The sequence below is a fragment of the Bradyrhizobium sp. USDA 4501 genome (assembly GCF_054062115.1).
Window position 1 is genome coordinate 6722022 of sequence record NZ_JBSSEX010000001.1, and the last position, 57671, is coordinate 6779692.

Annotated in this window: 45 protein-coding genes, 1 tRNA gene and 1 pseudogene (1 of these 47 only partly in view); 22 read left to right on the forward strand and 25 right to left on the reverse strand. The window is 65.5% G+C overall.

Features of this window, described 5'->3' with window-relative positions; genetic code table 11:
* Positions 1-196: 196 nt before the first annotated feature.
* The gene (locus tag ACVWZM_RS30955; RefSeq protein ID WP_076823877.1) at positions 197-388 is read right to left on the reverse strand and encodes a hypothetical protein; all 192 of its coding nucleotides are present in this window, start codon (positions 386-388) and stop codon (positions 197-199) included.
* A gap of 162 nt (positions 389-550) precedes the next feature.
* Between ACVWZM_RS30955 and ACVWZM_RS30960 the strand changes: the two genes are divergently transcribed.
* Complete coding sequence (locus ACVWZM_RS30960; protein ID WP_057021007.1) at positions 551-1348, forward strand: helix-turn-helix transcriptional regulator; 798 nt, start codon at positions 551-553, stop codon at positions 1346-1348.
* Positions 1349-1368: 20 nt separating this feature from the next.
* Here the strand turns inward: ACVWZM_RS30960 and ACVWZM_RS30965 are convergent.
* Both ACVWZM_RS30965 and ACVWZM_RS30970 read right to left on the reverse strand, forming a co-directional pair.
* Positions 1369-1444 (reverse strand) — tRNA-Ile (locus tag ACVWZM_RS30965).
* Between the two features lie 191 nt (positions 1445-1635).
* Complete coding sequence (locus ACVWZM_RS30970; protein WP_456855510.1) at positions 1636-2604, reverse strand: Bug family tripartite tricarboxylate transporter substrate binding protein; 969 nt, start codon at positions 2602-2604, stop codon at positions 1636-1638.
* 119 nt (positions 2605-2723) lie between these two features.
* Here ACVWZM_RS30970 and ACVWZM_RS30975 point away from each other — a divergent pair, with 119 nt between their 5' ends.
* Entirely contained in the window at positions 2724-3692 is a 969-nt protein-coding gene (locus ACVWZM_RS30975; RefSeq protein ID WP_057014857.1) for a TAXI family TRAP transporter solute-binding subunit, read from the forward strand.
* Between the two features lie 126 nt (positions 3693-3818).
* Here the strand turns inward: ACVWZM_RS30975 and ACVWZM_RS30980 are convergent, their stop codons facing one another.
* Positions 3819-5030 carry an ABC transporter substrate-binding protein gene (locus tag ACVWZM_RS30980; protein ID WP_076823879.1) on the reverse strand — a complete coding sequence of 404 codons (1212 nt, stop codon included), beginning with the start codon at positions 5028-5030 and terminating at the stop codon, positions 3819-3821.
* Between the two features lie 185 nt (positions 5031-5215).
* Between ACVWZM_RS30980 and ACVWZM_RS30985 the strand changes: the two genes are divergently transcribed.
* Both ACVWZM_RS30985 and ACVWZM_RS30990 read left to right on the forward strand, forming a co-directional pair.
* On the forward strand, positions 5216-6337 hold the full coding sequence (locus ACVWZM_RS30985) for a molybdopterin-binding protein (RefSeq protein WP_076823882.1): 1122 nt from the start codon (positions 5216-5218) through the stop codon (positions 6335-6337).
* Positions 6338-6346: 9 nt separating this feature from the next.
* On the forward strand, positions 6347-8296 hold the full coding sequence (locus tag ACVWZM_RS30990; protein ID WP_076823884.1) for a molybdopterin biosynthesis protein: 1950 nt from the start codon (positions 6347-6349) through the stop codon (positions 8294-8296).
* A 256-nt stretch (positions 8297-8552) separates the two neighbouring features.
* Here ACVWZM_RS30990 and ACVWZM_RS30995 read toward each other — a convergent pair whose 3' ends face one another.
* Together ACVWZM_RS30995 and ACVWZM_RS31000 are read right to left on the reverse strand one after the other, a co-directional pair.
* On the reverse strand, positions 8553-11084 hold the full coding sequence (locus tag ACVWZM_RS30995; RefSeq protein ID WP_076823888.1) for a fused MFS/spermidine synthase: 2532 nt from the start codon (positions 11082-11084) through the stop codon (positions 8553-8555).
* Positions 11085-11299: 215 nt separating this feature from the next.
* Entirely contained in the window at positions 11300-11557 is a 258-nt protein-coding gene (locus ACVWZM_RS31000) for a hypothetical protein (RefSeq protein ID WP_311988559.1), read from the reverse strand.
* 527 nt (positions 11558-12084) lie between these two features.
* Here ACVWZM_RS31000 and ACVWZM_RS31005 point away from each other — a divergent pair.
* From ACVWZM_RS31005 to ACVWZM_RS31025, 5 genes and pseudogenes are all read left to right on the forward strand, one after another.
* The gene (locus ACVWZM_RS31005; protein WP_210262749.1) at positions 12085-12384 is read left to right on the forward strand and encodes a hypothetical protein; all 300 of its coding nucleotides are present in this window, start codon (positions 12085-12087) and stop codon (positions 12382-12384) included.
* Positions 12385-12543: 159 nt separating this feature from the next.
* Positions 12544-13089 (forward strand): molybdopterin-guanine dinucleotide biosynthesis protein B, encoded by a 546-nt coding sequence (mobB, locus tag ACVWZM_RS31010; protein WP_141339621.1) that lies wholly within the window; start codon positions 12544-12546, stop codon positions 13087-13089.
* A 54-nt stretch (positions 13090-13143) separates the two neighbouring features.
* The gene (locus ACVWZM_RS31015) at positions 13144-13413 is read left to right on the forward strand and encodes a sulfurtransferase TusA family protein (RefSeq protein WP_057014863.1); all 270 of its coding nucleotides are present in this window, start codon (positions 13144-13146) and stop codon (positions 13411-13413) included.
* Between the two features lie 325 nt (positions 13414-13738).
* Positions 13739-15393, forward strand: a pseudogene (locus ACVWZM_RS31020) (OFA family MFS transporter).
* Between the two features lie 151 nt (positions 15394-15544).
* Positions 15545-15793 (forward strand): hypothetical protein, encoded by a 249-nt coding sequence (locus ACVWZM_RS31025; protein WP_028342462.1) that lies wholly within the window; start codon positions 15545-15547, stop codon positions 15791-15793.
* Between the two features lie 81 nt (positions 15794-15874).
* Here the strand turns inward: ACVWZM_RS31025 and lon are convergent, their stop codons facing one another.
* Positions 15875-18253: an endopeptidase La gene (gene lon, locus ACVWZM_RS31030; protein WP_076823896.1), complete on the reverse strand. Its 2379-nt coding sequence runs from the start codon at positions 18251-18253 to the stop codon at positions 15875-15877.
* 11 nt (positions 18254-18264) lie between these two features.
* Positions 18265-18672 carry an Hsp20/alpha crystallin family protein gene (locus ACVWZM_RS31035; protein WP_028332710.1) on the reverse strand — a complete coding sequence of 136 codons (408 nt, stop codon included), beginning with the start codon at positions 18670-18672 and terminating at the stop codon, positions 18265-18267.
* 263 nt (positions 18673-18935) lie between these two features.
* Between ACVWZM_RS31035 and ACVWZM_RS31040 the strand changes: the two genes are divergently transcribed.
* On the forward strand, positions 18936-19211 hold the full coding sequence (locus ACVWZM_RS31040) for a hypothetical protein (RefSeq protein WP_076823899.1): 276 nt from the start codon (positions 18936-18938) through the stop codon (positions 19209-19211).
* Position 19212: 1 nt separating this feature from the next.
* The gene (locus ACVWZM_RS31045; RefSeq protein ID WP_158074157.1) at positions 19213-19377 is read left to right on the forward strand and encodes a hypothetical protein; all 165 of its coding nucleotides are present in this window, start codon (positions 19213-19215) and stop codon (positions 19375-19377) included.
* Positions 19378-19596: 219 nt separating this feature from the next.
* Here the strand turns inward: ACVWZM_RS31045 and ACVWZM_RS31050 are convergent, their stop codons facing one another.
* From ACVWZM_RS31050 to ACVWZM_RS31075, 6 genes are all read right to left on the reverse strand, one after another.
* Positions 19597-20358, reverse strand: a complete 762-nt coding sequence (locus ACVWZM_RS31050) for a slipin family protein (RefSeq protein ID WP_028332707.1) — start codon at positions 20356-20358, stop codon at positions 19597-19599.
* Positions 20355-21764, reverse strand: a complete 1410-nt coding sequence (locus ACVWZM_RS31055; protein ID WP_253589599.1) for an NfeD family protein — start codon at positions 21762-21764, stop codon at positions 20355-20357. Before ACVWZM_RS31055 ends, ACVWZM_RS31050 begins: the two co-directional genes overlap by 4 nt.
* Before the next feature lie 148 nt (positions 21765-21912).
* Positions 21913-22809, reverse strand: coding sequence for a 4-hydroxy-tetrahydrodipicolinate synthase (gene dapA, locus ACVWZM_RS31060; protein WP_456855511.1), 897 nt, complete (start codon positions 22807-22809; stop codon positions 21913-21915).
* Positions 22810-22830: 21 nt separating this feature from the next.
* Positions 22831-23085, reverse strand: coding sequence for a hypothetical protein (locus tag ACVWZM_RS31065; RefSeq protein ID WP_057015086.1), 255 nt, complete (start codon positions 23083-23085; stop codon positions 22831-22833).
* Between the two features lie 174 nt (positions 23086-23259).
* Positions 23260-23451, reverse strand: coding sequence for a hypothetical protein (locus ACVWZM_RS31070; RefSeq protein WP_456855512.1), 192 nt, complete (start codon positions 23449-23451; stop codon positions 23260-23262).
* A 98-nt stretch (positions 23452-23549) separates the two neighbouring features.
* Positions 23550-24014: a hypothetical protein gene (locus tag ACVWZM_RS31075; RefSeq protein WP_057014870.1), complete on the reverse strand. Its 465-nt coding sequence runs from the start codon at positions 24012-24014 to the stop codon at positions 23550-23552.
* A gap of 492 nt (positions 24015-24506) precedes the next feature.
* Between ACVWZM_RS31075 and ACVWZM_RS31080 the strand changes: the two genes are divergently transcribed.
* From ACVWZM_RS31080 to ACVWZM_RS31110, 7 genes are all read left to right on the forward strand, one after another.
* Positions 24507-24596: a K(+)-transporting ATPase subunit F gene (locus tag ACVWZM_RS31080; protein ID WP_016846764.1), complete on the forward strand. Its 90-nt coding sequence runs from the start codon at positions 24507-24509 to the stop codon at positions 24594-24596.
* A 119-nt stretch (positions 24597-24715) separates the two neighbouring features.
* A complete protein-coding gene (kdpA, locus tag ACVWZM_RS31085; protein ID WP_076823907.1) occupies positions 24716-26419 on the forward strand; it encodes a potassium-transporting ATPase subunit KdpA in 1704 nt (567 codons plus the stop codon).
* A gap of 23 nt (positions 26420-26442) precedes the next feature.
* Positions 26443-28554 carry a potassium-transporting ATPase subunit KdpB gene (kdpB, locus tag ACVWZM_RS31090; protein WP_076823911.1) on the forward strand — a complete coding sequence of 704 codons (2112 nt, stop codon included), beginning with the start codon at positions 26443-26445 and terminating at the stop codon, positions 28552-28554.
* Between the two features lie 113 nt (positions 28555-28667).
* The gene (locus ACVWZM_RS31095) at positions 28668-29273 is read left to right on the forward strand and encodes a K(+)-transporting ATPase subunit C (RefSeq protein WP_057014873.1); all 606 of its coding nucleotides are present in this window, start codon (positions 28668-28670) and stop codon (positions 29271-29273) included.
* A gap of 39 nt (positions 29274-29312) precedes the next feature.
* Positions 29313-32024, forward strand: a complete 2712-nt coding sequence (locus ACVWZM_RS31100) for a sensor histidine kinase (protein ID WP_076823914.1) — start codon at positions 29313-29315, stop codon at positions 32022-32024.
* Positions 32021-32710: a response regulator gene (locus ACVWZM_RS31105; RefSeq protein ID WP_057014875.1), complete on the forward strand. Its 690-nt coding sequence runs from the start codon at positions 32021-32023 to the stop codon at positions 32708-32710. The genes ACVWZM_RS31100 and ACVWZM_RS31105 overlap by 4 nt, the downstream gene beginning before the upstream one ends.
* A gap of 148 nt (positions 32711-32858) precedes the next feature.
* Positions 32859-33101: a DUF6496 domain-containing protein gene (locus ACVWZM_RS31110; RefSeq protein WP_076823917.1), complete on the forward strand. Its 243-nt coding sequence runs from the start codon at positions 32859-32861 to the stop codon at positions 33099-33101.
* Positions 33102-33213: 112 nt separating this feature from the next.
* Here ACVWZM_RS31110 and ku read toward each other — a convergent pair whose 3' ends face one another.
* Complete coding sequence (ku, locus tag ACVWZM_RS31115) at positions 33214-34101, reverse strand: non-homologous end joining protein Ku (protein WP_057015087.1); 888 nt, start codon at positions 34099-34101, stop codon at positions 33214-33216.
* A 116-nt stretch (positions 34102-34217) separates the two neighbouring features.
* On the opposite strand from ku, the gene ligD reads away from it, so the two are divergent.
* Positions 34218-36860, forward strand: coding sequence for a DNA ligase D (gene ligD / locus ACVWZM_RS31120; RefSeq protein ID WP_076824211.1), 2643 nt, complete (start codon positions 34218-34220; stop codon positions 36858-36860).
* 79 nt (positions 36861-36939) lie between these two features.
* Here ligD and ACVWZM_RS31125 read toward each other — a convergent pair whose 3' ends face one another.
* On the reverse strand, positions 36940-37104 hold the full coding sequence (locus tag ACVWZM_RS31125) for a DUF3309 family protein (RefSeq protein ID WP_076823921.1): 165 nt from the start codon (positions 37102-37104) through the stop codon (positions 36940-36942).
* Between the two features lie 168 nt (positions 37105-37272).
* Here ACVWZM_RS31125 and ACVWZM_RS31130 point away from each other — a divergent pair, with 168 nt between their 5' ends.
* On the forward strand, positions 37273-37581 hold the full coding sequence (locus tag ACVWZM_RS31130; RefSeq protein WP_038382949.1) for a polyhydroxyalkanoic acid system family protein: 309 nt from the start codon (positions 37273-37275) through the stop codon (positions 37579-37581).
* 9 nt (positions 37582-37590) lie between these two features.
* Here ACVWZM_RS31130 and treY read toward each other — a convergent pair whose 3' ends face one another.
* From treY to ACVWZM_RS31160, 6 genes are read right to left on the reverse strand one after another with little or no spacing between them, the layout of a single operon-like run.
* Positions 37591-40371, reverse strand: coding sequence for a malto-oligosyltrehalose synthase (gene treY / locus ACVWZM_RS31135; RefSeq protein WP_076823923.1), 2781 nt, complete (start codon positions 40369-40371; stop codon positions 37591-37593).
* 4 nt (positions 40372-40375) lie between these two features.
* Positions 40376-42127, reverse strand: coding sequence for a malto-oligosyltrehalose trehalohydrolase (gene treZ, locus ACVWZM_RS31140; RefSeq protein ID WP_076823927.1), 1752 nt, complete (start codon positions 42125-42127; stop codon positions 40376-40378).
* The gene (gene glgX / locus ACVWZM_RS31145; protein WP_076823929.1) at positions 42124-44196 is read right to left on the reverse strand and encodes a glycogen debranching protein GlgX; all 2073 of its coding nucleotides are present in this window, start codon (positions 44194-44196) and stop codon (positions 42124-42126) included. The genes treZ and glgX overlap by 4 nt, the downstream gene beginning before the upstream one ends.
* 3 nt (positions 44197-44199) lie before the next feature.
* A complete protein-coding gene (gene glgB / locus ACVWZM_RS31150; RefSeq protein WP_076823932.1) occupies positions 44200-46347 on the reverse strand; it encodes a 1,4-alpha-glucan branching protein GlgB in 2148 nt (715 codons plus the stop codon).
* Complete coding sequence (gene treS, locus ACVWZM_RS31155) at positions 46344-49649, reverse strand: maltose alpha-D-glucosyltransferase (protein WP_076823934.1); 3306 nt, start codon at positions 49647-49649, stop codon at positions 46344-46346. Before treS ends, glgB begins: the two co-directional genes overlap by 4 nt.
* Before the next feature lie 10 nt (positions 49650-49659).
* Complete coding sequence (locus ACVWZM_RS31160) at positions 49660-51609, reverse strand: alpha-1,4-glucan--maltose-1-phosphate maltosyltransferase (protein WP_076823936.1); 1950 nt, start codon at positions 51607-51609, stop codon at positions 49660-49662.
* Between the two features lie 203 nt (positions 51610-51812).
* Between ACVWZM_RS31160 and malQ the strand changes: the two genes are divergently transcribed.
* The gene (gene malQ, locus ACVWZM_RS31165; RefSeq protein ID WP_076823938.1) at positions 51813-53762 is read left to right on the forward strand and encodes a 4-alpha-glucanotransferase; all 1950 of its coding nucleotides are present in this window, start codon (positions 51813-51815) and stop codon (positions 53760-53762) included.
* A 15-nt stretch (positions 53763-53777) separates the two neighbouring features.
* A complete protein-coding gene (locus ACVWZM_RS31170) occupies positions 53778-55586 on the forward strand; it encodes a glycoside hydrolase family 15 protein (RefSeq protein ID WP_076823940.1) in 1809 nt (602 codons plus the stop codon).
* Between the two features lie 234 nt (positions 55587-55820).
* On the opposite strand, the gene ACVWZM_RS31175 is transcribed toward ACVWZM_RS31170, so the two are convergent.
* The 3 genes in view from ACVWZM_RS31175 to pgl are tightly spaced (at most 28 nt apart) and all read right to left on the reverse strand, a layout consistent with a single transcriptional unit that may run on beyond the window.
* A complete protein-coding gene (locus ACVWZM_RS31175) occupies positions 55821-56624 on the reverse strand; it encodes a Cof-type HAD-IIB family hydrolase (RefSeq protein WP_076823943.1) in 804 nt (267 codons plus the stop codon).
* On the reverse strand, positions 56621-57109 hold the full coding sequence (locus ACVWZM_RS31180) for a gluconokinase (RefSeq protein WP_076823945.1): 489 nt from the start codon (positions 57107-57109) through the stop codon (positions 56621-56623). The genes ACVWZM_RS31175 and ACVWZM_RS31180 overlap by 4 nt, the downstream gene beginning before the upstream one ends.
* A 28-nt stretch (positions 57110-57137) precedes the next feature.
* Positions 57138-57671: the 3' portion of a 6-phosphogluconolactonase gene (gene pgl / locus ACVWZM_RS31185; RefSeq protein WP_076823948.1), read on the reverse strand. 219 nt of this gene lie beyond the right edge of the window; the window shows 534 of its 753 coding nt (coding positions 220-753); the start codon falls outside the window, past its right edge — the gene reads right to left on this strand; it ends in the stop codon at positions 57138-57140.

The following is a 57671-nucleotide window of genomic DNA, read 5'->3' on the forward strand; positions in this document are numbered from 1 at the left end:
TCACGCACGAGCCCGCGATTCGGCTCTCGGCGACGGGGGCTTCTTCGATCTCCCAGAATGCCCAGACAAAGCAGGGCCAAAGGCAAACCGAAATCAGCATGAGCAAAGATGCCCGATCGTGAACGGTCTGGATCCACAATTTCCAATGCAAATGAAATCTCGGCTCCAGGCAAATGGTGCGCCAACAGCGCCTCGATCAGGGAATGTTGATCGCCGGCAGCGGGCCAGTGGGGCGGATCAACGCTTTAGCAGGTTGCTCCTGCGTGAAGGCCGCGAGTGCAATCAAAACGGCGCATAATAGGGCGATGAAAAAGCCGAGACGCCACCGCCGCTGCGTCCGGTCGTCGTCGGGCGTGTCAAGCCGGCGCGCGCCCGTTGCTGTGCGCATCGTTAATCTCCGAATATCGTGACGGTGAGAAGGCCAGTCTTCCCAACACCCGCACTGAATATCTCGCCAGTTGATGCGTCTGGGAACTACCTAGAAAGGTGGTCCGGTGTCTCCTATGCTCGAAGGTCGGTGATCTGCGCACTCGTTTCGGGGGGGGGGGACATGTATCTATCCACGGATTCCACCAATCCGCAGAATCAAGATGTCTATGCACTCTGGGATCGGCTGGCCGAGTTTTCCGTCGGCGACGGCGACGCCGCACTGACACATCTGCTAGCCGCACTGCGTACCATGTTGTCGGCACGCAATGTGCTATGGGGTGTGGTCGTGCGATTGCCGTCGCCGAAGCGGGCCGATCCCTTGCTCGGTTGGCGTCCGCGCCTCGTCCGGGTGCTGGACCCGATACCGGCGGTGGCAGCATCCGTGCAGAAGCAGTTCGATACGCTCTGGTCCCGCGACGTCGACCTGTCTCAGATCCTTTCCATGTCGGGAGATGAGCCGTTCCGGGTCCGCCTGCTGTTCGAAGCGCTGCCGCCGGAATGGTTCGAGGGCGAGCACTATCGGCGGCACTATCTGGACGTCGGATTCGCCGACAGCATCTCCGTGCGCATTGCGCTCAACGACGACGTGAGGATTCGCCTGTTCGTATTTCGCGATGCGGAGGCCCCTCGCTTCTCGGCACAGGACGGCCAGCGTCTGGGCTTCGTGATGCGCGGGTTGAGATGGTTTCACCGTCAGCAACTGCTCAGCCACGGCCTGCTCATCGCCAATGCACCCCTGACACCTGCTGAACGCAGGGTGTTGCTCGCACTGCTCGACGGGCACACGGAAAAGCAGATCGCGCAGAGGCTTGACCAAAGTCCGAACACCACGCATTTCCACGTCAAGTCGATCTACGCCAAGTTCGGCGTGCGTAATCGCTCGGCGCTCACCGCGCTGTGGCTCGGCAAGCTGCGATAACGAACTTACAGTTGATTTGCTGGTGGGCCCGGCAGGACTCGAACCTGCAACCAGACCGTTATGAGCGGCCGGCTCTAACCATTGAGCTACAGGCCCCGCCGCCTTGCGGGCCGTGGGGCGCGGCCGGCAACGGTGCGGGCTCCGTTTACAGGCTGGCTGCGGTTTCGGCAATGCCGCCCCCGCGTCCCTGCCATCGCCGCCGGGCAGCCACGTCTCGCGGCTGGCATGCTGGAACAGCGGCCGGCAGCCATCCTGCCTGGCCCTCCGTCTTTCTGGCGACCGGCGCCCTAATCCACTGAGACGCCTGCAAACTCGACGACTTTGCGCCATTTCTCGGTCTCGTCGGCCACCAGCTTGCCGAATTCGGCCGGGGCCATCGGCTTCGGGATGCCGCCGACCTCGGCGAGGCGCGCCACGAGCTTGGGGTCCTTCAGCGCTTCGCCGACCGCCTTGTTGAGCGCATCGACGATCTCGGGCGGGGTGCCCTTCGGCGCCGAGATGCCGTAGAAGCCGACCGCCTCGAATCCCGGCACGGTCTCGGCGATCGCCGGCACGTCGGGCACGCTCGCCCAGCGTTTCGGCGAGGTGACGCCGAGCGCGCGGACGTTGCCGCCGCGGGCCTGCTCCAGCGCCGACGGCAGATTGTCGAAGATCAGCTGCACCTTGTTGGAGATGATGTCGGGGAAGGCGATCGCGGATCCCCGATACGGCACATGCAGCATGTCGCACTTGGTCATCGCCTTGAACAACTCGGCCGACATGTGCACCGAGGTGCCGTTGCCCGAAGAGGCATAGGAGATCTTGCCCGGATTGGCCTTGCAGTAGTCGATGAACTCCTGGACGGTCTTCACCGGCATCGCGTTCGAGACCACCAGCATGTTGGTGAGCTGCATGATGCTCGCGACCGGGCTGGTATCGCGCAGGAAGTCGAACGGCAGCTTCTTGTAGAGCGAGGTCGAGATCGCATTGTTGGGCGCGACGAACAACAGCGTATAGCCGTCAGCCGGCGAGTTGATAGCGGCCGCGGCGGCGATGTTGCCGCCCGATCCGGTGCGATTCTCGACGATGAATTGCTGGCCGAAATGATCCGACAGCCACTGGCTCATGATGCGGGCGACGATGTCGACCGGACCGCCGGCGGCAAACCCGATCACCCAGCGCACCGGGCGGTTCGGATAGTCGGATGCGGATGAGGGGGCAATCGAGGCGAGGCAGCAAATCAAACCAAGCAAGGCGACACGCGCGAACTGGATCATCGTCTCTCCCGTCATTTTCTTGTGACTGTTGCCGGCATGGTTTCACAAAACGCTGGCTTTGCCTACGACGTCGCCCGTGCGACGATAGTCGGGTTCGTGTGGAATGCTTGAGGCTCGGGATGAAATTCGCTGTTATGATGTGCGCCGGCGCGCTGCTGCTCGCGGACGGGGCGGCGGCGCAAGAGGGGAGCAAGACCATTTCCAAGACCACGATCAGTTTCGCCACGGCGACGCCGGGTGGCGGCTTTCCGCTCTATGGCAATGCCTTCGCCGAGGTGATGAATGCGGCCGACCCGACGCTGTCGATCGAGCCGCGCAACACCAAGGGCTCCAATGAGAACATCCCGCTGCTCGAGGCCGGCAACGTCGATATCGCGACCGTGGCGGGCGAGCCGTCCTATGAAGCCTTCATGGGCATCGGCCGGCCGAAGGCCACGAAGCTGAAGATCCTCACCGCGATGTATTCGAGCCCGGGCATGTTCGTGGTGCGCGCGGACAGTCCCTACAAGACTATCCAGGACCTGGTCGGCCAGCCCGTCGCGTTCGGCGCCAAGGGCTCCGGCCTGCCGATCCTGTCGCGCTACATCCTCGACGGCATCGGGCTGAAGCAGGACGAGGACTTCAAGTCGATCTATCTCGATCGCGCCGGCGACGGGCCCGCGATGGTTGAGGATGGCCGCGCCGCCGCACTGTGGGGCGCCGGCATCGGCTGGCCCGGCTTCACCAAGATGGCCGAGAGCGCCACCGGCGCGCGCTTCATCGCGCCGACCGCGGACGAGATCGCCCGCATCCGCGCCAAGCACACGTTCCTCAAGCCGCTGACGATCCCCGCCGGCAGCTATCCGAAGCAGACCGCGGCAATCTCTTCGGTCGGCTCCTGGAGCTACATCCTGGTGCGCGAGACCTTGCCCGACGACGTCGCCTACCGGCTGGCGAAAACGCTGCACGGCATCGAAGCGACCTTCTGCACGAAGCTCGCCCAGGCGTGCGAGACCACGGCGGCGAACACGCTCGCCGCCGCGCCTGATATCAACCTGATCCACCCCGGCGTGCTCAGATATTTCCGCGAGATCGGGGCGGCGAAATGACTTCTGCATGGACGCGCTATCGCGTCTATGCAGAGGTCATTCCGGGGCGCGCGAAGCGCGAACCCGGAATCTCGAGATTCCGGGTTCGATGCTGACGCATCGCCCCGGAATGACGACCTTCGGTCGTCATTTCTTCGCCATCGCGCAGGCCGGGTCCGGCGGGCCGAACGCGTCCTCGCCCGAGATCTTGGCCAGGATCTTGTAATAGTCCCACGGATATTTCGACTCGGCCGGGGTCTTGACCTGCACCAGCCAGAGGTCGTGCACCATCAGATTGTCCTCGCGCAGCTTGCCGTTGCGGGCGAAGAAGTCCTCGACCGGCTTCTCGCGCATCTTGGCCGCGACCTTGAGCGGATCGTCGGTGCCGGCATCCTTGATCGCGTTCAGATAGGCGGTCACGGAGGAGTAGACGCCGGCCTGCCACATCGTCGGCATCCGGTTCATCTTGGCGAAATAGCGCTTCGACCACTCGCGGGTCTTGTCGTCCATGTCCCAGTAGAACGAGGTGGTCAGCAGCAGGCCCTGCGCGGCCGACAGCCCGATCGAGTGGATGTCGGTGATCAGCGCCAGCAGCGCCGCCATCTGCTGCCCGCCGGCGAAGACGCCGAACTCGGCGGCGGTCTTGATCTCGTTGGTGTTGTTGGGCGGTCCGCCGGCAATGCCGATGATCTTGGCCTTCGAGGCCTGCGCCTGCAGGATGAAGGACGACAGATCGGGCGTCGCAAACGGCGGCCGCACCGCGCCGAGCACCTTGCCGCCGTTCTTGGTCACGATCGCGGAGGCGTCCTTCTCCAGCGAGTGACCGAACGCATAATCGTCGGTGATGAAGAACCAGCTGTCGCCGCCGCGCTTCACCACCTCCTGCGCGGTGCCGACCGCGAGCGCCCTGGTGTCGAATACCCACTGTATCGCGTAGGGCGAGCAGAACTTGCCGTGGAAATCGGTCGCGCCGGTCGAATGCGTGATGAAAAGCTTCTTCTTCTCGTTGGCCATGTTCTGCACCGCGAGCCCGACCGCCGAGACCGGCACGTCGACGATGAGGTCGACCTGATCGACGTCATACCAGCGTCGCGCGATGGTCGCGCCGATATCCGGCTTGAGCTGGTGATCGCCGACGATCACCGAGATTGGCTTGCCGAGCACCTTGCCGCCGAAATCGTCGACGGCCATCTGCGCGGCGGTGACCGAGCCCTGGCCGGTCGGCGTCGAGGCGGGGCCGTTCATGTCGGTCAGCACGCCGATCTTGACGATGTCGTCGGATACCTGCGCCGATACGCTCGGGGAGGCCAGCAGCGTGGCTGCGAGCGTCCCGAACATGGCTAATCTGGTGGCCTTCATTCTGTCTCCCTCCTGAATTGGCGCATTGGCCATTATTGGTTGTGCCGGGCCTTCGGCGACCCGGTCATATTGGTTTCTTTTGCAACTATATTGGGGACCGCGTCAACGCGCCATCGGTCTAATGACGCAGCCCCGGTGCGGCGAGAGACAGTTTCTTTCGGGGCCGATTCAGTTCATAGCGGGCCATGGTCACCGCCCAGCGCCTTCCGCCTTCGCTCACCCCGCTCGTTGCGGCACTGGCTGCCGTGCTGCGCGACGTCGGGCCGGTCCAGCCGATCGCGTTGCCGCCGGCCGACGCCTTGCGCTGCATTGCGGCCGAGATGCCGGCCTTGCGCGCCTATCCGCCGCGCGATGTCGCGGTCAGCGACGGGTGGGCGATGCGCGCCAATGACCTGGTCGGCGCGTCGTCCTATGCGCCGTTGCCGCTGGCCGAACCTCCGGTCTGGGTGGCGGCAGGCGCTGCGATGCCTGATGGCACCGACTGCGTGGTCGATGCCGATGCCGTCGATACCTCCGGTCCGCTTGCGCAGGTGCTCGCCGAAGCAATCCCGGGGCAGGGCGTCAGGCGTGTCGGCAGCGACATCGCCGTTGGGCGCACCGTGATCGCAGCAGGGGAGCCGCTGCTGCCGCGCGGCCTGCTGCTCGCGCGCGCGGCCGGACTGCAGATGTTGCGCGTGCGACGGCCGCGGCTTCGCATCGTCAACGTCGCCAATGGTGAGCTGACCGCACAACTGATCGCTGACACCGCGCGCCTCGCGGGCGCTGAGGTCGTCGGCATCGAGGCGGCACCCGATGTGGCGGCGATTGCAAACGCACTCGAACCAGACGGCTGCGATCTGATGGTCACGATCGGCGGCACCGGCGTTGGTCACACCGATGCCGCGGTGAATGCGCTGGCAACGCGTGGCGCACTGATCGCGCACGGCATTGCCCTGCAACCGGGGCGCACCGCAGCGGTCGGCCGTATCCACACAACGCCGGTCGTCGCCTTGCCGGGCGCGCCGGATCAGGCTTTCGCGGCCTGGTGGGCGATTGCGCTTCCCCTGCTCGACCGCCTGTCGGGCCGGCGCGCGCGCAAAACACTGGCGCTGCCGCTGGAACGCAAGATCGCCTCCGGCGTCGGCGTTGCCGAGGTCGTGCTGCTGATACGTGCGCAAGGTACTCAACAGGATTCCTGGGCGGCACTTGCCATCGGCGACCTGTCGCTCGATGCCGTCGCGCGCGCCGAAGCCCTGCTGATCGTGCCTGGCGATGCCGAGGGCTTTGGTGCGGGCACGGTGGTCGATGCCTATATGTTGCGGGAGTGAGTTCCCGAGATGAGCAACACGTTCACGCCGAAACCCAACCCTTCCGTCGAGCAGGACCAGTTCCTGACCATCCTGTCGCGCGAGGAGGCGCTCGCGCGCTTCGAGGCGGCGCTGTTCCCGCGCCAATTGCCGTCCGAGAAACGGCTGCTCGCCGATGCGCTCGGCCGTGCGCTGGCGGAGGACGTGGTGGCGCCGATCGACGTGCCGCCATTCGATCGCTCCAATGTCGACGGCTTTGCGGTGCGCTCGGCCGATCTGGCGCGCGCCGGCGAGGCCGCGCCGGTGCAGCTCGCGCTGAACGACGAGACGATTTCGTGCGGGACCGCGCCCACCATGCCGGTGCTCCCGGGTACTGCAACCGCGATTGCGACCGGCGGTCCGGTACCGCGCGGCGCTGATGCCATCGTGATGGTCGAGCACACCCAGCCTGCCGGCCACGGCACCATCGAGGTCCGGCGTGCGGCGTCGCCCGGCCAGTTCGTGTCCTATGCCGGCTCCGACATCGCGCGCGGCGAGGCCCTGCTGCGCGCGGGAACGATGATCGGGTCGCGCGAGATCGGCATGCTCGCGGCCTGTGGTATCGCCGAGGTTGCGGTGACGCGCCGTCCGCGCGTCGCGATCCTCTCGACCGGCGACGAACTGGTGCAGCCGGGTGAGAAGCTTCGGCCGGCCGCGATCTACGACACCAATGGTGCGATCGTCACCGCGGCGATTGCCGAGAACGGCGGTGACGCGTCGTTCCTTGGCGCGATCGCCGACAATGAGGCGACGCTCGAGGCCGCGATGCGCAAGGCGCTGGCGGACAGCGACATGCTGGTGCTGTCGGGCGGCACCTCTAAGGGCGCGGGTGACGTCTCGCACCGGATCATCGCTCGCCTCGGCAAGCCCGGCATCATCGCGCATGGCGTGGCGCTGAAGCCCGGCAAGCCGCTGTGCCTTGCGGTGTGCGACGGCAAGCCGGTGGTCATCCTGCCGGGCTTTCCGACCTCGGCGATGTTCACCTTCCACGACATGATCGTGCCGGTGCTGCGGCGGATGGCCGGGCTGCCGCCGCGATCGGATGCCAAGGTGGCGGCGAAGGTGCCGGTGCGCATCGCCTCCGAGCTCGGGCGTACCGAGTTCGTGATGGTGTCGCTGGTCGAGGGCGCCGACGGCCTGATCGCCTATCCCGGCGGCAAGGGCTCGGGCGCGATCACCTCGTTCGCGCAGGCCGACGGCTTCCTGAAGATCGAGGCGCTGGCCGACCAGTTGCCGGCCGGCAGCGAGGCCGAGGTGACGCTGTTCACGCCGCATGTGCGGGTGCCCGATCTCGTCATCGTCGGCAGCCATTGCACCGGGCTCGATCTCGTCACCGCGCCGCTGGCGCATGCCGGTCTCGTGGTGCGCTCGATCGCGGTCGGCAGCCTCGGCGGGCTCGCTGCCGCCAAGCGCGGCGAATGCGATCTCGCCCCGATCCATTTGTTCGACGACAAGACCGAGACCTACAACACGCCGTATCTGGCCGACGGGCTCGAACTGGTGCCGGGCTGGCGGCGCATGCAGGGCATCGTGTTTCGCAAGGACGACACGCGCTTTGCCGGCTTGAGTGCAGAACAGGCGGTGCGCGCCGCGCTCGCCGATCCCGCCTGCATCATGGTCAACCGCAACCAGGGCGCCGGCACCCGCATCCTGATCGATCGCTTGCTGGCGGGCAGCCGGCCCGACGGTTACTGGAATCAGCCGCGCTCGCACAATGCGGTTGCGGCCGCGGTGGCGCAGCACCGCGCCGACTGGGGCATGACCATCGCGCCGGTCGCCGATGCGTCCGGACTCGGCTTCATACCGCTCGCCGAAGAGCATTATGACTTCGCATTGGTGACGGCGCGCAAGCAGCGGCCCGCAGTGCAGGCCTTTCTCGACGCACTGGCGTCGGATGAAGGGCGGGCTGCATTGACGAAGGCGGGGTTCAGGCCGGCGTAGCCGGTGTGCCGCTCTGCCGCACCATCACAGCTGTCGTCCCTGCGAAAGCAGGAACCCATACGCCGCGGCGGGCGTTACAGGCGGGCCTCGCCGTTCCAGCATCGCGTAACAATTTGCGTTTGTGGTTATGGGTCCCTGCTTTCGCACTGCTTTCGCAGGGACGACACTGAGCTTGTTGCGCTAGCTGTGAGTCAAAACATCCGCATTCTCGCGACATTCGGGGACTTCCTGATGCGGTGTGCCGAAGGCACCCTGATCACTCGCTCAGCTTGCGGTCCAGGAAGTCGACGTAGGAATTGTCCGGGTCCAGTTTGACGGCCAGGCGAAGCGCGGCCCGGGCGGCGGACTTGTCGCCGTCGGCCGTGGCCTTGTGCTCGTCCAGGATCGCATTGGCCACCGTGCGCGCGGTGTCGAGACGGGCCTCGTCGATGGAACGGTCGGCAAGATAGGCTTCCACCGGCTCGCGGAGGCGCTTCAGTTCGTCCACGCTGACCGAACCCAGCGGATACCAGTTGTAATATTCGAGACGCGGCCGATCATCCGTGAGGGTCGGCACATCCCCGACAAAGGCCGCGAGTTTTTCATCGGCGGCGATGAATGTCGCCAGGAAATCCTCGGGCGAGCCGAGGCCGTTCGCCGTCAGGTCTTCAGCCACCGCGGGCTTCGACATGCGCATGGCGAGCTCGTGCGGATCGATGTTCAACGGTTCATCGGAGGCGATCGCCACGCCTTCCATTCTGGACGGCAGCCACAGCGAGACATGCTTGAACTGGCCCATCATGGCCTTGAGTATCATCTTCGGAAGGATGCCGCGGTTGAAATCCAGCGGCACCCATTGCGCGAGAACGCCGCCGGGACGCATCCTCTGCTTTGCCAGCGCATAGAATTCCTCCGTGTAGAGGTTGATGACGCCGGCATCATGGGGCGGTGGCGGCTCGAGCGTGATGACGTCAAATGTCTCCTTGGTCCCCAGCAGGAAGTGGCGCCCGTCCGCGACGATCTGATGGACCTTGGGATTTTGATAGAATTGCTTGTTGATCGGCACGAAGCGGGGCGCGAATTCGAACACCGTTGATGCCAGATCGACCGCGTCGATGGATTGCAATTCTTCATGGGTGCTCACCGCTCCCACCGTGGTTCCGGTCCCGATGCAAATGACGACAGCCGTTTCAACCGGGCCCTGGTGCAGCAGAACGGGATAATGCCCCATCGCGGCCATGTAGCGTCTGCCCTCGGGACGGTTGTTGGCGTAGCTCTTCGAATTCACCACCAACTGCTGATAGGTGCCAGCCGCCTTCTCGCGATACTCGACCACCGCAAAGGTCGCTTGCCGGGTTTCCCGCAACTCGAGCACATTGGCGCCTTCGATCGCGGTCAGGACCCGCTCCAGATAGTGCGGAGTGAAGAGCAGCAGTGCTACGGCTATGACGCTCGCGGCGATCGTCCCCTGCCGCCACAGGCTCCTTTCTCTCAGAAGATCCGGCTGCGACACGGTGGTCGCGACGAACAGCAGGACGTTCACGACAATCAGCGCGGTGAGCGCGCCCTGGCTGCCCAGATACGGGATCAGCAGAAAGCCCGCCGCCAGCGAGCCCACGACGCCGCCAATCGTGTTCAAGGCGTAGAGCGTGCCGATCCTGCGGCCGAGCGCGCTCATCTGCATCACGGTCAGCTCGCTGGCCAGGGGAAAGCTGATGCCGATCAGCGTCGTCGGCAGCAACAGCGCAACAGCGCAGACCAGGAAGAATGAAACGTCACCCCCCAACAGCTCCTGCACCGGGACTGGAAGCAGGCCCGATACGATGGGAGACAGCGCTACTCCCATGGTCCGCGCCTTGCCGAGCATTCCGACGGTCAGCGTGGCTGCAACCGCGATCAGCAGCTGCGTCACGGCGAAGTATCGCAGCAATTGATCCTTGCGGGGGGCGAGTAGCCTGGCGCAGATCAGGGCGCCGATCACGAGCCCCAGCAGGTAAACGCCGAGCATGCCCGAGAACGCGTAGACGCTCGAGGTGCTGACATTGGTCAGGAATCGGAACCAGACGACCTCATAGGCGATCGATACAAAACCGGAGCACGCGAAAATCCAGATCAGGATCGACGTCCTGCCACGCGCGGTCGCGGCGGTTTGCACCGGCGCCTGTGCCGCGACCGGCAAGAGCGGGCTTGCGCCGCGCGCAACGAACAGGGCAACGACGCCGACGCAGACATACAGCGCTGCCGCAACCAGGCTTGATCCCGCGATGCCCCAGAGGCCCATCAGCACAAAGCCGACCGCCAGGGTGCCGATGGCGGCGCCGAGGGTATTGAACCCGTAGAGCAGACCGATGCGATTGGCGAGGTCGGTTTGTGTGCGGGTCAGGAATCTCACCAGGAAGGGCAGGGTCGCGCCCATCAACATCGTCGGTAGCGACAGGATGGCGAGCGACACGGCGACCATGAGAGGCAGCCGGAATGGCGACTCCAGATCCAGCATCGGTGACAGCCAGCCCACCCATGTCGGCCAATGCGACAGAAACGCGGTGACCGCGAGAGAAACGAGGGCGAGGGCGAGTTCGAGCAGCCCGTAAATTTTCAGCGGGCGGCTGACGGTGTCGGCGATCCGGCCTCCCAGGGCGCTGCCCAGCGAGAGACCGAAAAAGAAGCTTGCCACCGTGACGCTGACGGAGACGGTCGCGCTTCCCAGCACGAATTGCAGTTGCTTGAACCAGAGAACCTGCAGGATCAGCGATGCCGCGCCCGATGCCAGAAAGATCGCCGTGACCAGAACCCGGTTTTTCAGGCTCACGGCGTCTCGAACGTCACCACGATTGCGCACTGGACCGCTCTCCCGTTGAACGGAGAACAGGTAAGGCGAATGCTCTTAATATTGCCTTATGGCGGAGCGGCGCTGCGCGGCCGCCGGATCCCGTTGAAATTGCTCGTAAAATTGCCGTTTGGCGGATGCTTGCAGGGGGCCGAACGATCGCGCTGTGAGAGGGCCTTTTGCGTTGCGGATCCAGCTCAATGCCGCATCGCCGTCTCCACGAACTCCAGCACGGAGCGCGGGACCTCTTCGTATTCGACGAAACGGCGCCGAAGCTCGTCGGCAATGTCGGTCGTGACGTCGCGCGACCATCCTTCGTTGGTATTGAAGGCCACGATGCGGACCGGACGGCTGTACTGGTCATCCAGCAGGCGGCGGATCAGCGTTTTCCGGTCAGTGCCTTCTTCGTCGGTTTCGCTCCAGGCACGGCCCAGTCGGCCAAAATCGTTCAGCACCAGATAGGTGTCGTGATCGATTGAATGCGGCACAATCGAAGGCGAGCGAGGCATACATAGTCCTCCATGCTGCACATTATCGTGTTCCGATCGCCCTGCGTATCGGAAATTTCGAGGTAAATCCGCTGGATAGCGGGATCGCGCGTGACGTGAGCGGGGGCTGCAACATGCATTGGAGCAAACCGTCCCGTCGCTGGTTATCTCTTGTCACCGACATGGGCCCTGTTGTGGATGTCGGTGGTTGAGCGACCGATGGGGCTCCCACCCGCTCGAGGAGCGGAGCGATGTTAAGAAGGCTTCGTTTTAGGAATACAACGCTGGAAGAAGTGCTGGCAGTCGATACGCAGCGGCCGCGGAAGAGGCTACGGATGCGTGACCAGCCCCCGAGAGAGAGCCGATCGGCAAGGCTGGCCAAGCCGGGGCGGCCTGTCAGTCAACGAAACGACTGACCCTGCGGGATAGCGCGCCGAGCCCAACTTGCGCGGCGGCCCGTGAACGGGTTCGCCGATTGCGGCGACCAATCCATCATGGCATTCGACACCGCCAACTTCCGTAAGATTGCCGCGCTCGTCGCGGCGGCCGGCACCTTGTTCTGGCTCTACACCTTCTACGCCATCGCCCATGTGCCGCCTGGCGACGGTACCGGCTTCCAGTGGCTGGCGGTCTTTCCGCTCGGCATGGTGTTCGGCCTGTTCTTCCTGCCGGCCTGGCTGCTCGTCGCCATCGGCCGATTGCCGAGATTCACCGCGGCGTTTGGGTGTGGCCTGATCGCGTTCGCGGTGCTGTGGGCGCAGCTGCTGCAGGAGTTTCCGAGGGCGGTCCTCTAGCGCGCCAGCCCATCCTCATCCGCCGGCGAGCCTGGCATGACATTGCTCCAAGGCTGATATAAGCAGCGTTGGGCGCAAGTCGCGGCTTTCCGCCGTCACGGCTGGTCCCGGCCATCCATGTCGGGCGGAACCGCGGGCGTGGATACCCTAACGATTGGCATGTCTTCGGAGACGCGTATGAAAGTGATTGGCCTCGCGGGCTGGAGCGGTGCCGGCAAGACCACCCTGCTGTCGCGGGTGATCCCCTGCCTGCTGGGCCGCGGCCTGCGCGTCTCCGTAATCAAGCACGCCCACCATGAATTCGATGTCGACGTGCCCGGCAAGGACTCCTGGGTGCACCGGCAGTCCGGTGCGACCGAGGTGCTGGTGTCCTCGACGCGGCGCTGGGCGCTGATGCACGAGCTGCGCGGCGCCGATGAGCCGCGGCTGCCGGAGCTGCTCGCCAAGATGGCGCAGGTCGATCTGGTCGTGGTCGAAGGCTTCAAGCGCGAGCCGGTCAACAAGATCGAGGTGTACCGCGCCGCCAACGGCAAGCCGCTGCTGTTTCCCGACGACCCGCGCGTGGTCGGGATTGCCAGCGATGTCGCCGTTGCAACCACGCTGCCGGTCGCGCATCTCGACGACATCGAGGACGTTGCCGAATTGATGCTGCGCGCCGCGATTCCCGTCGACGACGTGCTCGCGTCGGCTCCGGCCGAAGGCTGACGTGGACGGGGAGGCGGCGTTGACGATGCAGGACGGCTTCGCCATGGTCGAACCATGACAACGACGAAGCTCGATCTCACCGGCCTGAAATGCCCGCTGCCGGCGCTGAAGACGCGCAAGGCCCTCCGGAGCGTGACGGCGGGAGATTTCCTCGAGGTGCACTGCACCGATCCGCTTTCGGTGATCGATATCCCGGCCCTCATCCAGGAGACCGGCGACAAGGTCGAGATCACCGAACGAAGCGACGCCCGGATCGTTTTCTTGATCGAGAAGATCAATGGAGCGATAGGCAATTCGAATGCTGCGTTGCCGCGTACGCGCTAGATGCAGCTTGATATCTACCTTTTGCCTATCGACACCTATTTTCCATTCTGCGCGAATTGATAATGTCCGCCGGCTTGTGGTGATGGCGTTGTGCTCGAGTGTGGGCGCATCGACGGACAACGACTGGGCCCGTGCCCAGATCACGGGCTGCACGGCCGGGCATATCCGGCCGTATTGGGGGTTAGCATTTCCGGAATGTGCGTGGTTGGTCCCGACGCATTGAGGAAATGTGCGGAGCTGCCGGCTGACGCTGGCCGCAATGGGTTGAGACGGGATCGAAGACGCAGATGCGCCTGTCGTAATGGCGACTGCAGGGGAGGTGTCAATGACCACAGTGAGCAGTGCCGGACGCGTATCCGCGACAAGCGCAGGTTTCCTCGACAAGGAACATACAATCGCGACCGCCGGCTTCAACCGCTGGCTGGTGCCGCCGGCCGCGCTCTGCATCCATCTGTGCATCGGCATGGCTTACGGCTTCTCGGTGTTCTGGCTGCCGCTGTCGCGCGCGATCGGCCTGACCGCGCCGAAGGCGTGCCCCGACATCTCGCTGGTGCAGGAGCTGTTCACCACCACCTGCGACTGGAAGGTCGCGAGCCTCGGGTGGATGTACACGCTGTTCTTTGTGCTGCTCGGCGTCTCCGCCGCGATCTGGGGCGGCTGGCTCGAGAAGGTCGGTCCGCGCAAGGCCGGCTTCGTCGCGGCGCTGTGCTGGGCCGGCGGTCTCGTGATCGGCGCGCTCGGCGTCTACACGCACCAGCTCTGGCTGATGTGGCTCGGCTCCGGCGTGATCGGCGGCGTCGGCCTCGGCCTCGGCTACATCTCGCCGGTGTCGACGCTGGTGAAATGGTTCCCCGACCGGCGCGGCATGGCGACCGGCATGGCGATCATGGGCTTCGGCGGCGGCGCGATGATCGGCGCCCCGCTCGCCGACAGGCTGATGAACTACTTCAAGACCCCGACCTCGGTCGGCGTCTGGGAGACCTTCCTCGCCATGGGCGCGATCTACTTCGTGTTCATGATGATCGGCGCGTTCCGCTATCGCATCCCGCCGGCCGGCTGGCAGCCCGAAGGCTGGACGCCGCCGACGAAGGCCAACGCGATGATCTCGAGCAAGCACGTCCATCTCGACAACGCGCACAAGACGCCGCAATTCTGGCTGATCTGGTGGGTGCTCTGCCTGAACGTGTCGGCGGGCATCGGCGTGATCGGCATGGCCTCGCCGATGCTGCAGGAGATCTTCGCGGGCAAGCTGATCGGCCTGCCCAATGTCGGCTTCAACCAGCTCGATGCCGGACAGAAGGCGCAGATCGCGGCGATCGCGGCCGGCTTTGCCGGATTGCTGTCGCTGTTCAACATCGGCGGCCGCTTCTTCTGGGCGTCGCTGTCGGACAAGATCGGCCGCAAGAACACCTACTACACGTTCTTCATCCTCGGCATCGCGCTCTACGCGCTGGCCCGACCTTCGCCGCGATGGGATCGAAGCTGTTGTTCGTGCTCGGCTTCGGCATCATCCTGTCGATGTATGGCGGCGGCTTCGCCACCGTGCCGGCCTATCTCGCCGACATGTTCGGCACCCAGTTCGTCGGCGCCATCCACGGCCGTCTGCTGACGGCATGGTCGACCGCCGGCATCATCGGTCCTGTCGTGGTGAACTACATCCGTGAGTTCCAGCTGGCCGCAGGCGTGCCGCGCGACCAGCTCTACAACACCACGATGTACATCCTGTGCGCCATGTTGATCGCGGGCCTGATCTGCAACTACCTGATCAAGCCGGTCGATGCGAAATGGCATATGAGCGACGCCGAGGTTGCCAAACTGCAGGATGCGAGCGCCAGCGCCGCGGCGGCCGGACCGCATGGTTCCTACGGGATCGGGTTCGGCGGGCTTGACGCCAAGGCGGCGCTGTTCTGGCTGTTCGTCGGCATTCCGCTGGCGTGGGGCGTCTACATGACGCTGCTCAGCGCGGTCAAAATCCTCTGATCGCAGTTCAGGCCGCGCGCGGGCCATCTGGTATCCCGCGCGGCCTGAAGCGTTTTCGAGCGAAGTGGATGCCGGTTCGCGTGAAGAAGACGCGTCAAACAAGAAGCTCTACGCCGTTCAAATCAACAGATAATCAAGGGACATTTCAGTCATGTTTCGTACCGCAAGCTGTCTTGTGGCCGCCCTGCTTCTCGCCGGCTCGCTGCACACCGCGTCAGCCCAGACCACCGAGGCCAAGCCGTCGAAGGTCAAGCTGACCATGCAGAAGCTGAAGGACATGAAGGCGAAGTGGAAGGCCAACAAGCCAAAGCTGAAGGCTTGCCGCGCCGAGGTGAAGTCGAAGGGCCTGACCGGCGACGACCGCTGGTTCTACATCGAAGAATGCATGGGCAAGAGCTGAGCGGCACCGCTCCGCTATCTGCAACGCAAGAGGGCGTGACGGCGATCGCTGTCACGCCCTCTTGTTGCGTTCGAGACGCGGTCACTCCGCGGCGGCGGGCGTCGTCTTGGCGGCCTCCAGCGCGGCTGCGATCGCCTCGTCGACCCGTTCGAGCCAGATGAACTCCAGCTTGGCGCGGGCGCCGGCGGGGATGTCGTCGAAGTCGCGCTTGTTGCGCGCCGGCAGCATCACCCGGGTCAGGCCGGCGGCCGCGGCCGCGACCACCTTCTCCTTGATGCCGCCGACCGGCAGCACCAGGCCGCGCAGCGAGATCTCGCCGGTCATCGCGGTATCGCTGCGCACCGTGCGATCGGTCAGGAGCGAGGTGAGGGCGGTGAACATCGCAACGCCCGCGCTCGGACCGTCCTTCGGCGTCGCGCCGGCCGGAACGTGGACGTGGATGTCGCTCTTCTCGAACACGCCGGGGTCGATGCCGAGCTGCGAGGCCCGGCTCTTCACCAGGGTTAGCGCGGCCTGCACGCTCTCGCGCATCACCTCGCCGAGCTGGCCGGTGAGGATCAACGCGCCGCGGCCCGGCGTGCGCGACGCCTCGATGAACAGGATGTCGCCGCCGACCGGGGTCCAGGCCAGCCCGGTGGCAACGCCCGGGATGCTGGTGCGCATCGCGATCTCGTTCTCGAACCTCGGCTGGCCGAGCAGCGAGACGATGTCCTTCGGCGCGATGGTGACGTGGCTGGTGCTGCCCTCGGCGATCTGCACCGCGACGTTGCGCAGCACCTTGCCGATCTCGCGCTCCAGGTTGCGCACGCCGGCCTCGCGGGTGTAGCTGCGGATGATCAGCCGCAGCGCATCCGGATCGATCTCGACCTGCTCGGCCTTGATGCCGTTGGCCTCGAGCTGGCGGCGGACCAGATAGCGCTTGGCGATCTCGAGCTTCTCGTCCTCGGTGTAGCCGGCGAGACTGATCAGCTCCATGCGGTCGAGCAGCGGGCCGGGGACGCCGTCGAGCATGTTGGCGGTGGCGATGAAGACGACGCGCGAGAGGTCGAACGGCACGCCGAGATAATTGTCGCGGAAGGTGCTGTTCTGCTCGGGGTCGAGCACTTCCAGCATCGCGGCCGACGGATCGCCCTGGATGCCACGGCCCATCTTGTCGATCTCATCCAGCATCATCACGCAATTGCGTGCGCCGGCTTTCTTGATCGCCTGGATGATGTTGCCAGGCAGCGCCCCGATGTAGGTGCGGCGATGGCCGCGGATCTCGGCCTCGTCATGCACGCCGCCGAGCGAGACGCGGACGAACGGCCGCGCCATCGCGCGCGCGATCGATTGGCCGAGCGAGGTCTTGCCGACCCCGGGCGGCCCGAGGAAGCACAGGATCGGCGCCTTGCCGCCGGGCGCGAGCTTGCGCACCGCGAGATATTCGATGATGCGGCTCTTGATCTTCTCGAGGCCATAATGGTCCTGGTCGAGGATCTTGCGCGCCTCCGCGATGTCGATCGGCTTCTCCTCCGGAATGCTCCAGGGCAGATCGATCAGCCAGTCGAGATAGCTGCGCACCATGCCGGATTCGGCCGCTGCCTCCGGCATCCGCTCGTAGCGGCGCAGTTCCTTCTGCGCCTGGCTTTCGGCCTCCGGCGGCATCTTGGCCTCGACGATCGCCTTGGTCAGCTCGGCGACTTCCGCGGCCTTGCCGTCACCTTCGCCGAGCTGGCGCTGGATCGTCGCCATCTGCTCGCGCAGGATCGCCTCGCGCTGCCGCTCGTCGAACACGGCCTTGGTCTTCTGCCCGATCTCCTGGCTCAGCCGCAGCACCTCGATACGTTCGGCGAGGTGACGCGACACCTTGTCCATCCGTGCCACGAGATCGATGGTTTCCAGGATGTCCTGTTTCTCCGACGGCTTGATGTCCATGTAGGACGTCGCAAGGTCGGCAAGGGTTGCCGGCGAGGTGGTGCCCTGCAGCGCGGCGATCAGCTCCTGCGGCACTTGCGGCAGCAATTGCGCGGCCTCCAGAGCCTGGCGCTGCAGATTGAGGAAGCGCGCCTCGATCTCGGGCGAGGTGGTGGTCGGCTCCGGGATTTGCAGCACGCGGGCCGCGAGGAACGGCGTGCCCGGCAGATAGTCGAGCACGCGCATGCGCTGCACGCCCTGGCAGACCAGATGGTGGCTGTCGTCCGCACCGGTGATGTAGCGCACGATGTTGGCTGTGGTGCCGACGCGGTAAAGCCCGTCGGGGCCGGGATCGTTGGTCTCGGGATCGCGCTGCAGCAGGATGCCGATCGGCCGCTGCTCGCGCACCGCCTGCTGGGCCGCGGCAATCGAGGTCGCCCGGGCGATCGTGATCGGAATGATGACATCCGGAAACAGCACGGTGTTGCGCACCGGGACGATGATCAGCGCGTCGCTCGGGATCGGCGTCGAAGTTGAAGCTGGGCTTGAAACGTCTGAGGCAGCCATGTCGAAATCCTTTAGCTCGACTTTCCGAGCCGCAGGCCGACGCAACCATGCGCGGCAAAGCGGCTGATCGTGTAGCGGCCGGTCGGCAGCGCGATGCGGCGCTCGAACCGGCCCTGCGGCAGTTCGAGGCGCAGGATACGGGCGTTGCGGAGTTCGGGGGGCAGGGTGCGGCGGCCGGAGATCACCAGCGTGCCGCCGTCGAGCGCGGCCTCGACCTCGTCGGGATCGACCCCCGGCAACGCGACCAGGATCAGGATTTCATCCTCGGTCTCGATCACGTCGGTCGGCGGTTCCCAGCTCGGCTCGGTGCTTCCCGCGCGCGGGTGCAAATTGAGGAAGCTCTGGTGCAGCCGTTCGGCGCGGGCGAGCGCCTCGATCGCATCCGACAGCATCCAGTTGATCTGATCCTTGGGCCGCATGGGCACTCTCCACGTCGCATTGGGAGGCAAGGTTACCGGTCTTGCCGCCGACCGTAAACCTGCCCCTCGCGCCGCTGATCGAGGGTAAAATTGTCCGAAATGTCGCGATTTGCGGCATGACGGCGGTGCACGGACCGCGGCCGGACGCTTATGCCGCGGCTATGTGACAGGGCCGCGGCTGCTCTCGAATTCCTACGGCCTTCCCCGCATCTTTTGCCGTGATGCGGTGCGCTCGCGCGCGCCGGCAAACGGGAAGGTGGCACATGACCTTGCTCCATTACCACGATGCCCGGCCGCACGGTTCGGCCGGCGCCATGCCCTTGATGCTGCGGCGGACGTTCCGGCGGATCGGCCTCGTCTTCAGGACTGTTCACCGTGCGATCGCCGCCGCCAAGATTCATCGGCTCCGCAATGAGCTGCTGCTGCATCGCGGCCACGAGGATTGGGCGCGGACCAACCTCAACGTCGGCATGCTCGGCGGCGACGCCGAGAGATATCCACGGGCGCCGGTCGTGCTCGGCGAGAAGTGGGACTACTGAGATGCGCACAGTTTTGTTCATTGCTGCCCTGCCGCGCCGCGCCGCAGAAGGGCTGCTCGCATTCCTCGCCTGGATCGGCGAGGAGCCGATCGGCGGCTACCGGCCCGAGGCGCATTACATGCGCGGTCCGGGACCTGCGTGGCGGGCCAAGCATCGCGGGCGTTAAGCCCCGAACCCATCCGCGTCATTGCGAGGAGGGCATGGCGACGAAGCAATCCATATCTCCGCATGTGGCGCGATGGATTGCTTCGCTGAGCCTGTCATCGGGCGCGCGTTCGCGCGACCCGTTGGCTCGCAATGACGTGGAGAGGTCGCGACGCCTACGAGACCCACGATCCCGAGCGCGCCGACCTTGAGCGACCGTCGTTTCTGCTCCCAAGCCAGTTCACGTCGCTTCACGTCGCGGCGCCAGGTGATCGAGAAGGTTCATCGGCAGCGGGAAGACCACGGTCGAGGAGCGCTCGCCGGCAATGTCGTGCAGCGCCGCGAAGTAGCGCAGCTGCATCGCTTGCGGCTCCTGGGCGAGGATCCGGCCGGCCTCGACCAGCTTCTCGGCGGCCTGCTGCTCGCCCATCGCGTTGATCACCTTGGCGCGCCGCAGCCGCTCCGCCTCGGCCTGCTTGGCGATCGCCCGCACCATCGTCTCATTGAGATCGATATCCTTGATCTCGACCCCGGTGACCTTGATGCCCCAGACGTCGGTCTGCCTGTCGAGGGTCTCCTGGATATCGGCGTTCAGCTTGTCGCGCTCCGCCAGCATCTCGTCGAGCTCGTGCTTGCCGAGCACCGAGCGCAGCGTGGTCTGCGCAAGCTGGCTGGTCGCAGCCATGTAGTCGCTGACCTTGATGATGGCGCGCTCGGGATCGACGATGCGGAAGTAGAGCACGGCGTTGACCTTGACCGAGACGTTGTCGCGCGAAATCACGTCCTGCGGCGGCACCACCTGCACCACCACCCTGAGATCGACCTTCACCAGCTGCTGCACCACCGGAATCAGGATGATGAGCCCCGGGCCCTTCACCCCGGTGAAACGGCCGAGCGTGAAGATGACGCCGCGCTCGTATTCGCGCAGCACGCGCACGGCCTGGGTCAGGAATACGATGATCAGCAGCGCGATCGCCGCATAGGTGAAATAATCAAGCATCATGCTGTACCTCCTTCGCCGGGAGAGGCCGGCGCACGCCGTACCACCAGCGTCAAATCGACGATGTTGGCGACCTCGACCGTGTCTCCCGCCGCGAATGTCTCGGTGCTGCGCGCTTGCCAGCGTTCGCCGTTGGTGAAGACGTGACCCGTGGTCTCGGACCAGTCGAGCACTTCGGCCGATAGCCCGCGCATGGCTTGCGCACCGATCCGCACCGGGCCCTTGCGCGCCCGGCGGAGCGCGCCGAGCACGACGAGAATGAGCCCCGTGAACATCGCGGCGACGATGCCGATGACCGGCCATGACAGCCGGTAACCGGGCGCCTCGATCCGAAACAGCATGGCTGCTCCAAGCACGAAGGCGACTATTCCTCCGAGGCCGATCACGACGGTCGGGTTGAAGGCTTCGATTGCGAGCAGCGCGATCCCGACCAGCATCAGGGCGAAGCCCGCGTAGTTGATCGGCAGCATGTTGAGTGCGTACAGACCGAGCAGCAGGCAGATCGTCCCGACAACCCCGGGCGCCACGGCACCGGGCGACATGAACTCGAAGATCAGGCCGTAGATGCCGACCATCAGGAGAATGAATGCGATGTTGGGGTCGGTGATGACCGCAAGCGCGCGCGCGATCCAGGTGGGATCGATGGCCTCGATCGCGGTGTCCGTGGTCGCCAGGCGTTGCGTCTTGCCGCCGGGAAGCTCGATGGTCCGGCCATCGACCTGCCTGAGCAGGTCGGCTGGATCGCGCGCGGTGAGATCGATGACGTTGGCCTGCAGCGCTGCGTTGGCGGAGAGGGTGGCGGCATCGCGCACCGCCTTCTCGGCCCAGTCGGCATTGCGGCCGCGCAATTCGGCCAGGCTGCGGATGAAGGCAACGGCATCATTCGTCACCTTCGCCGTCATGGCATCCTTGGTTTCGGACGGATGGCCGCCGTCCTTCTGGTCCTTGCCGCCCTTGTCCGGAGTGCTGCCCGGCAGCCCCGGTATCGGGCCGCCGATCTGCACCGGCGTCGCGGCGCCGATATTGGTGCCGGGCGCCATGGCCGCGAGATGGGTCGCATAGAGGATATAGGTCCCGGCGCTCGCGGCATGGGCGCCGGATGGCGCAACGTAGCCGACCACGGGAACGGGCGAGGCCAGCACGTCGGCGATGATCTCACGCATGCTGGTGCTGAGGCCGCCCGGCGTATTCAAACGCAGGATAACAATTTCGGCGTGGCGCTCGGCGGCCTTGGCCAGGCCGTCCTTGACGTAGCTGGCCGCTGCCGGCCCGATTGCCCCGTCGATTGAAATGGTCAGGGCAAGATGGCTGTTGTCCGCGGCCGGACCGGGACGGATGGAGATAACCAGAGCGACCAGGACGGTCGCAACAACGAGGGCCGCCTTGAAGGTGGTGTGCACGGCAAGCACTCCCTTGCCGTGGATATGGGGCGTCGTTTCGGAACCTCAAGTTGGCGCCGTGTCACGGGCACCGTGTGCTGATCGCATTGTGCATTGCGATGGCTTCCGTCGGGTCAGCAAACCTCAATGCGCGGCTGCGAGGTACTCGTCGGCAAGCTCAGCCATCGCCTGCGAGACCCTCGGCCTTTGCCGACCCGTTCAATTGCACGATCGGCAGCCGCGTCGCCGGCTGCATGAATCCCAGAAGCGCCAGCGCGAACTTCAATGCGGCGGGATGCTCGCGCTCCAGCAAGGTCGCAAGCGGCACCAGCCGCTGGTGCAACTCCCGCGCCTGATACAACCGTCCCTCGCGGAAATGCCTGTGAACGGCCACGTACAGATCGGGCGCGACGTTTGTCACGACCGAGATGCAGCCATCGCCACCGGCGGCGAGCCAGGCCAACGAGGAGGCGTCGTCGCCGGTCAGCATCCGGAATGTCGCCGGCAGGCGTGAGCGCAGGCGCGCCAGCCGGGCAACGTCACCGCTGCCATCGCGCAATCCCACGAAGCGTGGCGATGCGGCGAGCTCGAGCAGCGTCTCGTTGGCAAGGCCCTTGACCGTGCGCGACGGAATGTCGTGCAGGATGACGGGCAGCGTGGTGGCCGCGGCGACCGCGTGGAAATGCGCCGCCGTGCCCCGTGGCATAGGCTTGTTGTAATAGGGTACGACCGACATGACGGCGTCGGCGCCGGCCGCTTCCGCGGCCCGGGTGAATGTGACGGCGCGATCGGTCGCGTTCGATCCGGCGCCGGCGATGATGCGAACCCGCTTGCGCGCGACGCCGGCCGCGATCCGGACCAGCTGCGCACGTTCCGCGGGCTCCAGCGTCGCGCTTTCACCTGCGGTCTCGCCGACCACCAGCGCGGTGGCGCCGGCCGCGATCTGGCGCTCGCACAGCCGGCCGAACGCGTCCACGTCGATCTCGCCCCGATGGTTGAAGGGGGTCGGAAGATCGGGGATGAAGCCCGACAGCCATCCGGCCGTGTCGGCTTTCGCAGCCGTTTGCCAGGTCATGTTTGTCAAGTCATGGGTGGCTCACGCCACGCGGATCGCGGGAAAGCTCGCGGTCTCGCCGCGCATATCGAGCTCGATCTCACGCGAAAGCTCGACGATCATTTCAGGATGCTGGCCGTTTTCGAACAGCGCGTATTTGACGGCCTGGGCGCGGTTGACGAACAGGCCGCCATAGAGGCCGTTCTGTTGCTGGGCGACCCACTGGCCGCGATGGTTGCGGCCGATGAAGACGACGGTGGACGCGGCGCTACACGAGGGAGGTTCGACGAGTTTCACGGTGGTGGTCCTTCTTTTTGTTTCTGACGCGTTTTCCTCGCGCGAACCGGTATCCGGCTCGCTCGAAAACGCTTCAGTCACGGTCACGCGATCAATGTCTGATTTGCGGGATATGAAATCGAGCGCGTGCGAGCAGCGACTTCATAGGAGCGGCATAGGATTTGTGAGGATGGTCTAGAGGCGCTGGACGATGCCGGTGCCGAGCGCGCACAGCGCGACATAGGCGGTCATCTCGTCCCAGTGATTGAGGTTTGCGGCAAACGGCATTTCGCGCTTGGCGATCCCGGCGAAGGCGCAGATCACGGCCGACATCCACAACAGCGTGACGAGGCCCTTGCCGAAGCCGGCCGCCGGCGAACACGGCAAAGCCGATCATGATGGCAAGCCGGAAGCCGAAGCGGACCATGACCTGGACCGACTGCAGCTGCCGCGGCAGTTGTTTGGTGTCCACGGCCGCGCCGCCGTCAGCCGATATTGTCGACGAACAGCGGCTCGTACAGCGCGCGCGTGTCGCGACGGACGGTCGGCACGCTGGTTCGGCTATCGGGCGTCGAGATGCGCTGCGCCTCCACGAAGGCGCTGAGGATCGCGAGTGCAAGATCGGTGTGGTGGGTCTCGATCGACTGGTCGAGCCAGTCCGGCAGCTCGCGTTCGCGTGACAATGCGCAGTGCCACTCGCCCTCGTCATAGACCAGGCGGCGGATCTGCCATTGCGGCAGTTCCAGATCGAGCAGCGCGATCGCGGCGTCGGTCCAGGCGCCCGACTGGATCAGCCGCTCGACCTGGCGGGTCTTGCCGCTCTGTCCGACCGAGGGAAAGCGCCGGCAGGTCTGGCTGATGATGTCGGCCATGAATTCGGCTGTCACCGCATAGGCGTCGCGCAGCCGGTCGCCGAGATCGATGGAGGTGTTCTGGGAAAGTACGGACATGGCGTCATCTCGTCTTGCGCGGCCCAAGAAATCCAAGCTCAAGGCATTGGCCGCACGCTCAAAATGGCCGGAGTGCCATTTGAAAACGAGATGAGGCGGGGGACGGAGATATAGGCATTCCATAAAGACACGTCGTCCCGGCGAAGGCCGGGACCCATAACCACCGATTTCAGTTTTCGTGTCGCGCTGGGCCCAGCCATCACAAAACTCGGCCCTGTGGTTATGGGTCCCGGCCTTCGCCGGGACGACGGCTGCGCAGCTCGTGGCACTTATAGGATTCCTATAACGTCCTTACTCGCCACCTCTCGAAAACCTATGTCCCGGATGGCACCTCACGGCCATCCGGCGCGGGACGCCTATGCAATGGCCCGCGCCCTGTGACGCATAGGAGTCTCACATGATGGACATTCTCATGGCGGCGCTTGCGATCGGCTTCTTCGCGGCCGGCATCGGCTACGCCTACGCCTGCGAACGGCTGTAACGGAGGCGGCGATGATCTTCGATTACTCGCTCGCCGGCCTCGTCTCGCTCGGCCTGCTGTTCTACCTCACTTACGCATTGCTGCGGCCCGAACGCTTCTAGGCGGCCCGCGATGTCAGCGCTTTGCACAATTCTGTTAGCCGACGCGATGCTGACCGGGCTGTTGCTCGGCTTGTTCGCGTCGATGCTGCGCTTCGCTCCCATTCGAAAGGTTTGACGCAATGACCGTCATCGGCTGGATTCAAATTATTCTGTTCTGCGCGATCGTTGCCGCGCTGGTCAAACCGCTCGGCTGGTACATGACCCGCGTGTTCAACGGCGAGCGCACCTTCCTGGCGCCCGTGCTGCGCCCGGTCGAGCGCGGCATCTACTGGGTCGGCGGCGTCGACGAGCGGCGCGAGCAGCACTGGCTGACCTATACGGTCGCCATGCTGCTGTTCCATGTCGGCGGCTTCGCCATCATCTACGGCCTGATGCGGCTGCAGGCGGTGCTGCCGTTCAACCCGGCCGGACAGTCGGCGGTCGCCGAGGACCTTTCCTTCAACACCGCGATCTCCTTCATCACCAACACCAACTGGCAGAACTACGGCGGCGAGAGCACGCTGTCCTATCTGGTCCAGATGGTCGGCCTCACCCACCAGAATTTCCTGTCGGCGGCGACCGGCATCGCGCTGGCGATGGCGCTGATCCGCGGCTTCACCCGCTCGTCGATGCGCACCGTCGGCAATTTCTGGGTTGATGTCACGCGCTGCACGCTCTACGTGCTGCTGCCGATCTGCGTCGTCTACGCGCTGTTCCTGGTCTGGCAGGGCATGCCGCAGACGCTCGGCGCTTATGTCGACGCCACCACGCTGGAGGGCGGCAAGCAGACCATCGCGCTCGGGCCCGTGGCCTCGCAGGTCGCGATCAAGATGCTCGGCACCAATGGCGGCGGCTTCTTCAACGCCAACGCCGCGCATCCGTTCGAGAATCCGACCGCGCTGTCGAACCTCGTGCAGATGGTCTCGATCTTCGCACTCGGCGCCGCCATGACCAACGTGTTCGGCCGCATGGTCGGCAACGAGCGCCAGGGCTGGGCGATCTTCGCCGTGATGGGCATCCTGTTCGTCGCCGGCGTCACCGTCACCTACTGGGCGGAAGCCAACGGCACCTCGGCGCTGCACGCGCTCGGTCTCACCGGCGGCAACATGGAGGGCAAGGAGGTCCGCTTCGGCATCGTCGCGTCCTCGCTGTTCGCCGTCGTCACGACTGCCGCCTCCTGCGGCGCGGTCAATGCCATGCATGACAGCTTCACCGCGCTCGGCGGCATGATCCCGCTGATCAACATGCAGCTCGGCGAGGTCATCATCGGCGGCGTCGGCGCCGGCTTCTACGGCATGCTGCTGTTCGTCGTGCTGGCGATCTTCGTCGCCGGCCTGATGGTCGGCCGCACTCCGGAATATGTCGGCAAGAAGATCGAGGCGCGCGAGGTCAAGATGGCGATGCTCGCGATCCTGGTGCTGCCGCTGATGTATCTCGGCTGGACCGCGGTCGGCGTGGTACTGCCGTCGGCGGTGGCCTCGATGGCGAACTCCGGCCCGCACGGCTTCACCGAGGTGCTGTACGCGTTCACCTCGGCGACCGGCAACAACGGCTCGGCCTTCGCGGGCCTCACCGGCAACACCCTGTTCTACAATCTGACGCTCGCCTCCGCGATGTTCGTCGGCCGCTTCTTCATGATCGTGCCGGCGATGGCCATTGCAGGTTCGCTGGTCGAGAAGAAGTCGATCCCGGCCTCGGCGGGCACCTTCCCGACCACCGGCGGGCTGTTCGTCGGCCTCGTCATCGGCGTGATCCTGATCATCGGCGGTCTCACCTTCTTCCCGGCGCTGGCGCTCGGGCCGATCGTCGAGCACCTCGCCATGAACGCCAACACCCTGTTCTGATCGAATTGTCCGGAGTGACAACCATGGAAACCACAAGACTGCAAAAGCAGGTGACGGCGTCGACCATGTTCGACCCGAAGATCCTGGTGCCGGCGATCCGCTCGGCCTTCGTCAAGCTCGATCCTAGGCTGATGGCGAAGAACCCCGTGATGTTCGTGGTCGAGGTCGTGGCCGCGTTGACCACGGTGATCTTCGTCCGCGACCTCGTCACCGGCAGCGCCAATCTCGGCTTCACCTTCCAGATTATCCTCTGGCTCTGGTTCACGGTGCTGTTCGCCAACTTCGCCGAGGCCGTTGCCGAAGGCCGCGGCAAGGCGCAGGCGGAATCGCTGAAAAAGACCCGCACCGAGAGCCAAGCCAAGCTGCTCACCGGCACCGACCGGACCTATCGCATGGTGCCCGGCACCTCGCTGAAGGTCGGCGACGTCGTGCTGGTCGAGGCCGGCGACAACATCCCGTCCGACGGCGAGGTGATCGAAGGCGTGGCCTCGGTCAATGAAGCCGCGATCACGGGTGAATCCGCGCCCGTGATCCGCGAGTCCGGCGGCGACCGTTCCGCGGTCACCGGCGGCACCCAGGTGCTGTCGGACTGGATCCGTGTCCGCATCACCGCAGCCCAGGGCTCGACCTTCATCGACCGCATGATCAGGCTGGTGGAGGGCGCCGAGCGGCAGAAGACGCCGAACGAGATCGCGCTCAACATCCTGCTGGCCGGCCTCACCATCATCTTCGTGTTCGCGACGGTGACGATCCCGAGCTATGCGGCCTATGCCGGCGGCTCGATTTCGGTCGTGGTGTTGGTGGCGCTGTTCGTGACGCTGATCCCGACCACGATCGGCGCGCTTCTGTCGGCGATCGGCATCGCCGGCATGGACCGCCTGGTGCGCTTCAACGTGCTGGCGATGTCTGGCCGCGCGGTGGAGGCTGCCGGCGACGTCGATACGCTGCTGCTGGACAAGACCGGCACCATCACGCTCGGCAACCGCCAGGCGACCGCATTCCGTCCGATCCGCGGCGTCGCCGAGCAGGACCTCGCCGACGCAGCGCAGCTTGCCTCGCTGGCCGACGAGACGCCGGAAGGCCGCTCGATCGTGGTGCTCGCCAAGGAGAAATACGGCATCCGCGGACGCGACATGCATGAGCTTGCCGCGACCTTCGTGCCGTTCACCGCGCAGACCCGCATGAGCGGCATCGATGCCGGCACGTCGTCGGTCCGCAAGGGCGCGGTGGACGCGATCCTTGCCTATATCGACGGCGGCTCGCCCCGCACCGTCGCCTCGGGCAACACCGTCCGCGCGCTCGCGGCGACGATGAGCGCCGAAGCGCGCGAGATCCAGTCGATCGCCGACGAGATCGCAAAGGCCGGCGGCACGCCGCTGGCCGTCGCCAAGGACGGCAAGCTGCTCGGCGTCGTGCACCTGAAGGACATCGTCAAGGGCGGTATCCGCGAGCGCTTTGCCGAACTGCGCCGCATGGGCATCCGCACCGTGATGATCACCGGCGACAACCCGATGACCGCGGCCGCGATCGCGGCCGAGGCCGGCGTCGACGACTTCCTGGCGCAGGCAACCCCCGAGGACAAGCTCAAGCTGATCCGCGACGAGCAGTCCAAGGGCAAGCTGGTCGCGATGTGCGGCGACGGCACCAACGACGCGCCGGCGCTGGCGCAGGCCGATGTCGGCGTCGCCATGAACACCGGCACGCAGGCCGCCCGCGAGGCCGGCAACATGGTCGACCTCGATTCCAACCCGACCAAGCTGATCGAGGTGGTCGAGATCGGCAAGCAGCTGCTGATGACCCGCGGCGCGCTGACCACGTTCTCGATCGCCAACGACGTCGCGAAGTACTTTGCGATCATCCCGGCGATGTTCCTCGCGTTCTATCCGCAGCTTCAGGTGCTGAACGTGATGCACCTGGCGAGTCCGCAAAGCGCGATCCTGTCGGCGATCATCTTCAATGCGCTGATCATCATCGCGCTGATTCCCTTGGCGCTGAAGGGCGTCAAGTATCGCGCGGTGGGTGCCGGCGCGCTGCTCGGCCGTAACCTGATGATCTACGGTCTCGGCGGCATCGTCATCCCGTTCATCGGCATCAAGGCGATCGACCTCGTCGTCGCCGCTTTGGGCCTGGCTTAACCACAACGTCATTGCGAGGAGCGAAGCGACGAAGCAATCCATCCATCCGTTATGCCGATCCATGGATTGCTTCGCTTCGCTCGCAATGACGAAAGAGATTTAGGAGACCAGTCATGCTGAAAGAAATCCGCCCCGCCATCCTCGTGCTGGTCCTGCTGACCGCGATCACGGGCCTTGCCTATCCGCTCGCCATCACCGGCATCGCCGGCGTCATCTTCCCGCGCCAGGCGCAAGGCAGCCTGATCGAGCAGGACGGCAAGGTGATCGGCTCCGCCCTGATCGGGCAGGAGTTCAAGGAAGATAAATACTTCCATGGCCGGCCGTCGGCGACGGTCGCGCCCGATCCGAACGACTCCACGAAGACAGTGCCGGCGCCCTACAACGCGGCCAATTCCGGCGGCTCCAACCTCGGCCCGACCAGCAAGGCGCTGAACGACCGGGTCAAGGAGGATGTCGAGAAGCTGAAGGCGGAGAACCCGTCCGCCAGCGTGCCGGTCGATCTTGTGACCACGTCGGGCAGCGGGCTCGATCCGGATATCTCGCCGGACGCCGCGCTGTTCCAGGTGCCGCGGGTCGCCAAAGCGCGCAGCATGTCCGAGGACGCAGTGCGTGAGCTGGTGACGCAGAACACGCAGGGCCGCTTCGCCGGCGTGATCGGCGAGCCCCGTGTTAACGTTCTTGCGCTCAACCTGGCGCTCGACGCGGCAAAGCCAAAATAGGAGAGTAGGCTGCCCCTCGCAGGATGACTATATTGCGGTATGGCCAATCAGCGCGACCCTGACAAACGACCCTCGCCGGATGCGCTGCTGGAGGCGGCGCGCCGGGAGACCGATCGATCGGGACGGCTGAAGATCTTCATCGGCGCCGCCCCCGGCGTCGGCAAGACCTACGAGATGCTCTCGAGCGCCCACGCCCGCCTGAAGGCGGGCGTCGACGTCGTGGTCGGCGTCGTCGAAACCCACGGTCGGGTCGAGACCGAGACGCTGCTCAGGGGTCTCGAGGTGCTGCCGCGGAAGCGGCTGACCTATCGCGACCAGACGCTAGAGGAGATGGACCTCGATGCATTGATCGCGCGGCGGCCGCAGCTCGCGCTGGTCGACGAGCTCGCCCATACCAACGCGCCGGGCAGCCGGCATCCCAAGCGCTATCTCGACGTCGAGGAGCTGCTGTCGCACGGCATCGACGTCTATACCGCGATCAACATCCAGCACATCGAGAGCCTCAACGACGTCGTCGCGCAGATCACCCATGTACGGGTGCGCGAGACGGTGCCCGACTCGGTGGTCGATCGCGCCGATGCCATCGAGCTGATCGACCTGACGCCCGACGACCTGATCCAGCGGCTGAAGGAGGGCAAGGTCTATGTGCCCAAGCAGGCCGAGCGGGCGCTGGAACACTATTTCTCGCCCGGCAATCTCACCGCGCTGCGCGAGCTGGCGCTGCGCCGCACGGCCGAGCGGGTCGACGAGCAGCTGCTCAACCACATGCAGGCCAATGCGATTGCCGGACCCTGGGCCGCCGGCGAGCGCATCCTGGTCTGCCTGAGCGAGGATCCGCGCGCGGCCGGCCTCGTGCGCTACACCAAGCGCCTCGCCGACCGGCTGCATGCGCAATGGACCGCGGTCAGCATCGAGACGCGGCGCAGCCTGCAACTTTCCGACGAGCAGCGCGACCGGCTGGCCGACACCATGCGGCTCGCGGAATCGCTCGGCGGCGAGGCGCTGACGCTGCCCGGCGTCGGCCGCCGTATCGCCGACGACGTCATCAATTTCGCCCAGGCCAACAACGTCACCCAGATCATCATCGGCAAGTCGACGCGCTCGCGCTGGTTCGAGCTGACGCATGGGTCCGTGGTGCACGATCTGGTGCGCCGCGCCGGCAATATCAGCGTCAACGTGATCGCCGGCGACGAGCTGCCGGTCGGCAAGGCGGCGGTGCAGACCGCGCAGCGGCAGGAGCCGTTCAATCCGCGGCCCTATCTGATGGCGCTGCTGCTGGCGGCGCTCGGGCTCGGCGCGGCCAAGCTGATCCAGCCGTTCTTCGGCATCGAGAATGTCGACCTCGTGTTCCTCACCGCCGTGGTCGGCGCCGCGGCGCGCTACGGCCTCGGGCCGTCGCTGCTGGCGAGCGTCGCGGCCTCGCTGTGCTACAATTTCTTCTTCCTGCCGCCGGTCTATACCTTCACCATCACCGACCCGACCAATGTCGCGGCGTTCTTCTTCTTCATGCTGATCGCGCTGCTGGTCTCCAACGTCGCGGCGCGGGTGCGCACCCAGGCCGACACCGCGATCAGCCGGGTCCGCACCACCGAATCGCTCTACGCCTTCAGCCGCAAGCTCGCCGGCACCGCGACACTGGACGACGTGCTGTGGGCGACCGCCTACCAGATTGCGCTGATGCTCAAGGTGCGCGTGGTGCTGCTGCTGCCGGAGGACGGCATGCTGACCGTCAAGAGCGGCTATCCGCCGGAGGATCAGCTCGACCAGGCCGATCTTGCCGCCGCCAACTGGGCCTGGGGCAACGACCGTCCGGCCGGCCGCGGCTCCGACACGCTGCCGGGGGGAAAACGGCTGTTCCTGCCGATGCGCACCGGCCGCGGCCCGATCGGGGTGATCGGCATCGACGACGACCGCACCGGGCCCTTGCTGACGCCGGACCAGCGCCGGCTGCTCGATGCGCTGGTCGATCAGGGCGCGCTGGCGATCGAGCGCGTGCTGCTGGTCGAGGACATGGACCGCGTCAAGCGCACGGTGGAATCCGACCGGCTGCGCGGCGCGCTCCTGACCTCGATTTCGCACGATCTCAAGACGCCGCTGGCCTCGGTGCTCGGCTCGGCCTCGGCGCTGCGCGACCTCGGCGCCAACCTGAGCGATGCGCAGAAGCACGATCTGCTCGCCACCGTGATCGACGAGTCCGAGCGGCTGAATCGGTTCATCGCCAATCTGCTCGACATGACCAAGCTGGAATCCGGCGCGATCGTGCCGAACACGGCGCGCCATGATGTCGGCGAGATCGTCGGCAGCGCGCTGCGGCGGGCGAGCAAGATCCTGGTGCATCACCGGGTGTCGCTGGAGCTCGCGGCCGATCTGCCGATGCTGGAGCTCGACGCCGTGCTGTTCGAGCAGGTGCTGTTCAACCTGCTCGACAACGCTGCCAAATACGCCCCGTCGGACACCACGATCTCGATCCGCGGCGCCCGCGATCGCGACACCATCGCGCTGCAGATCCTCGATGAAGGCAACGGGATTCCCGCGGCCGAGCTCGAAAGCGTGTTCGACAAATTCTATCGCGCCGAGAAGGGCGACCATGTCCGTCCCGGTACCGGCCTCGGGCTTGCGATTTCGCGCGGCTTCGTCGAGGCGATGCGCGGCACGATCGCGGCGGCCAACCGCGCCGACCGCAGCGGCGCCGTCATCACCATCCGCCTGCCGATCCCTGCCGACACCAACGCGCTGGACACTGCTGCATGAACGCGACGCCGATCAAGGTCCTGGTCATCGACGACGAGCCGCCGATCCGCAAGTTGCTGCGGATGGGGCTGAGCACGCAGGGCTATGACATCCTCGAGGCATCCAACGGCAAGCTGGCGCTGGAGATGCTGGGTGAGGGACCGGCGCTGATCATCCTCGACCTCGGATTGCCCGACATTCAGGGCCATGACCTCTTGCGCATGATCCGCGGCCGCAACGAGAGCGTGCCGATCGTGGTGCTGTCGAGCCGCGGCGACGAGGCCGGCAAGGTGCAGGCGCTCGATCTCGGCGCCGACGACTACCTGACCAAGCCGTTCGGCATGGACGAATTGCTGGCGCGGCTGCGCGCGGCGCTGCGGCACCAGTTGCAGGTGCAGGGCGAGCGGCCGGTGTTTCGCTCCGGCGATCTTTCGGTCGATCTGGTGCGCCGGATCGTCAAGGTCGGCGACAAAGAGATCAAGCTGTCGCCGAAGGAATATGACCTGTTGCGCGTGCTGGTTCAGCATGCCGGCAAGGTGCTGACCCACCGCTTCCTCTTGAAGGAATTGTGGGACGAACTGACCGACGCGCAATATCTGCGCGTCTATGTGCGCCAGCTCCGCCAGAAGATCGAGGCCGACCCGGAGCGTCCGCAATTCGTGCTGACCGAGACCGGCATCGGCTATCGGCTGCGCGCGGCGGACTAACAGGTAGCCCGGATGAGCGAAGCGATATCCGGGGCATCTCCCGCATGTCGCTGCGCTCATGCGGGCTACGTTGGTGCCGGCGTCCGACGACACCAAACGGAACTTTCGCTGCCATCGAGGCTTGTTTTCCCTCACCGGGAGAAAACCCATGGCAAGGAAATATTCGCGGAAGGCATCGCGCGATGTCGAGGGCGCGATGAAGAAACGCAAGGCAGGCACGCTGCGCAGCGGCCGCTCCAAGAAGAAGGTGAAGAGCCGCAAGCAGGCGATCGCGATCGGCTTGTCCGAGGCACGCGCCAAGGGCAGGAAAGTGCCGAAGAAGTCGTCAAAGAAGAAGACGGCGAAGAAGCGCAAGACTGCCAAGAAGCGGAAGAGCTCGAAGAAGAAGTAGCGGACGAGTTGCATCCATCCGTCATTGCGAGGAGCGTAGCGACGAAGCAATCCATCCCTCCGCGTATGTGGAGAGATGGATTGCTTCGCTGCGCTCGCAAGGACGAGAGATCTCATCCCGCCTTGCGTCGCCGCGCGCTTGACCGGTGCGCCTTCTTGGCGGCGCGGCGATGCGGGGTCGGGCGGCGCGCGGTGGAGCGCGAGCGCCTTGCGCCGCTCTTGCCGCCTTTCAGGCTCTGCTGCAGCGCGTCCATCAGGCTCACGACGTTGCTTGGCTTCTCCTCGCGCTCGGCGGCCTTGATCGGCTTGCCGGCCGCCTTGCGGCGGACCAGGGCCTTCAGCGCGGTCTCGTACTCGTCCTTGAATTTCGACGGATCGAAATGCGCGGCCTTGCTGTCGAGGATATGGCCGGCGAGCTCGATCATGTCCTTCGTGACCTTCGGGCTCCTGATGTCGTCGAAATAATCGTCGGCGTCGCGCAGCTCGTAGGGGTAACGCAAGGTGGTGCCGAGCATGCCCTTGTCGAGCGGCTCGATCGCGATCACATGCTCGCGGTTGGTCAGCACGATCCGCGCCAGCGCGACGCGGTCCTGATCCTTCATGGCGTCGCGGATCACCGCGAACGCGTCGACGCCGGCCTTGCCGTCGGGCCTGATGTAGTAGGGGTGGTCGAGATAGCGCTTGTCGATCTCGCCCTCGGGCACGAAGCTGTCGATGTCGATGGTATGGTTGCTCTCGATCTGCACCGCTTCGAGCTCGTCCTTCTCGATCTCGACATATTTGCCCTTGCTGACCTCGTAGCCGCGGCCCTTCTGATCGCCCTCGACAACGTCGCCGGTCTCGGTATCGACCATCTGCTGCTTCAGCCGGTTGCCGGTCTCCCGGTTGATCATGTGGAAGCGGGTCTTCTCGACCGCGGTCGAGGCCGGGTAGAGCGCCACCGGGCATGACACCAGCGAGAGCTTGAGCGTGCCTTTCCAGTAGGCGCGGGGAGCGGCCATGATCGCCTCCAAACAGCTTGAGTTTGGAACTTGAACGGATACCGTGGGTTTTGGTTCCTGATGGCCGCACGGAGGCGGCGGCCGTCGTTTGCGCCGAGGGTTTGCCGAGGTTTGTTGTGTCGCTGAGAAACCTGTCCACCTATCGCAAGAAGCGCGACTTCGAGAAGACCAACGAGCCGTCGGGCGACGTCAAGGTCGCACCGAGCAAGCAGCGGCGCTTCGTCATCCAGAAGCACGACGCGACGCGGTTGCATTACGATCTGCGGCTCGAATTCGACGGCGTCTTCAAGTCCTGGGCGGTGACGCGCGGGCCCTCGCTCGATCCGCATGACAAGCGGCTGGCGGTGGAGGTCGAGGATCATCCGCTCGACTATGGCGATTTCGAAGGCACCATTCCCGAAGGCCAGTACGGCGGCGGCACGGTGCAGCTGTGGGATCGCGGCACTTGGGAATCGGACGATCCCGAGCGCGGCTTCAAGAAGGGCGACCTGAAGTTCACGCTTGAGGGCGACAAGCTGCACGGCAGCTGGGTGCTGGTGCGGATGAAGGGCGACCGCTTTGGCGGCAAGCGCACCAACTGGCTCCTGATCAAGCACCGCGACGAATATGCCGTTGACGGCAACGGCGAGGAGATCCTCGACGAGGACCGTTCGGTCGCCTCCGGACGCTCGATGGCGCAGATCGCGGCCGGCAAGGGCCGGGCGCCGAAGCCGTTCATGCTGGCCAAGGGCAACGGCAAGGCCAAGGCGGACGCGGTCTGGCAGTCCAACCACGGCATGGCTGCGGACGCGCGCGCCAGGACCAAGGCGCCGGCGCCCAAGGAGCGGCTGAAAGTGACGCGGCAGGCGAAACCGAAGCAGGTATCGGAGATGCCCGATTTCGTCGCGCCGCAGCTCTGCGCCGCGGTGGAGTCTCCACCCAATGGCACGGGCTGGTGCCACGAGATCAAGTTCGACGGTTACCGCGTGCAGCTCCGCGTCGAAGACGGCGAGGCCGTGCTGAAGACGCGCAAGGGGCTCGACTGGACCGCCAAGTTCGGCGCGATCGTGAAGGAGGCGGAGAAGCTGCCCGACGCGCTGATCGATGGCGAGATCGTCGCGCTCGACAAGAACGGCACGCCGCATTTTTCGACGCTGCAGGCCGCGCTCTCCGACGGCAAGACGGATCGGCTGATCTTCTACGCGTTCGACCTGCTGTTCGCCGGCACCGAGGACCTGCGCCCGCTGCCGCTCGCCGAGCGCAAGACGCGGCTGAAGCAATTGCTCGCGGCGCGCAAGGGCAAGAACCCTCTGATCCGCTATGTCGAACATTTCGAGCAGCGCGGCGAGGCGGTGCTGGAATCCGCGCGCAAGCTCGGCCTCGAAGGCATCGTCTCCAAACGGCTCGACGGCGCCTACCGTTCCAGTCGCTCCGACGACTGGACCAAGGCAAAAATCCGCGCCGGCCATGAGGTGGTGCTCGGCGGCTGGAAGACCACCAATGGCAAATTTCGCTCGCTGATGGCGGGCGTCTATCGCGGCGATCATCTGGCGTTTGTCGGCATCGTCGGCACCGGCTTCGGCCAGGACACGGTCCGCCGCATCATGCCGGCACTGAAGGCGGCGGAGGCGGACAAGAACCCGTTCGGCGGCAAGGACGCGCCGAAGAAGACCCGCGACGTGCACTGGCTCAAGCCGGAGCTGGTCGCCGAGATCGAGTTCGCCGGCTGGACCGACGCCGGCAATATCCGCCAGGCCGCCTTCAAGGGCCTGCGCCAGGACAAGCCGGCGCACGAGGTCGAGGCCGAGCGGCCGGTTGTAACCAAAGTGGTGAAGCCGATGGCCAAGGGCGCGGCGAAGAAGGGTACCGGGAAGGCGTCCAGCGAGGTGATGGGCGTCGTCATCTCGCACCCGGACAAGGCGCTGTGGCCCGATGCGGGCGATGGCGAGCCGGTGACCAAGCTCGACCTCGCGAACTATTTCGAGGCGGTCGGCGAATGGATGATCTCCTATCTCAAGGGCCGGCCGTGCTCGATCGTGCGTGCGCCCGACGGCATCAAGGGCGAGACCTTCTTCCAGCGTCATGCGATGGCCGGCACATCAAAACTGCTCAAGCTTGCGAAGGTCTCGGGCGACCGTAAACCCTATTTGCAGATCGACCAGATCGAGGGCCTGGCAGCAGTCGCGCAGCTCGGCGGTCTCGAGCTGCATCCCTGGAATTGCGCGCCCGATGCCTATGACACGCCGGGCCGGCTGGTGTTCGATCTCGATCCCGCGCCCGATGTTGCATTCACCGACGTGATCGACGCCGCCAAGGACATGCGGCAACGGCTGACCGCGGTCGGCCTCGAAAGCTTCTGCAAGACCACCGGCGGCAAGGGGCTGCACGTCGTCACACCGCTGCTCGCAGGCAGCAGGGACAAGGTGACGTGGAAGGAAGCCAAGGCGTTCGCACAGGCGGTCTGCCAGTGGATGGCGCAGGACGATCCCGAGCGCTATCTGATCAACATGTCCAAGGCCAAGCGCACGGGAAAGATCTTCCTCGACTATTTGCGCAACGACAGGATGTCGACGGCGGTCGCGGTGTTGTCGCCGCGGGCGCGTCCGGGGGCGACAGTGTCGATGCCGCTGACCTGGCCGCAGCTGCGCGGTGATCTCGATCCGAAGAAATTCACGCTGCGCACCGTGCCGGCCTTGCTCGCGAAGACGAAGGCCTGGGATGGCTACGAGGACGCAGCGTCGTCGATCAAGTCGGCGATGAAGAAGCTCGCGGCCAAGTAAGCGCCGTCCAACGAAGCACCACCCGCTTTCGCGGGTGATGCTGGTCGTCGATATCGGCAGGACGCAACGCTACCAAGGGCTACAGTCGTCCCATCAGGAGCAGGATCAGCAGAATCACGACGACCAGGCCGAGCCCGCCGCCGCCGTAATAGCCGGTACCGTAAAACGGTCCGCCGCCGATGCCGCTGAAGCCGCCAAGCAGCGCAATGACCAGGATGATGAGAATGATCGTTCCAATTGACATCTAGCGTCTCCTCAGCCCCGCGGGCCCGTCTCGTTTCTGCCCTTCGGGAAGGAAAACAACCCGTAACTGTGAAGGTTCCGGAGTTGGCGCTGTGATAAACCTGTGTGGTTCTTCCGTTTGCCTTGGAACAGAACTACATCAACCAAACCCACGGAGGAGTGCATCGCAATGTCGGCGCCGCTGATCGTTTCGATACCCCATAGCCTCGGCCGCGACGAGGCGATGCGCCGCTTGAAAACGGGCCTGTCGCGCGCGACGGCGAACCTGCCGGTCATAAGCGTCGACGAGGAGCGCTGGGACGACAACCGGATGAGCTTTCGTGTCCGGGCGCTGGGGCAGGTCGCGGCCGGGCATGTCGATGTCGAGGATGCCCATGTGCGCGTCGAGGTGACGCTGCCGTGGCTGCTGCAACGGTTCGCCGAGGTCGCGCAGGTGGCGATCCAGAAGCGCGGGAAATTGCTGCTGACCAAGCGCTGACGCAGGACGTCAGGCGTGCGAGCGGGCCGGCCTTGCGGTGCGTTTCGTCCCCGCGACCTTTGTCTTGAGCACGGCAACCGGCAGATTGCCGAACAGTTCCGGGAGCTGAATCCGGGTTGCGCCATCCCTGAGCGCATATCCAGCCGCGTCGATTTCACCTTCAAAAGCCTCGGGGCGCGGCCAGCTGCGGCCGCCCTGCGTGAACGGGGCGAATGACCTTGCCACCGCAACGATGGCCGCCTCGCGGCCATGGCGCCGCGCGAAGGCAATGACGTGATCGCGGTGCGGGCCGCTGACCGCGAGCGGCACGTAGTCGCCGCTGGTGAACACATCGGCCATCTCGTTGCGGAGCCGGAGCAGATGCCGCGTCCATGCGAATTTGAGGCGGCCGTCGCGCCAGTCTTGCGCCAGCGCATCCCAATCCGGCGTCTCCAGTGCTGCGAGCATTCCCGCCCGTTCGGCAAAGTCGACCGGGCGGCGGTTGTCCGGGTCGACCAGCGAAAGATCCCAGCTTTCGGTGCCCTGGTAGAAATCCGGCACGCCCGGCATGGTTGCCTTCAGCGTGATCTGGCTGAGCGAATTCAGCGCGCCGATCAACGCGGTCCGTTGCGCCAGCGTCCCCAGCGCATCGAGGAATTCCGGCGAGGTCTTGCGATCGAGGATCCGCTCGATGAAGGCTTTCACGCCGGCCTCGTAAGGCTGGTGCGGATTGAGCCAGCTGGTTTCCTGCTTGCCCTCGCGCGCCGCCTTCAGCGCGTAGGCCTGGATGCGGGCGGCGAGCGACGCATCATCGGGATCCCAGGCGCCGAGCAGGGCCTGATACAGCATGTATTCGAACGTCGCCGATGGCGCGCGCATCTCGCCGTCGAGCACCAGATGCGGCGCATTCAGCACCTTCCAGCGCGCCACCGCGCTGGTCCATTCGCCGGGGATTTCCGCAAGCGCCATGATGCGGGCGCGGGCGTCCTCGCCGCGCTTGGTGTCGTGGGTCGCGGTCGCCGTCATGCCGTGCGGCCATTCGCGGGCGCGGGCCTGCATCATGGCGTGAAAGGCCTCCGCTGCGATCGCACCCGCCGCCGGATCGCCGCCAACCTCGTTGAGCGCCAGCAGCCGGTGATAGCGATAGAAGGCGGTATCCTCCAGCGACTTCGCCATCATCGGCCCGGTGAATTGCTGCACCTTCAGCGCGAAGCGTCGCACCCGCGGCGCGCCATGCGGCGGCCGGCCGGGCTGCAAAAGGTCCATGGTCAAGGCATCGCGCAGGAAATCGAAGATACCCTCGTCGGCGGCGAACCAGTCGGCGCGAGCGCGCTCGATGGTCTCGCTGATCAGCGTGCGGTCATGCGCGGCGGGGCCGGAAGCGGTCAGATAGGTGCGATAGACCGGAAAGTGCAGCACATAGAGCTCGAGCGCCTGCCGCAGACTGTCGCCGGAGAAGTCGCGGGTCGAGTAGTGTCCGCTGGCAATGCGCGCGAGCAGCCGCGCCAGCACGGTGAATTCGCTGGTGAGCAGTGTCTCCAGCACGCGTTGCTTGGCCTCGCGCAACACTGGCGTCAGGTTCGGCGACTGGTTGCTGATCTGGCGCCAGATCTCGTTCAGCGGATCGAGGCCGCGACCGTCGACCAGTGCCTGGCTGATCGTGTTCATCCATTCATAGCCGGTGGTGCCGTGAACGCCGCTGAATTTCGGCAGCTTCTCGTCCTCGCCGAGGATCTTCTCGATCACCATGTAGAACGGCCTGGCCTTCGCGCCCTGCGCGGAGCGGATCAGGCGGCGCAGCCGCTGGAAGTACTGCGCGGGATCGCGCAGGCCGTCGATATGGTCGAGCCGCAGGCCCTGCAGCCGGTCTTCGGCGATCAGCCGCTTCACGAGGTTGTGGCTCGCCTCGAAGGTCGCGGCGTCCTCGACCCTGAGGCCGGCCAGCGTGTTGACGTCGAAGAAGCGGCGATAGTTGATGTCGCTGGACGCCAGCCGCCAGTGGCCGAGCTTGTAGTGCTGGCGTTCCAGCAAATGATGCAGGGCCAGCGTCTGGGTCGGGCGGTCCTCGCCGGCGCGATAGGCATCGAGGCCGCGTGCGATGATGTCGGCGCCGCCCTCGATCGCCTTGATCGCCGCCTTCAGCGCCGGCGCTTCGACGCGGTTGGGGCGACGCAGCGCCCGGTATTGCGCGGCGAGCTCGAGCATCGCGCGTCCGGTCGGGCTGTCTTCGGCCGCGGCCTCGCGGACGATGGTGCGCAGCACCTCGCCATAGCGCTCCGGCGCGATCGGCAGGCGGTGCTCGAAATACCAGGCCGAGAAGCTGCCCTCGTTCGCGTCATAGCGCAGCTCGATGTCGCCGCGCTCCAGCGCCTGGCCATAGGACGAGCCGAGGATCGGCAACAGCACGCCGCCGCGCGCGCGATAGGGCAGCTGGTCCCAGTCGATGTCGAAGGAGACCGCGTGCGGCGACGCCGGTCCCCATTCCAGCACATCGAGCCACCACGGATTGTCGGCGAAGTGAACGCCGACATGGTTCGGCACGAAATCCAGGATCAGGCCGAGATCATGGCGCTTCAATGCGTCGCTCAGCCGCGCAAAGCCCTCCTCGCCGCCGAGCTCCGGATTGAATTTGGTGTGGTCGACGACGTCATAGCCGTGGGTCGAGCCCTTGCGCGCCTTCATGAAGGGCGACGCATAGACATGGCTGATGCCGAGCGCCTTGAGATACGGCGCCACGCCGGCGGCGGCATCGAAGTCAAAATCGGCAGTGAGTTGCAGACGGTAGGTCGCGATCGGGATCGCCGGAGGCATTGTGCTATCCGATGTGCCAGCGCACCGCCCAGCCGGGGAGGTCGCTCGACAACGCGCCGCCCCAGATCGCAGTTCCCTTCGGCTCCGGTCCATCGGGGATGTCGCGAGCGGACAAATTGGCTGTCAGCCGCAGCGTGCTGCCGTCGCCCATCTGCCAATGCGCCGTCAACAGGTCGCCAGCCACGATGGCATCGCCGAAACGGCACCCTTTGAGCCGGGGCATGATCTCCTGCCGGCGAACGGCGAGCAGGTCGCGCACCAGCGCAAGCCGCGCGCGCGCCGGATCATGGCCGAGCGCCGCCCAGTCGAGCACGGCCGACCGCACCGTTTCGTCGGCGAGCGGGTCGGGAATGTCGTCGCCATATTTGGCATAGGCCCAGGCGAACTCCTTGCGTCGTCCGGCGCGGACGGCATTGGCGAGCTCGCCCTCGAAATCGCAGAAGAACGGGAAGGGCGTCGTCGCGCCCCATTCCTCGCCCATGAACAGCATCGGCGTGGTCGGCGCGATCAGCGTCACCGCCAGCGCCGCCGCGACCGACCCCGGCCGGGCAATGCTGACGAGACGATCGCCGAGCGGCCGGTTGCCGATCTGGTCGTGGTTCTGCAGGAAGTTGATGAAGCAGGTCGGCGACAGCATGCCGCTCGGCTCGCCGCGCGCCTTGCCGCCCCAGAACTCCGAGACTTCGCCCTGGTAGATGTAGCCGGACGACAGCGCGCGTGCGAGGTCCTGCTTCGGCGCCCGGTAGTCGCCATAATAGCCCTGGTTCTCGCCGGTCAGCAGCACGTGCCAGGCGTGATGATAGTCGTCGTTCCATTGGCCGCGGAATTTGCCGTGCGGCGGATCCTCGGCGGCATCGAGCAGGCTTGCAATGTTGTCGCCGTTTTCGAGCACGAGGTTGATATAGCGGCCGGTCTCGGTGGCGAGCTTGCCGGCGGCATTGCTGAAGTCATGGAGCACGGAGACTTCGCCGGCTTCGACGATGGTGTTAACCGCATCGAACCGCAGCCCGTCGAAGCGATAGTCGCGCAGCCAGCTCACCACGCTGCCGATCGCAAACGCGCGCACCTCGGGCACGCGATAGTCGATCGCGCTGCCCCACGGCGTGTGCGCGTCACTGAAGAAGGACGGCGCATAGCGGCCGAGATAATTCCCCTCGGGGCCGAAATGGTTATAGACCACGTCGAGCATCACCATCAGCCCGCGCAGATGCGCTTCGTCGATCAGGGTCTTCAGGTCCTCGGGCCGGCCGTAGGCGCTGTCGGGCGCGTACCACAGCACGCCGTCATAGCCCCAGTTGCGCTTCCCGGCGAAATCCGCCAGCGGCATCAGCTCGAGCGCGGTGATGCCGGTCGCCACGAGATGATCGAGCTTGTCGATCATGGCGCGATAGGTGCCCTCTCGGGTGAAGGTGCCGACATGGGCCTCGAGGACGACGGCCTCATGCCAGGGGCGTCCGCGCCAGTCCGTCGCGCGCCACTTGAAGGCGGCGTGGTCGACCACATCGCTCGGGCCGAACACGTCGTCCGGCTGGAATGCGGAGGCGGGATCCGGCACATCGACCTCGTCATCGATGCGGAATTTGTAACGCGTGCCGGCGCGCGCGCCCGGGACCTCGGCGACGTACCAGCCGGCGGCATCGCGCGTGAGCGGATGCGGGTTGTCGAGCAGGAGGTCGACGCGCTTGGCCGCCGGCGCCCAGAGCCGGAAGCGCGTGCCGTCAGGTGTCAGCTCGGCGCCGAAATGTTGTCTGTTCATGTGGAGCCTGCAAATGCCAGCACCGAGCGCGGCGGTGCCCTGGTATCGGCGCCGGATGCGAATTGCTCACCCGTTTGCTCCGCCTTGGTCGTGTTCAGGACCTGCCGCCAGCTCCTGTATTCCGTCATCCTCGGCATCCTGAACACGATCTCCTGCGGTGCGGCATTGAGCACGATAAAGATCGGCGCCTGTCCTGGTTCCATCGGTCCCAGCACATAGGCGAGGAATCGGCTCTCGGGGAATTTCCAGTCGGATTCCTTCATCTCCTCCGCTGCCGGCGTCAGCCAGAGCACGCCGTAGCTGCCGTCGGTGCGGCGGCCGTCGAGCCAGCGCTGGCAGCGGATCTGGCCGAAGCGCTGGCGCAGCGCAGTGAGGTGGCCGATGAAATCGATGGCGTCGTCGTCCGTGCCGAGGTTCTCCCAGCCGATCCAGCCGGTCTCGTTGTCCTGGCAATAAGCATTGTTGTTGCCACCTTGCGTGTTCGCGACCTCGTCGCCGGCGAGAATCAAAGGCGTGCCCTGTGCCAGCAGCAGGCAGGCCAGCGCATTCTTCCGCAGCTGCCGGCGCAGTGCGATGATGGCGGGATCGTCGGTCGGGCCCTCATGGCCGCAATTGTTGCTGTGATTGTCGTTGGAGCCGTCGCGATTGTCCTCGCCATTGGCCTCGTTGTGCTTCTCGTTGTAGCTGAAGAGATCGGCGAGCGTGAAACCGTCATGCACCGTGATGTGATTGACGCTGGCGCGGGTCGCGCGGTTGTCGTGGTGAAACAAATCCGAGGATGCGGTCATGCGGCCCGAGATGTCGCCGATCAGGCTGCCTTCGCCGCTCCAGTAGCGCCGCATCGCGCTGCGATAGCGGTCATTCCATTCCGACCATTGCGATGGAAACGCGCCGACCTGGTAGCCGCCGAGACCGAGGTCCCAGGGCTCAGCGACCATCTTGGCGGTCGCCAGCACCGGGTCCTGGCGGATCGCGGTGAGGAAGGGGTGGTTGCGATCGAACCCGTTCGGCCCGCGCGCCAGGGTGGTGGCGAGATCGAAGCGGAAGCCGTCGACATGGCAGACCTCGACCCAGTAGCGCAGCGAATCCATCACCATCTGCAGCACGCGCGGATGGGTGAGGTTGACCGAGCTGCCGCAGCCGGTGAAGTCGTCGTAGAAGCGCGGGTTCTCGCGGTTCAGCCAGTAATAGGAGGCATTGTCGATGCCGCGGAAGCACAGCGTCGGGCCCATATGGTTGCCCTCGGCGGTGTGGTTGTAGACCACGTCGAGCAGCACCTCGATGCCGGCATCGTGCAGCCGCGCCACCGTGGTGCGGAAGGAATCGAGCGCATTGTCCTGGGCGTAGCGTGCCTCCGGCGCGAAGAAGGCGATGGTGTTGTAGCCCCAGTAGTTCGCCAGCTTCTTCTCGACCAGGATACGGTCGTCGATCAGGCCGTGGATCGGCAGCAGCTCGATGGTGGTGACGCCGAGCCGCTTGAGGTGGTCGATCATCGCCGGTGACGACAGGCCGCCATAGGTGCCGCGCAGGTTCGGCGGCACGTCCTCGCGCTTCTGCGTCAGGCCCTTGACGTGGGCCTCGTAGATGATGGTGTCTTCCCAGGGGATATGCGGCCGGATCTCGCGGCGGCCCCAGTTGAAGGTCTCGTCGACCACGACCGCCTTCGGCATGCCGCGGGCATTGTCGCGCCGGTCGAACGAAAGGTCCTCGCGCGCGCTGCCGGTGCGGTAGGCGAAATGCGCATCGCTCCATACCAGCCGGCCGGCGAGCCGCTTGGCGTAGGGGTCGAGCAGCAGCTTGTTGGCGTTGAAGCGATGGCCGCGCTCCGGCGCGTAGGGCCCGTAGACGCGATAGCCGTAGAGCTGACCCGGCGAGACGTCGTTGAGATAGCAGTGCCAGACGTCCTCGGTGCGCTCCGGCATCTCGATCCGCTCGAGCTCGCGGCGGCCCTGGCCGTCGAACAGGCACAGCTCCACCTTCTCCGCGTTCGCCGAGAACAGCGCAAAATTGGTGCCTCTGCCGTCCCAGCTTGCACCGAGCCGTGCGGACGTACCCCCGGTCAGTCGCATCAATCAGCTTTCCGGTACGAGGAAGATCGCAGCCAGCGGCGGAATGGTCAGGCTCAGCTCGGGCGTGGCGTCCTCCGATGCGCGCACCTCGCCGACATTGCCGACATTGGTGCCGCCGTAATGCGCGGAATCCGAGTTGAACACCTCGTGCCACTTGCCCGCGAACGGCACCGGGACGCGATAGTTGCGGTAGACGTTGGGTGAGAAGTTCGCGACCACGAGGCAGCGTGCGCGCTCAGCATTGCCCTTGCGGATCCAGGCGAACACATTGTTGTTGGCATCGTCGGTGATGACCCATTCGAAGCCGGCCTGGTCGCAGTCGAGCTCGTGCAGCGCCGGCAGCGCGCGATAGAGCCGGTTGAGGTCGCGGACCAGGTTCTGGATGCCGCTGTGCCTCGGCTGTTGCAGCAGATGCCAATCGATCGAGTAGTCGTGATTCCACTCGCGTTCCTGGCCGAACTCGCAGCCCATGAACATCAGCTTCTTGCCAGGGTGGCCGAACATGAAGCTGTAATAGGCGCGCAGATTGGCAAAGCGCTGCCAGTCGTCGCCGGGCATGCGGCCGAGGATCGAGCGCTTGCCGTGTACCACCTCGTCGTGGGACAGCGGCAGGATGAAATTCTCCGAGAAGGCGTAGTGCAGGCCGAACAGGATGTCGCCGTGATGGTATTTGCGGTGAATCGGATCCTTGCCGATATATTTCAGCGTGTCGTGCATCCAGCCCATGTTCCACTTGTAGCCGAAGCCGAGCCCGCCATACTCGACGGGACGCGACACCTGCGGCCATGCGGTGGATTCTTCCGCCGCCGTCGTCGCCTGCGGAAAATGCGCGAACAATTCGGTGTTGAAGCGGCGCAGGAAGTCGATCGCCTCGATGTTCTCCCGGCCGCCATATTTGTTCGGAATCCAGCCACCGGCGGGACGGCTGTAGTCGAGATAGAGCATGGAGGCGACGGCATCGACGCGCAGCCCGTCGATGCCGTAGCGATCAAGCCAGAACAGCGCGTTCGACACCAGGAAGTTGGTGATCTCGGTGCGCCCGTAATTGTAGATCAGCGTACCCCAATCGAGGTGACGGCCCTGCAGCGGATTGGCGTGCTCGTAGAGCGCGGTGCCGTCGAAATTGCCGAGCCCGTGCGGATCGTCGGGGAAATGCCCGGGCACCCAGTCGAGCAGCACGGCGAGCCCTGCGCCGTGGCAGGCGTCGATCAGCGCGGCGAAATCGTCCGGCGAGCCGAAGCGGCTGGTCGGTGCGAACATGCCGGTCGGCTGGTAGCCCCAGGAGCCGTCGAACGGATGCTCTGATATCGGCAGGAATTCGACATGGGTAAAGCCCATGTCGCTGGCATAGGCCGGCAGCTGCTCCGCCATCTCGCGATAGGTCAGCCACTCGTTGCGGCCCTTGCGCCGCCACGACCCGAGATGGACCTCGTAGATCGACATCGGCGAGTTCAGCGCGTTGACGCGATCCGGCGCCGGGCGCGGATGCGGGATCTTGCGTTCGTCGATCACGATCGAGGCGGTCTTCGGGCGCACCTCGGCGGCGAACGCCAGGGGATCGGACTTCAGCGGCAAATGCTGGCCGTTGCGCCCGATGATCTCGAACTTGTAGTGGTCGCCGATCCTTGCACGCGGGATGAACAGTTCCCAGTAGCCTGGGCCGCGCACGCGCATCGGATGCCGCCGTCCGTCCCAGAAATTGAAGTCGCCGACCACGCTGACCCGCCGCGCATTCGGCGCCAGCACCACGAAGCCGATGCCGTCGACGCCGTCGAGCGTCATCGGATGCGCGCCGAGCGTATCGTAGACGCGCTGATGGGTGCCTTCGCCGAGCAGATAGAGATCGAAATCGCTCAGGATCGGCGGAAAGCGGTAGGCATCCTCCAGCTCGACGACGTTGTCGCCGAAACGGGCGCGGAGCTGGTAGCGCGTCGAGCCGTTCGGCAGGGGGCCTGCGAACAGGCCGGCGTCATGGATTCGCGCCAGCTGTGCGGTCTCGCCATGCTCGCCGATCGCCTCGACATTGCTGGCATCGGGCAGGAAGGCGCGCACGACGTTGCGGTCCCCCTCTGGGTGAAGCCCGAGATAGTGGAAGGGGTCGGAGTGGCGGCCCTCGATGATGGCATAGGCCTCGGCGGGCAGTTTGCTCATGCAACCTCATGCGGCTGTTGCGCCAGGATCCTCAGCAGGCCGGTGAGCGGCACCCGCAGCCAATCCGGCCGGTTGGCCAGCTCATACTCGATCTCATAGAAGGCTTTCTCAAGCAGGAAAAAACTGAGCAGGCGGTCGGCCGTCTTGGCGTCGGCGGGCCACAGCCGCTGGCCGGCCACCGTCTCGCGATAGGCCGCCAGCAGGGTATCCGCGGCCTGGTCGCGCCATTCGGCCAAGGCGAGGCTCAGCCGGCCGCTCTCGTCGGGGGAGACCTTGAGCGTGCGTTCCAGCGCGGCGGTCGCCGCATAGTCGATCGAACGGATCAGGCCGGCGACGTCGCGCGCCGGCGGTGCCTTGCGCCGCCGCTCGGCGATGGTGCGGCCCGGTCCGCCGTCGAAATCGATGATGAAGACGTCGTCCTTGACCACCAGCAACTGACCGAGATGCAGGTCGCCGTGATGGCGGATATTGAACCCGTCGGTTTCGCGCGGCAGCAGCGCCTTGAGCCGCTCCGGCAGCGTGTCGTGCTGGGCCTGCAACTGATCGGCCAGCAGCCGGTCGGCCTCTCTCAGCGAGCCGCGCCGCTGCTTCAGCGTATCGAACACGCGCTCGGCCCGCGCCATGATCTCGTCGGCCCAGCGCTGCAGGTCGTCGGGCTTGGTCGGCTCGGGCGCGAAGTCCGGCAGGTCGCGGTTGCTGGCGAGCGCCAGATGCAGCTCGGCCAGCCGCTTTCCGCTATGCGACATGTGGCGCAGAAAGGTCGCCTGGTCGCCGTTCTCCACGGGGTGCTCGCTCACCGTCAGCAGGCGCTGCCGTTCGACCAGGCGGTCGAGGTGTGCGCCTGCGATGGTCCAGAGGTCGCCCTGGTTGACGACCATCGCATGCAGGACGGCGATGGCGCTGCGCTTGTCGCCCTCGATCAGCTCGGCGGTGCCGAGCAAGGCAGGGGTGTTCGGAAAGTTGACCACCTCGGTGAGGAAGCGGCCCATCTCGATCTCCGGATTGATGCCGACCTCGAGCTTGCGATAGATCTTGGTGACATATTCGTTGTCGACCAGCGCGGTCGAATGCGGCTGGTCGTTCTCGAACACCCGGATACGCTCGGGCTGCCGCACCGGCCGGTCGGAGAAGCGGCTGGTCGGCCGGAATTCGAGCTTGAGGCCTTGCTCGCCTTCGTCGACCGTGAGGTTTTCCCGCAGGTTGCGCAGGAACAAGCCGGTGAAGATCTGGTCGGTGGCAACGTCGAGCAGCGTGCCCTCGCGCGCGCCCTGGCGTATCGCGGCGAAGGCGCGCGGGTTGTAGCGCTCGCGGTCGAAGCGCACCCACTCGATCTGCATCGGCAGCACGTAGCGGCTGGTGGTGCCGCGCTGCGTGGTCTCGAAGAAGGCGAGCCACGGCCGGTTGTCGCCGATGTCGCAGAACGGGATCGCGGAGACCAGCACCGGCTGGATCGCGCTCGCCGATCGTTCCGGATACCAGCGCGTGCGGGCGAGATGACCGGGCAGCACGTCGTGCTCGAACACGCCGCGGGTGCGCGCCAGTGACATCCAGGTCGAATTCAGCGGCACCACCAGCGTCTCGAATTCCGGCACCGCGCGCGGCGTCACCGGCTCGGACTTGTCGCGCTCCTGCAGCTGGAACCAGTAGAAGCCGTACGGCGCGAGCGTGATCATGTAGGGCAGCTCGCCGATAGCCGGGAAGCGCGTGCGGCCGAGCATCTCGAGCGGAATGCGGTCCTTGAAGGCGGAGAGGTCGAGCTCGGTGGCCTGCGCCGACCGCGACAGATTGGCGATGCACAGGATCGCCTCACCCTGGTACTGGCGCACATAGGCCAGCACCGAGCGGTTCTCCGGGCGGATGAAGGTCATGGTGCCGCGCCCGAAGGCAAGCGTCGACTTGCGTACCGCGATCAGCCGCTTGGTCGCCGACAGCAGCGACGACAGGCTGCGTGACTGCGCCTCGACATTGACGGATTCATAGCCGTAGACCGGGTCCATGATCATCGGCGCGTAGAGCCGCGCCGGGTCGGCGCGCGAGAAGCCGCCGTTGCGGTCCGGCGACCACTGCATTGGCGTCCGCACGCCGTTGCGGTCGCCGAGATAGATGTTGTCGCCCATGCCGATCTCGTCGCCGTAATAGATGATCGGCGTGCCCGGGAACGACAGCAGCAGTGAGTTCATCAGCTCGATCTTGCGCCGGTCGTTGTCCATCAGCGGCGCAAGGCGGCGGCGGATGCCGACATTGATGCGGGCGCGCGGATCGTTGGCGTACGTCGACCACAGATAGTCGCGCTCGACGTCGGTGACCATTTCCAGCGTCAGCTCGTCGTGATTGCGCAGGAACAGCGCCCACTGCGCAGCGGCGGGAATGTCGGGCGTCTGCCGCAGGATGTCGGTGATCGGAAAGCGGTCTTCCTGGGCGATCGCCATGTAGATGCGCGGCATCAGCGGGAAGTGATAGGCCATGTGGCATTCGTCGCCATGGCCGAAATATTCCTGCACGTCCTCCGGCCATTGATTGGCTTCGGCCAGCAGGATCTTGCCCTTGGCATAGGCGTCGAGCTCCTGGCGCAGCCGCTTGATGATGGCATGCGTCTCCGGCAGGTTCTCGTTGTTGGTGCCGTCGCGCTCGCACAGATAGGGAATGGCGTCGAGCCGGAAACCGTCGACGCCGGTGTCGAGCCAGCGCTTCATCACCTGCACGATGGCGCGCACCACGCGCGGATTGTCGAAATTCAGGTCCGGCTGGTGCGAGAAGAAGCGGTGCCAGTAGAACTGGCCGGCCTCCGGATCCCAGGTCCAGTTCGACTTCTCCGTATCGGTAAAGATGATCCTTGTATCGAGGTATTTCTGGTCGGTGTCGCTCCAGACGTACCAGCTGCGCGCGCTCGAATTCGGCGGGCTGCGGCGCGCGCGCTTGAACCACGCATGCTGGTCCGAGGTGTGGTTGACGACGAGCTCGGTGATGACGCGCAGGCCGCGCTTCTTGGCCTCCTGGATGAAGCGCTTGAAGTCCTTCATCGTCCCGAAATCGGGATTGATGTCGCCGTAGTCGCCGATGTCGTAGCCGTCGTCGCGGCCGGGCGAGGGATAGAACGGCAACAGCCACAGCGCGGTGACGCCGAGCTCCTGCAGATAGCCGAGTTTCTCCGTCAGCCCCGCGAAGTCGCCGATGCCGTCATTGTTGCTGTCGGCAAATGCCTTGACATGCAGCTGGTAAATGATCGCGTCCTTGTACCACAGCTGGTCCGCAGTCTCGGTTGCGACCTTCTCCTGGGTATTGACGGAGGAGAATACGTTCATGAGGGCTCCTTCAGGCGACACAGCGCAGCAGCAACGCGGGATCGCGCGCAGGATCTATACGTAGACGGATGCCTCCCCATTCGAGCGCGTGGCGCTCTCCGGTGACAAGGTCTTCCACTGCCGAGACGGGGCGGCGGGCATCGCCACGGCCGACCATGACGTCGCCGAGCGGCAGCCAGACCTCACGCAACTCGGCTGATAATGCAATCACGGCCGCGATCACATTGCCCTGATCGACGGCCTCCTTGATGAAGCCGATCACGCCACCGTCATCGACACTGATAAAGCGCAAATTTGCGAATTGTTGCAGGGCCGGATTGCCGCGTCTGATCCGGTTGAGAGCTGCGATATAGGGCTTGATGTTCCCCGGCTGCTCCCAGTTGCGAACCCTGATCTCGTACTTCTCGGAGTTGAGATATTCCTCGCGGCCGGGGACCGGCGTGTGCTCGAGCAATTCGAAGCCGCTGTAGATGCCATAGCTGCTTGAAAGCGTCGCGGCCAGCGCGAGACGCGACTTGAACATCCAGGATTCGCCGCTTTGCAGGTGGAAGGGCAGGATGTCCGGTGTGTTGACGAAGAAATTCGGCCGAAAGAAGTCACGCTCGGGATAGGAGGTCAACTCGCCGAGATATTGTTCGAGCTCGAAGCGCTGCGTCCGCCAGGTGAAATAGCTGTAGGACTGTGTGAAGCCGAGCTTGGCGAGGCCCTTCATCAGTTTCGGGCGCGCGAAGGCTTCCGCAAGGAACAGCACGTCCGCGTCGCGGTCCCGCACCTCGCGGATCAGCCACTCCCAGAACGCCAGCGGCTTGGTGTGCGGATTGTCGACCCGGAAGATCCTGACGCCCTGTTCGACCCAGAACAGCACGACGTCGCGCAGCGCGCGCCACAGCGCAGCGGCATTCTCGGACCCGAAATCCGGGTTGACGACATCGTCCCAGCGCTGCGGGGGATGCTCTGCCGTGCGCATCGATCCGTCCGGGCGCCGCTTGAACCACTCTGGATGTTTGTTCAGCCAGGGATGATCGGGGGAGCACTGCACGGCGAAATCGAGCGCGACCTCGAGGCCATGCGCCTGGCTTGCCGCCACGAAGGCGCGGAAGCCGTCGAGCGTGCCGAGTTCCGGATGCACGGCGTCGTGGCCGCCCTCGGCTGCGCCGATCGCATAGGGGCTGCCGGGATCGCCCGCCTGTGCGATCGCGGCATTGTTGCGGCCCTTGCGGTGCTGCCGGCCGATCGGGTGGATCGGCGCGAGCAGGACGACGTCAAAGCCCATCGCGGCGATGTCGGGAAGCCGCGCGATGCAGTCGTTGAAGGTTGCATGCATGCCCGGTGTCTTGCCCTGGCTGCGCGGAAACATCTGGTACCATGCGCCGCTGCGCGCCCGCGGGCGGTCCGCGGTCAGCGGGTAGAGCTGCGATCGCATCAGATCGCGGCGAAATTGGCTGCCGGCCATCGCCTCCCGCAATTCGGGCGCGAGCAGCGCACCTGGTTCGCCGGTCTGCAGAAAGATTTCGCACTGCCTGATGATGACGGCGGCCGCCGCCGGGCTGCCGGCCTGCGCCTGGGTCAGCATGCCCGCGCCCTCGAGCGCGTCCAGCGTATGATCGCTGCCGTTGCGCGGCTTCTGCTCGAAACGATGCCGCCAGCTGGCGAATTCATCGGTCCAGGCCTCGATCGCGAAGGCGTAGCGGCCGGGCCGGTCGGGCACGAAAGCGCCGCCCCAGCGGTCATCGCCGTGCGCCGTCATCGGCGCGACCTGCCATTCGCTGTCGCCCTCGCGCCGCCACACCAATGCCGCCGATATCACGTCATGTCCGGCACGGTAGATGTCGGCCCACACTTCGACAGGTTCGCCCACAATGCGCTTGACCGGAAAGCGGCCGCCATCAACCGACGGATAGACATCGGTGATATGAAAAGTGCCATGGGCACTCTCGACAGGCCGGAGGGTTTTGTTCACGGTGATGCCGCCATTAAAAATGCAAATGACGTCCCGGCGCCGGGAAGGAGGCGCGCCAGACCCATATAGAAAGCCGCTCGCCGGGCAATGGTTCCCGGTGGGAACGCCGGATAGGGTAGAGCGTTGAACATCAACTATCCCTTTCCCGTATCTGTACAATTTAGCAACGATCCACCTACCGTTGCGAGCAGGCAGCGTGCCGAATGGACCTTTACGCCAAAGCCCAGACCCTGGGAATCCAGACCGAGTATATCGATGGCAGCGGTCACCGCCGTGTGACAACCCCCGAGGCGCTCACGGCGATCCTCGACGCGCTGCCGCCGCAGGCGCCCCGTCGGATCATCGCCGATCCCGTGGTGGTCAGAGGCGGCCAGGCTGCGCAAACGCAGCTCTCGGAAGCTGCCCGGCTTCCGGTGCAATGGAAGCTTGCGAATGGCACCGGGGTGCTCGCGCAGGGCGAGGCGCGTGAGCGCAGTGTGACGTGGCCGTCAGGTCTGCCCGAAGGCGTGCACCGGTTGCAGCTATCGGACGCATCTGGCAGCGAGGAGCTGCCGCTGCTGGTGGCGCCGCACGGCGCCTTCGGCGGCGAGTTCGACCGCTGCTGGGTGATCGCGGTGCAACTCTACGGCGTGCGGTCCGCGCGCAACTGGGGCATCGGTGACTTCACCGACCTGCAGCACCTGCTCGAATTCGCCCACCGGCTCGGCGCCGACGGCGTCGGGCTCAATCCGCTGCATGCGCTGTTCGACGATCGGCCCGGCGATTGCAGCCCGTACTCGCCGAACAGCCGGCTGTTCCTCAATGCGCTTTACATCGACGTCGAGCAGATTCCCGAATTCCGCGTCGATGCCGAGACCAAGGCCGCGCTGGCACCGCTCCGCAGCCACGACATGGTCGACTATGTCGGCGTCGCGGCGCAGAAATGGCCGGCGCTGCGCGCGGCATTCGCAGCCTTCAAGGCCAACCCGGGCCTCGGCCGCTGGCAGGATTTCGAGGCCTATCGCAACGAGCAGGGCACGCTGCTGTCGCGCTTCGCCTGCTTCGAGGTGATGCGGCACAAATTCAACACGCCGTGGTGGGAATGGCCGGACGAATGGCGGCAGCCGAGCGATGCAGCTTGTGCAAAATTGCGCCGCTCGCGCGACTCTGCCGCCGAGGTCGAGTTCGTCGAATTCGTGCAATGGACCGCGGACCGTCAACTCGGCGCCTGCCAGGCGCTGGCGCACAAGCGCGGCATGCGGGTCGGGCTTTATCTCGACGTCGCCGTCGGCGTGCAGTCGGACGGGTTCGACGCCTGGAATGAGCAGATCGCGATCTCGCGCCATCTCGGCGTCGGCGCGCCGCCGGACCCGCTCAACACGGCGGGCCAGGACTGGGGGCTTGCCGGCTTCAACGCCGCGGGCCTTGAACAGCGCTCGTTCGAGCCGTTCAGGCAGATGCTGCGCGCCTCGATGCACCACGCCGGCGCAATCAGGCTCGACCACGCGTTCGGGCTGAAGCGGCTCTATCTGGTACCGCGCGGCTTCGGCCCGGCCAATGGCGCCTATGTGCTGATGCCGTTCGAGGCGCTGCTGGCGGCGACCGCGCAGGAGAGCGTGGCGAGCCGCTGCGTCGTGATCGGCGAGGACCTCGGCACCGTACCTCCCGGGTTCCGCGAGCAGATGAACGGTTGGGGCATCTGGTCCTATCTCGTGATGATGTTCGAGACCGACGACCAGGGCGTCTTCCGCAACGCCGACTACTATTTGCCGAATGCGCTGGTGACCTTCAACACCCACGACCTCTCGACCTATGCGGGCTGGCGCTCGTTCAGCGACCTCAGGACCAAGCGTGCGCTCGGGATCGATCCCGGCGAGACCGACGAGGGGCGCTGGCACGCGCTCGGCCAGCTCGACGACGTGCTGCGCCGGCACGACATCCACGCGAACGATTTCTATTCGGTGGCGAGCTTCCTGGCACGGACGCGGTCGCGGATGATGGCGGTGTCGATGGAGGACCTGCTCGGCATTGTCGAGCAGCCGAACATCCCCGGCACCGTCTACGAGCATCCGAACTGGAAGCGGCGGCTCCCGGTCTCGATCGAGCATCTCGCGTCGGCGATCGACGTCGACGCCCTCAAGCGCGCGACCCGCGAGCGCTCGCACACCGGGTAACGCGGAGCGCAGCGCGTGGCCTCTCGTATCGAAGACTATGGACTGATCGGAGATTGCGAGACCGCCGCGCTGGTCGGCCGCGACGGCTCGATCGACTGGCTGTGTTGGCCGGCGTTCGATTCCGACCCCTGCTTCGCGGCGCTGCTTGGCACGTCGAGGAACGGTCGCTGGCTGCTGGCGCCCACAGGCGAGATCAAGCAGACCTCGCGGCGCTACTGGGACGATACGCTGATCCTGGAGACCCGGTTCGAGGTGGAAGGCGGCGCGGTCGCGCTGATCGACTTCATGCCGCCGCGCGGCAACGCCTCCGATGTGGTCCGCCTCGTTCGCGGCATCAGCGGCCGCGTCAAGATGCGCATGGAGCTGGTGATCCGCTTCGGCTTCGGCGTCGATGTCCCCTGGGTGCGGAAGAATCCGGATGGTGACGGGCTTCTGGCGATCAGCGGGCAGGACATGACCGTGCTGCGCACACCGGTCGAAACCCGCGGCAAGGATCTGACCACGATCGCCGATTTCGAGGTCGGCGAGGGCGATACCGTGCCGTTCGTCCTGACCTATGGACCGTCCTATCACCCGGTGCCGGAGGCGATCGACCCTGAGGCTGCGCTGAAGGACACCGAGGAATACTGGCGGGAATGGTGCAGCCGTTCGACCTATGACGGCAGCTATCAACGCGCCCTCGTGATGCGCTCGCTGATCACGCTGAAGGCGCTGACCTTCAGGCCGACCGGCGGCATCGTCGCGGCACCCACCACGTCGTTGCCGGAAAAGCTCGGCGGCGCGCGCAATTGGGACTACCGGTTCTGCTGGCTGCGCGACGCCACCTTTACGCTGCTGGCCCTGATGAATTCGGGCTACACCGAGGAAGCGGCGGCCTGGCACAACTGGCTGCTGCGGGCCGCAGCCGGCGCGCCGGCCAACATGCAGATCATGTACGGCATCCTGGGCCAGCGACGCCTCTTGGAATGGGAGGCAGGGTGGCTGTCCGGCTATGAAGGGGCGCAGCCGGTACGCGCCGGCAACGCCGCGCATGCGCAACTTCAGCTCGACGTCTATGGCGAGCTGATCGACGCCTTCCATCAGTCCCGCATGGCCAAGCTGAAGCTCGACGAAGAGAACTGGTCGCTCGAATGCACCGTCGTCACCCATCTCGCCGATGTCTGGGATCAGCCGGATCACGGCATCTGGGAACGCCGTGGCACCCCCAGACACTACGTGTTCTCCAAGGTGATGTGCTGGGTCGCCTTCGACCGCGCCATCAAGAGCGCGGAGCGGTTCGGCTTCAAGGGGCCACTCGTCAAATGGCGGGTGCTGCGCGAGGCCATTCATCGCGACGTCTGCCAACGCGGCTTCGATCCCGGCCTCAACAGTTTCGTCGAGAGCTATGGCTCAAAGTTGCTCGACGCCAGCCTGCTGCTGCTGCCGTCGGTCGGCTTCCTGCCGTCGGGCGATCCGCGCATCCGCGGCACGATCGACGCGGTCGAACGGCACATGATGCGCGACGGCTTCGTGCTGCGGCACGATCCGCGCGAGGTGTCCGATGAGGTCCAGCCGATCGAGGGCGCGTTCCTGGCCTGCAGCCTGTGGCTTGCCGACGCTCATGTGCTGGCGGGAGATGTCGACAAGGCGCAGACCATGTTCGACCGCGTCGTCGCGGTCGCCAACGATCTCGGATTGCTGGCGGAGGAGTTCGATTCCGGCGCCGGCCGGCAGACCGGCAATTTCCCGCAGGCGCTGACCCATATCGCGTTGATCAACACCGCGCACAATCTCAGCGCCGCCAGGGCCGACGCCGAGAAGCCTGCGGTGCAGCGTTCGACTTAAACCACCGCGGCGATGCCGCCCTCCATCTTCCGCTTGCGGGACCGCCGCAGGTCCGCGCTGCCAAAATATCGAAAACAACCCCATGCAAAGGAGCCGGCAGCTGCGGCACTCGACCAGGCAACTTGACACGTCGGGCAAATCAGGAATATATTTCCAATATTCCGAAATAGTGCGAGTGTGATTGGCCGCCTCAAGGAACCGCGGATTGGTCGGGTGACAGATCTCGCCGTGGCTTCAGCGAAGCTGCAACACCGTGTCCATCGCGCGTGCGAAACCGTCCTGCTCGTTGGTCTCGGTGACATGGGTGGCGCGCGCCTTCACGTCATCGCTGGCATTGCCCATCGCGAAGGAGACGCCGCTTCGCGCGAACATCGGCAGATCGTTCTGCATGTCGCCGATCGTGGCGACGTTCTCCAGCGGCACGCCAAGGCGCTTCGCGATGCCCTCGACGAAGGTGCCCTTGTCGTGACCGGGCGGGGTGACGTCGAGATAGTAGGTCTGCGAGCGGACCGCGGTGGCATCACGGCCGACCATTTGCTGCATCTCCGTCTCGCAGCGTTGCAGCAGGGCTGCATCCGAGCTCGCGCCGACGATCTTGCAGGCCTGATCGAGATAGAGCGTGAAATCGCCGACGATGGTCGGATCATGCTTGATCGTGTGCTGCTCGTGGGCGGTGTACTCGCCGTCAGGGTTGCGCGTCAGCCAGCGGTCGTTAGTGAACAGCCAGATGTCGACGTCGCGCTCGCGCAGCATGTCGATGCAGCGTTTTGCGACCGCGGCCGGGATCAAATGCTGCTCAAGGGGCTTGAGCTGCGGATCGACGATCGAAGAGCCGTTGAAGGCGCCGATCGGCTGTGTGATCGCAAGCGGCGCAACCAGAAAGCCCATCCCGATCGTCGGCCGGCTGGAGACGATGGTGAAGCCGATGCCGGCCTCGTGCAGCCTGCGCACCGCCGCCCTGGCGCCGTCGGTCAAGGTCTTGTCCTTGGTGAGCAGCGTGCCGTCGACATCGGATACGACAAGGGCGATGCGGGTCATGTGCGGTCCAACTTCAGTTGATTGACGATGTCTTCGACGATGGTTTCGACCGGACGGTCGATCGCAACCGTGATCGGGCGTTCCTCCGGGGTCGGCGGCTCCAGCGTCTTGAACTGGCTGGCGAGCAGCCCCGGCGGCATGAAATGGCCCTTGCGCGCGCCGAGCCGCGTGGCGATCAGCTCCTGCGAGCCGTCGAGGAAGACGATGCGGATATCGTCGCGGCCATGCACCAGGATGTCGCGATAGGCGCGCTTCAGCGCGGAGCAGGCGATGACGGCGCGTTCGCGGACGCCGCAGGTGCGGTCGATCTCGTCGGCGATCGCGCGCAGCCAGGGCCAGCGATCCTCGTCGGTGAGCGGCTGGCCGGAATGCATTTTGGCGACATTGCTTGGCGGATGAAAACTGTCGCCGTCCTCGAAGCGCCAGCCGATCCTGATCGCCAGGCGGTCGGCGATGGTGCTCTTGCCCGAACCCGACACGCCCATCACGACCAATGCGCAGGGGTTTTGTCCGTCACCCACGAAAGTCCTCCGGCAGCGCGGCCTGATCGATCAGCCAGACGGTCTCGCCCAGCGATCGCGCGCGGTTTGCCGGCAGGTTCTCGCCTGCGAAGAGGCGCGTCAAGATCGCGCGCTTGTTCTCGCCCGCCACCTCGAACAGCATCTCGCGACAGGAGGCGAGGGCGGGCAGGGTCAGCGACACGCGCGGCACGAACGGCTCGACATTGGCCTTCGGCACGCCGACCACCCAGCGCTGGGTTTCCTCGACCGCGGGATAACCCGGAAACAGCGAGGCGGTATGGCCGTCGGGGCCGATGCCCATCAGCACCAGGTCGAACAGTGGCCGCTTCGGATCGAGCTGTTCGGCGCCGTAGAACGCCATCAGCTCGTTCTCGTACAGCGCCGCGCTGACGTCGGGATCCCTGAGATCGGCGGTATCGGTCGCGATCGGATGGACATTTGCAGCCGGTGCACAGCGGTCGAGGAAGGCCTGGCGCGCCATGCTCATGTTGTGCAGCTTGTCCTTGCGCGGCACCAGGCGCTCGTC

What these genes read in the sequence shown, in the direction of transcription:
- ACVWZM_RS30955 (WP_076823877.1), bottom strand. Translation starts at nt 388, where the DNA reads ATGCGCACAGCAACGGGCGCGCGCCGGCTTGACACGCCCGACGACGAC.
- ACVWZM_RS30960 (WP_057021007.1), top strand. Translation starts at nt 551, where the DNA reads ATGTATCTATCCACGGATTCCACCAATCCGCAGAATCAAGATGTCTAT.
- ACVWZM_RS30970 (WP_456855510.1), bottom strand. Translation starts at nt 2,604, where the DNA reads ATGATCCAGTTCGCGCGTGTCGCCTTGCTTGGTTTGATTTGCTGCCTC.
- ACVWZM_RS30975 (WP_057014857.1), top strand. Translation starts at nt 2,724, where the DNA reads ATGAAATTCGCTGTTATGATGTGCGCCGGCGCGCTGCTGCTCGCGGAC.
- ACVWZM_RS30980 (WP_076823879.1), bottom strand. Translation starts at nt 5,030, where the DNA reads ATGAAGGCCACCAGATTAGCCATGTTCGGGACGCTCGCAGCCACGCTG.
- ACVWZM_RS30985 (WP_076823882.1), top strand. Translation starts at nt 5,216, where the DNA reads ATGGTCACCGCCCAGCGCCTTCCGCCTTCGCTCACCCCGCTCGTTGCG.
- ACVWZM_RS30990 (WP_076823884.1), top strand. Translation starts at nt 6,347, where the DNA reads ATGAGCAACACGTTCACGCCGAAACCCAACCCTTCCGTCGAGCAGGAC.
- ACVWZM_RS31005 (WP_210262749.1), top strand. Translation starts at nt 12,085, where the DNA reads ATGGCATTCGACACCGCCAACTTCCGTAAGATTGCCGCGCTCGTCGCG.
- mobB (WP_141339621.1), top strand. Translation starts at nt 12,544, where the DNA reads ATGTCTTCGGAGACGCGTATGAAAGTGATTGGCCTCGCGGGCTGGAGC.
- ACVWZM_RS31015 (WP_057014863.1), top strand. Translation starts at nt 13,144, where the DNA reads ATGACAACGACGAAGCTCGATCTCACCGGCCTGAAATGCCCGCTGCCG.
- ACVWZM_RS31025 (WP_028342462.1), top strand. Translation starts at nt 15,545, where the DNA reads ATGTTTCGTACCGCAAGCTGTCTTGTGGCCGCCCTGCTTCTCGCCGGC.
- lon (WP_076823896.1), bottom strand. Translation starts at nt 18,253, where the DNA reads ATGGCTGCCTCAGACGTTTCAAGCCCAGCTTCAACTTCGACGCCGATC.
- ACVWZM_RS31035 (WP_028332710.1), bottom strand. Translation starts at nt 18,672, where the DNA reads ATGCGGCCCAAGGATCAGATCAACTGGATGCTGTCGGATGCGATCGAG.
- ACVWZM_RS31040 (WP_076823899.1), top strand. Translation starts at nt 18,936, where the DNA reads ATGACCTTGCTCCATTACCACGATGCCCGGCCGCACGGTTCGGCCGGC.
- ACVWZM_RS31045 (WP_158074157.1), top strand. Translation starts at nt 19,213, where the DNA reads ATGCGCACAGTTTTGTTCATTGCTGCCCTGCCGCGCCGCGCCGCAGAA.
- ACVWZM_RS31050 (WP_028332707.1), bottom strand. Translation starts at nt 20,358, where the DNA reads ATGATGCTTGATTATTTCACCTATGCGGCGATCGCGCTGCTGATCATC.
- dapA (WP_456855511.1), bottom strand. Translation starts at nt 22,809, where the DNA reads ATGACCTGGCAAACGGCTGCGAAAGCCGACACGGCCGGATGGCTGTCG.
- ACVWZM_RS31075 (WP_057014870.1), bottom strand. Translation starts at nt 24,014, where the DNA reads ATGTCCGTACTTTCCCAGAACACCTCCATCGATCTCGGCGACCGGCTG.
- ACVWZM_RS31080 (WP_016846764.1), top strand. Translation starts at nt 24,507, where the DNA reads ATGATCTTCGATTACTCGCTCGCCGGCCTCGTCTCGCTCGGCCTGCTG.
- kdpA (WP_076823907.1), top strand. Translation starts at nt 24,716, where the DNA reads ATGACCGTCATCGGCTGGATTCAAATTATTCTGTTCTGCGCGATCGTT.
- kdpB (WP_076823911.1), top strand. Translation starts at nt 26,443, where the DNA reads ATGGAAACCACAAGACTGCAAAAGCAGGTGACGGCGTCGACCATGTTC.
- ACVWZM_RS31095 (WP_057014873.1), top strand. Translation starts at nt 28,668, where the DNA reads ATGCTGAAAGAAATCCGCCCCGCCATCCTCGTGCTGGTCCTGCTGACC.
- ACVWZM_RS31100 (WP_076823914.1), top strand. Translation starts at nt 29,313, where the DNA reads ATGGCCAATCAGCGCGACCCTGACAAACGACCCTCGCCGGATGCGCTG.
- ACVWZM_RS31105 (WP_057014875.1), top strand. Translation starts at nt 32,021, where the DNA reads ATGAACGCGACGCCGATCAAGGTCCTGGTCATCGACGACGAGCCGCCG.
- ACVWZM_RS31110 (WP_076823917.1), top strand. Translation starts at nt 32,859, where the DNA reads ATGGCAAGGAAATATTCGCGGAAGGCATCGCGCGATGTCGAGGGCGCG.
- ku (WP_057015087.1), bottom strand. Translation starts at nt 34,101, where the DNA reads ATGGCCGCTCCCCGCGCCTACTGGAAAGGCACGCTCAAGCTCTCGCTG.
- ACVWZM_RS31125 (WP_076823921.1), bottom strand. Translation starts at nt 37,104, where the DNA reads ATGTCAATTGGAACGATCATTCTCATCATCCTGGTCATTGCGCTGCTT.
- ACVWZM_RS31130 (WP_038382949.1), top strand. Translation starts at nt 37,273, where the DNA reads ATGTCGGCGCCGCTGATCGTTTCGATACCCCATAGCCTCGGCCGCGAC.
- treY (WP_076823923.1), bottom strand. Translation starts at nt 40,371, where the DNA reads ATGCCTCCGGCGATCCCGATCGCGACCTACCGTCTGCAACTCACTGCC.
- treZ (WP_076823927.1), bottom strand. Translation starts at nt 42,127, where the DNA reads ATGAACAGACAACATTTCGGCGCCGAGCTGACACCTGACGGCACGCGC.
- glgX (WP_076823929.1), bottom strand. Translation starts at nt 44,196, where the DNA reads ATGCGACTGACCGGGGGTACGTCCGCACGGCTCGGTGCAAGCTGGGAC.
- glgB (WP_076823932.1), bottom strand. Translation starts at nt 46,347, where the DNA reads ATGAGCAAACTGCCCGCCGAGGCCTATGCCATCATCGAGGGCCGCCAC.
- treS (WP_076823934.1), bottom strand. Translation starts at nt 49,649, where the DNA reads ATGAACGTATTCTCCTCCGTCAATACCCAGGAGAAGGTCGCAACCGAG.
- malQ (WP_076823938.1), top strand. Translation starts at nt 51,813, where the DNA reads ATGGACCTTTACGCCAAAGCCCAGACCCTGGGAATCCAGACCGAGTAT.
- ACVWZM_RS31175 (WP_076823943.1), bottom strand. Translation starts at nt 56,624, where the DNA reads ATGACCCGCATCGCCCTTGTCGTATCCGATGTCGACGGCACGCTGCTC.
- ACVWZM_RS31180 (WP_076823945.1), bottom strand. Translation starts at nt 57,109, where the DNA reads ATGGGCGTGTCGGGTTCGGGCAAGAGCACCATCGCCGACCGCCTGGCG.